Origin of the sequence: Nodularia harveyana UHCC-0300 (assembly GCF_034931085.1) — a bacterium.
GTDB lineage: Bacteria > Cyanobacteriota > Cyanobacteriia > Cyanobacteriales > Nostocaceae > Nodularia > Nodularia harveyana.
Window position 1 is genome coordinate 1 of sequence record NZ_JAYGHG010000003.1, and the last position, 57671, is coordinate 57671.

Annotated in this window: 48 protein-coding genes (1 of these 48 running past the window's edge); 27 read left to right on the plus strand and 21 right to left on the minus strand. The window is 41.4% G+C overall.

Translation table 11 applies throughout. The annotated features are described in order from the left end of the window. Positions 1 to 234: 234 nt before the first annotated feature. Positions 235 to 1380: a SpoIID/LytB domain-containing protein gene (locus tag VB620_RS02790; RefSeq protein WP_323194613.1), complete on the minus strand. Its 1146-nt coding sequence runs from the start codon at positions 1378 to 1380 to the stop codon at positions 235 to 237. 266 nt (positions 1381 to 1646) lie between these two features. Next, on the minus strand, positions 1647 to 3839 hold the full coding sequence (locus tag VB620_RS02795; protein ID WP_323194780.1) for a GumC family protein: 2193 nt from the start codon (positions 3837 to 3839) through the stop codon (positions 1647 to 1649). A 908-nt stretch (positions 3840 to 4747) separates the two neighbouring features. Between VB620_RS02795 and VB620_RS02800 the strand changes: the two genes are divergently transcribed. Both VB620_RS02800 and VB620_RS02805 read left to right on the plus strand, forming a co-directional pair. After that, entirely contained in the window at positions 4748 to 4972 is a 225-nt protein-coding gene (locus tag VB620_RS02800; RefSeq protein ID WP_323194614.1) for an AbrB/MazE/SpoVT family DNA-binding domain-containing protein, read from the plus strand. Beyond that, positions 4969 to 5361 (plus strand): type II toxin-antitoxin system death-on-curing family toxin, encoded by a 393-nt coding sequence (locus VB620_RS02805; RefSeq protein WP_323194615.1) that lies wholly within the window; start codon positions 4969 to 4971, stop codon positions 5359 to 5361. Before VB620_RS02800 ends, VB620_RS02805 begins: the two co-directional genes overlap by 4 nt. A gap of 136 nt (positions 5362 to 5497) precedes the next feature. Here VB620_RS02805 and VB620_RS02810 read toward each other — a convergent pair whose 3' ends face one another. Next, positions 5498 to 6460, minus strand: a complete 963-nt coding sequence (locus tag VB620_RS02810) for a ribonuclease Z (RefSeq protein WP_323194616.1) — start codon at positions 6458 to 6460, stop codon at positions 5498 to 5500. Between the two features lie 310 nt (positions 6461 to 6770). Here VB620_RS02810 and VB620_RS02815 point away from each other — a divergent pair, with 310 nt between their 5' ends. Beyond that, positions 6771 to 8390 (plus strand): RluA family pseudouridine synthase, encoded by a 1620-nt coding sequence (locus VB620_RS02815; protein ID WP_323194617.1) that lies wholly within the window; start codon positions 6771 to 6773, stop codon positions 8388 to 8390. Here the strand turns inward: VB620_RS02815 and VB620_RS02820 are convergent. Then, positions 8387 to 8860 carry a thiol-disulfide oxidoreductase DCC family protein gene (locus VB620_RS02820; RefSeq protein ID WP_323194618.1) on the minus strand — a complete coding sequence of 158 codons (474 nt, stop codon included), beginning with the start codon at positions 8858 to 8860 and terminating at the stop codon, positions 8387 to 8389. The two genes, VB620_RS02815 and VB620_RS02820, sit on opposite strands and share 4 nt — an antisense overlap. A gap of 152 nt (positions 8861 to 9012) precedes the next feature. Between VB620_RS02820 and VB620_RS02825 the strand changes: the two genes are divergently transcribed. Together VB620_RS02825 and speB are read left to right on the plus strand one after the other, a co-directional pair. Further along, a complete protein-coding gene (locus tag VB620_RS02825) occupies positions 9013 to 10491 on the plus strand; it encodes an FAD-dependent oxidoreductase (protein WP_323194619.1) in 1479 nt (492 codons plus the stop codon). Positions 10492 to 10777: 286 nt separating this feature from the next. Further along, positions 10778 to 11830, plus strand: a complete 1053-nt coding sequence (speB, locus tag VB620_RS02830; RefSeq protein WP_323194620.1) for an agmatinase SpeB — start codon at positions 10778 to 10780, stop codon at positions 11828 to 11830. A gap of 141 nt (positions 11831 to 11971) precedes the next feature. On the opposite strand, the gene VB620_RS02835 is transcribed toward speB, so the two are convergent. Continuing rightward, entirely contained in the window at positions 11972 to 12811 is an 840-nt protein-coding gene (locus tag VB620_RS02835; RefSeq protein ID WP_323194781.1) for a M90 family metallopeptidase, read from the minus strand. Positions 12812 to 12971: 160 nt separating this feature from the next. Here VB620_RS02835 and VB620_RS02840 point away from each other — a divergent pair, with 160 nt between their 5' ends. The 3 genes from VB620_RS02840 to VB620_RS02850 all read left to right on the plus strand — a co-directional run bounded on the left by VB620_RS02840 (position 12972) and on the right by VB620_RS02850 (position 14449). Then, positions 12972 to 13211: a type II toxin-antitoxin system RelN family antitoxin gene (locus VB620_RS02840; RefSeq protein ID WP_323194621.1), complete on the plus strand. Its 240-nt coding sequence runs from the start codon at positions 12972 to 12974 to the stop codon at positions 13209 to 13211. Next, positions 13201 to 13554 (plus strand): type II toxin-antitoxin system RelE/ParE family toxin, encoded by a 354-nt coding sequence (locus tag VB620_RS02845; protein WP_323194622.1) that lies wholly within the window; start codon positions 13201 to 13203, stop codon positions 13552 to 13554. The genes VB620_RS02840 and VB620_RS02845 overlap by 11 nt, the downstream gene beginning before the upstream one ends. 484 nt (positions 13555 to 14038) lie before the next feature. Further along, complete coding sequence (locus VB620_RS02850; RefSeq protein WP_323194782.1) at positions 14039 to 14449, plus strand: Uma2 family endonuclease; 411 nt, start codon at positions 14039 to 14041, stop codon at positions 14447 to 14449. Between the two features lie 68 nt (positions 14450 to 14517). On the opposite strand, the gene VB620_RS02855 is transcribed toward VB620_RS02850, so the two are convergent. Both VB620_RS02855 and VB620_RS02860 read right to left on the minus strand, forming a co-directional pair. After that, the gene (locus VB620_RS02855) at positions 14518 to 15705 is read right to left on the minus strand and encodes an MbnH family di-heme enzyme (protein ID WP_323194623.1); all 1188 of its coding nucleotides are present in this window, start codon (positions 15703 to 15705) and stop codon (positions 14518 to 14520) included. Beyond that, on the minus strand, positions 15702 to 16805 hold the full coding sequence (locus tag VB620_RS02860; RefSeq protein ID WP_323194624.1) for an MbnP family copper-binding protein: 1104 nt from the start codon (positions 16803 to 16805) through the stop codon (positions 15702 to 15704). The genes VB620_RS02855 and VB620_RS02860 overlap by 4 nt, the downstream gene beginning before the upstream one ends. A 94-nt stretch (positions 16806 to 16899) precedes the next feature. Between VB620_RS02860 and VB620_RS02865 the strand changes: the two genes are divergently transcribed. The 7 genes from VB620_RS02865 (at position 16900) to VB620_RS02895 (ending at position 29577) form a co-directional block, all read left to right on the plus strand. Continuing rightward, positions 16900 to 19491, plus strand: coding sequence for a TonB-dependent receptor domain-containing protein (locus VB620_RS02865; RefSeq protein ID WP_407674178.1), 2592 nt, complete (start codon positions 16900 to 16902; stop codon positions 19489 to 19491). Positions 19492 to 19708: 217 nt separating this feature from the next. Then, positions 19709 to 21022 carry a nucleoside recognition domain-containing protein gene (locus VB620_RS02870; RefSeq protein WP_323194625.1) on the plus strand — a complete coding sequence of 438 codons (1314 nt, stop codon included), beginning with the start codon at positions 19709 to 19711 and terminating at the stop codon, positions 21020 to 21022. A 21-nt stretch (positions 21023 to 21043) separates the two neighbouring features. Further along, positions 21044 to 21361: a hypothetical protein gene (locus tag VB620_RS02875; RefSeq protein ID WP_323194626.1), complete on the plus strand. Its 318-nt coding sequence runs from the start codon at positions 21044 to 21046 to the stop codon at positions 21359 to 21361. Between the two features lie 71 nt (positions 21362 to 21432). Beyond that, positions 21433 to 21744, plus strand: a complete 312-nt coding sequence (locus VB620_RS02880; protein WP_323194627.1) for a threonine dehydratase — start codon at positions 21433 to 21435, stop codon at positions 21742 to 21744. A 69-nt stretch (positions 21745 to 21813) separates the two neighbouring features. Next, positions 21814 to 23325: a threonine ammonia-lyase, biosynthetic gene (gene ilvA / locus VB620_RS02885; protein ID WP_323194628.1), complete on the plus strand. Its 1512-nt coding sequence runs from the start codon at positions 21814 to 21816 to the stop codon at positions 23323 to 23325. A 383-nt stretch (positions 23326 to 23708) separates the two neighbouring features. Continuing rightward, positions 23709 to 25397 carry a putative bifunctional diguanylate cyclase/phosphodiesterase gene (locus tag VB620_RS02890; RefSeq protein ID WP_323194629.1) on the plus strand — a complete coding sequence of 563 codons (1689 nt, stop codon included), beginning with the start codon at positions 23709 to 23711 and terminating at the stop codon, positions 25395 to 25397. 577 nt (positions 25398 to 25974) lie between these two features. Further along, positions 25975 to 29577, plus strand: a complete 3603-nt coding sequence (locus VB620_RS02895) for a CHAT domain-containing tetratricopeptide repeat protein (RefSeq protein WP_323194630.1) — start codon at positions 25975 to 25977, stop codon at positions 29575 to 29577. Between the two features lie 33 nt (positions 29578 to 29610). Here the strand turns inward: VB620_RS02895 and VB620_RS02900 are convergent, their stop codons facing one another. Further along, on the minus strand, positions 29611 to 30075 hold the full coding sequence (locus tag VB620_RS02900; protein ID WP_323194631.1) for a hypothetical protein: 465 nt from the start codon (positions 30073 to 30075) through the stop codon (positions 29611 to 29613). A gap of 436 nt (positions 30076 to 30511) precedes the next feature. On the opposite strand from VB620_RS02900, the gene VB620_RS02905 reads away from it, so the two are divergent. Further along, a complete protein-coding gene (locus VB620_RS02905; RefSeq protein WP_323194632.1) occupies positions 30512 to 31492 on the plus strand; it encodes an aldo/keto reductase in 981 nt (326 codons plus the stop codon). A 116-nt stretch (positions 31493 to 31608) separates the two neighbouring features. Here the strand turns inward: VB620_RS02905 and VB620_RS02910 are convergent, their stop codons facing one another. Beyond that, entirely contained in the window at positions 31609 to 31809 is a 201-nt protein-coding gene (locus tag VB620_RS02910; protein WP_323194633.1) for a hypothetical protein, read from the minus strand. Positions 31810 to 32067: 258 nt separating this feature from the next. Between VB620_RS02910 and mnmE the strand changes: the two genes are divergently transcribed. The 3 genes from mnmE (at position 32068) to VB620_RS02925 (ending at position 34727) form a co-directional block, all read left to right on the plus strand. Then, positions 32068 to 33459, plus strand: a complete 1392-nt coding sequence (mnmE, locus tag VB620_RS02915) for a tRNA uridine-5-carboxymethylaminomethyl(34) synthesis GTPase MnmE (protein WP_323194634.1) — start codon at positions 32068 to 32070, stop codon at positions 33457 to 33459. A gap of 135 nt (positions 33460 to 33594) precedes the next feature. Next, complete coding sequence (locus VB620_RS02920) at positions 33595 to 34365, plus strand: SDR family NAD(P)-dependent oxidoreductase (RefSeq protein WP_323194635.1); 771 nt, start codon at positions 33595 to 33597, stop codon at positions 34363 to 34365. Between the two features lie 32 nt (positions 34366 to 34397). After that, positions 34398 to 34727 (plus strand): hypothetical protein, encoded by a 330-nt coding sequence (locus tag VB620_RS02925; protein WP_323194636.1) that lies wholly within the window; start codon positions 34398 to 34400, stop codon positions 34725 to 34727. A 79-nt stretch (positions 34728 to 34806) separates the two neighbouring features. On the opposite strand, the gene VB620_RS02930 is transcribed toward VB620_RS02925, so the two are convergent. Both VB620_RS02930 and VB620_RS02935 read right to left on the minus strand, forming a co-directional pair. Next, the gene (locus tag VB620_RS02930) at positions 34807 to 35142 is read right to left on the minus strand and encodes a hypothetical protein (RefSeq protein ID WP_323194637.1); all 336 of its coding nucleotides are present in this window, start codon (positions 35140 to 35142) and stop codon (positions 34807 to 34809) included. 236 nt (positions 35143 to 35378) lie between these two features. Next, the gene (locus VB620_RS02935; protein ID WP_323194638.1) at positions 35379 to 36752 is read right to left on the minus strand and encodes a hypothetical protein; all 1374 of its coding nucleotides are present in this window, start codon (positions 36750 to 36752) and stop codon (positions 35379 to 35381) included. Positions 36753 to 37275: 523 nt separating this feature from the next. On the opposite strand from VB620_RS02935, the gene VB620_RS02940 reads away from it, so the two are divergent. Beyond that, the gene (locus tag VB620_RS02940) at positions 37276 to 40458 is read left to right on the plus strand and encodes an alpha-mannosidase (RefSeq protein WP_323194639.1); all 3183 of its coding nucleotides are present in this window, start codon (positions 37276 to 37278) and stop codon (positions 40456 to 40458) included. On the opposite strand, the gene psbN is transcribed toward VB620_RS02940, so the two are convergent. Continuing rightward, entirely contained in the window at positions 40455 to 40586 is a 132-nt protein-coding gene (gene psbN, locus VB620_RS02945; protein ID WP_323194784.1) for a photosystem II reaction center protein PsbN, read from the minus strand. The two genes, VB620_RS02940 and psbN, sit on opposite strands and share 4 nt — an antisense overlap. 210 nt (positions 40587 to 40796) lie before the next feature. On the opposite strand from psbN, the gene psbH reads away from it, so the two are divergent. The 3 genes from psbH to pth all read left to right on the plus strand — a co-directional run bounded on the left by psbH (position 40797) and on the right by pth (position 42219). After that, positions 40797 to 41000, plus strand: coding sequence for a photosystem II reaction center phosphoprotein PsbH (gene psbH, locus VB620_RS02950; protein ID WP_063871955.1), 204 nt, complete (start codon positions 40797 to 40799; stop codon positions 40998 to 41000). A gap of 144 nt (positions 41001 to 41144) precedes the next feature. Next, positions 41145 to 41417 (plus strand): TatA/E family twin arginine-targeting protein translocase, encoded by a 273-nt coding sequence (locus VB620_RS02955; protein ID WP_323194640.1) that lies wholly within the window; start codon positions 41145 to 41147, stop codon positions 41415 to 41417. Between the two features lie 175 nt (positions 41418 to 41592). Next, positions 41593 to 42219 (plus strand): aminoacyl-tRNA hydrolase, encoded by a 627-nt coding sequence (pth, locus tag VB620_RS02960; protein WP_323194641.1) that lies wholly within the window; start codon positions 41593 to 41595, stop codon positions 42217 to 42219. 74 nt (positions 42220 to 42293) lie between these two features. Here the strand turns inward: pth and rpsU are convergent, their stop codons facing one another. From rpsU to rsmI, 3 genes are all read right to left on the minus strand, one after another. Then, entirely contained in the window at positions 42294 to 42470 is a 177-nt protein-coding gene (rpsU, locus tag VB620_RS02965) for a 30S ribosomal protein S21 (RefSeq protein WP_323194642.1), read from the minus strand. Positions 42471 to 42719: 249 nt separating this feature from the next. Next, entirely contained in the window at positions 42720 to 43064 is a 345-nt protein-coding gene (locus VB620_RS02970) for a hypothetical protein (RefSeq protein WP_323194643.1), read from the minus strand. 151 nt (positions 43065 to 43215) lie between these two features. Then, positions 43216 to 44073: a 16S rRNA (cytidine(1402)-2'-O)-methyltransferase gene (gene rsmI / locus VB620_RS02975; RefSeq protein ID WP_323194644.1), complete on the minus strand. Its 858-nt coding sequence runs from the start codon at positions 44071 to 44073 to the stop codon at positions 43216 to 43218. A gap of 153 nt (positions 44074 to 44226) precedes the next feature. On the opposite strand from rsmI, the gene VB620_RS02980 reads away from it, so the two are divergent. From VB620_RS02980 to VB620_RS02990, 3 genes are read left to right on the plus strand one after another with little or no spacing between them, the layout of a single operon-like run. Then, on the plus strand, positions 44227 to 45102 hold the full coding sequence (locus tag VB620_RS02980) for a sugar kinase (protein ID WP_323194645.1): 876 nt from the start codon (positions 44227 to 44229) through the stop codon (positions 45100 to 45102). A gap of 44 nt (positions 45103 to 45146) precedes the next feature. Then, complete coding sequence (locus VB620_RS02985) at positions 45147 to 45992, plus strand: 3'(2'),5'-bisphosphate nucleotidase CysQ family protein (protein ID WP_323194785.1); 846 nt, start codon at positions 45147 to 45149, stop codon at positions 45990 to 45992. A gap of 54 nt (positions 45993 to 46046) precedes the next feature. Next, the gene (locus tag VB620_RS02990) at positions 46047 to 46805 is read left to right on the plus strand and encodes a hypothetical protein (RefSeq protein WP_323194646.1); all 759 of its coding nucleotides are present in this window, start codon (positions 46047 to 46049) and stop codon (positions 46803 to 46805) included. Here VB620_RS02990 and VB620_RS02995 read toward each other — a convergent pair. The 4 genes from VB620_RS02995 to VB620_RS03010 form a co-directional block, all read right to left on the minus strand. Beyond that, complete coding sequence (locus VB620_RS02995; RefSeq protein ID WP_323194647.1) at positions 46794 to 52277, minus strand: ATP-binding sensor histidine kinase; 5484 nt, start codon at positions 52275 to 52277, stop codon at positions 46794 to 46796. The two genes, VB620_RS02990 and VB620_RS02995, sit on opposite strands and share 12 nt — an antisense overlap. A 181-nt stretch (positions 52278 to 52458) precedes the next feature. Next, on the minus strand, positions 52459 to 53346 hold the full coding sequence (locus VB620_RS03000) for a hypothetical protein (RefSeq protein WP_323194648.1): 888 nt from the start codon (positions 53344 to 53346) through the stop codon (positions 52459 to 52461). A gap of 38 nt (positions 53347 to 53384) precedes the next feature. Next, positions 53385 to 53897, minus strand: coding sequence for a hypothetical protein (locus VB620_RS03005; protein ID WP_323194649.1), 513 nt, complete (start codon positions 53895 to 53897; stop codon positions 53385 to 53387). A 20-nt stretch (positions 53898 to 53917) separates the two neighbouring features. Beyond that, positions 53918 to 54571: a class I SAM-dependent methyltransferase gene (locus tag VB620_RS03010; protein WP_323194650.1), complete on the minus strand. Its 654-nt coding sequence runs from the start codon at positions 54569 to 54571 to the stop codon at positions 53918 to 53920. A 167-nt stretch (positions 54572 to 54738) separates the two neighbouring features. Here VB620_RS03010 and VB620_RS03015 point away from each other — a divergent pair, with 167 nt between their 5' ends. Further along, positions 54739 to 56280 (plus strand): ArnT family glycosyltransferase, encoded by a 1542-nt coding sequence (locus VB620_RS03015; protein WP_323194651.1) that lies wholly within the window; start codon positions 54739 to 54741, stop codon positions 56278 to 56280. Between the two features lie 17 nt (positions 56281 to 56297). Here the strand turns inward: VB620_RS03015 and VB620_RS03020 are convergent, their stop codons facing one another. Together VB620_RS03020 and VB620_RS03025 are read right to left on the minus strand one after the other, a co-directional pair. Further along, entirely contained in the window at positions 56298 to 56570 is a 273-nt protein-coding gene (locus tag VB620_RS03020) for a hypothetical protein (protein ID WP_323194652.1), read from the minus strand. Positions 56571 to 56725: 155 nt separating this feature from the next. Beyond that, on the minus strand, positions 56726 to 57671 hold the 3' portion of the coding sequence (locus tag VB620_RS03025; RefSeq protein WP_323194653.1) for a cob(I)yrinic acid a,c-diamide adenosyltransferase. Its footprint extends 191 nt past the window's final position; only the last 946 of its 1137 coding nucleotides appear in the window; the start codon falls outside the window, past its right edge; it ends in the stop codon at positions 56726 to 56728.

The window sequence follows — 57671 nt, forward strand, 5'->3', positions numbered from 1 at the left end:
TATGTCGAAGAACTTGCCATTTATTTTACAACGATTACAGACTATGATGCATCAAGATTCTTTGCCTAAATCACGCTCTCGAAAGCCGTCCTGAAGAGACGGGGCTTTACACCCCATTTTTTGGTAAGGGGAGAGTGTGGGGGGTGTGGGGGGTGTGGGAAGTGTGGGAAGTGTGGGGGAGAAGATGGTAACTTCCCAATGACTAATGACTAATGACTAATGACTAATGATTAATTACTTGGTTTGAATTGGTGTAAGAGCTACTCCTTGGTAGTAATGTCCTAAGATTTGCAGGTGGTTGGCTCCTTGTTTCGCTAGATTATACGCTCCCCATTGGCTCATTCCTAAGCCATGACCGAAGCCTAGCCCTTGGAGGATAAAATTACCATTTTCGGCTCTGGTGATATTAAAGCGGGTACTTCTGAGTTTGAGCGCAGTCCGGACTTGTTCGCCTTTTAGCACCCTTGTACCTTTGTCACCGACGATTCTGAGAGCTTTAACACTACGGAAAGGGGAGTAGGCTTCTGCAACCATATCTTTGACGTTACCTACACCGGAAATTTTGGAGCTAATTTCATTAGGGGAAAAGGTTCTCTCCCAGTTACAGGCGCTGATATTTTGATCGTAGTCTTGAACAGCACGGAGGTAAGCGAGGGGATTTCCCCAAACATCTTCGACGTTTTCGGTGTGTCCTCCTGAACAGGCGTGGAAAACTGAGAGGATAATTTTGTTGTCATGGGTTAATACTTTGCCGGCGGTGGAATCGACTGCGTTGTAAATGGTGGGAGCTTCGCTGACGACTCCTTTATAAATTTGCCAACGGTCGGGGCTAGCGCCTAAGTCGTAAGTGGGATTGTTGCGCTGTTCGTTGCGCTTGTAAAGTGCGTAGGTGCGAGCTGCGATCGCCTGAGCTTTGAGGGCTTCCTGTGGCCATGCAGAATCCATTTCGCCACCGATGACGCTGTAGAGATATTCTTCTAAATCAACCCAGTTAACGACATCTAAGCCTTTATCTGTAGGAACAACCAGAGTTCTACCACGATACCAGCGATCGCCAATATAAACAAAGCCATCACCTGTGGGTTCAATCCAAAATAAACCAGATTGCCATCTATCCAGAGCCACACCACCAGTAATACTTTGGGCATTAAATGAACTCATTGCTGGCAATTGTCCGAGAGTACGACCCGTACTATCCTTCACAACCGCAGTTGTGGAACTACCAACTTTCACCTGATTAACTCCCCTCTCAATTGCCACACGCAAGATTACAGATGCTTGAGCTGGAGCGACTAAAGCCATCCACAAGAAGATACCTATCCACCAATGACGTACTTTGATCTGGGAAAGTAAAGAACCTAATAACAGTTGAAATTTCATACTGATCATTTAAATCACGTTTAGTATCTGTTTGACGCTCTGGATGATAGTGTCTATCACCTAAGATAAGACACTTATCCAATCTGAGAAGTTGCCACTTCTTCCTAATTATGCAGTCAGTATAAAAAATCGGCTCATTGAATAGTCATTAGTCATTAGTCATTAGTCATTGGGAAGTTACCGTCTTCTCCCCCCTGCTCCCCTCTCCCTGCACCCCTGCCTCTTCCCCCCTGCTCCCCTCTCCCTGCACCCCTGCCTCTTTCCCTCTACTCCCCACTGACATCGTTAGCAATAATTCCCACGAGATTCAATTGGCTCAAAATTTCTAGAGATTGGATCAATTCATTGGGGGTAACTTTACCAATACGCCCTACCATGACAGTGGCTTGAGAGTATGAAGCCAAAATTCTGGCATCGACAGTACCTAAAATAGGGGGAGCATCAATTATCACTAAATCATAGGTCTGCTCAAACAACTTGATCAGTTCTGACATTCGCTGTTGACTCAGCAGCTTAATTGTATCCTCTGGTGTCGGACCAGCAGTCAAAATATCAATAGAGGGGTGAATGGGTTGGATATAATCTTGAACTTGGGTATTTTCTTCATCAATTAATAACAGAGATAGTCCCCAATCATTAGAAAGTTGCAGATTTTTATGTAGGTGAGGATTCTGCAAGTTAGCGTCAATTAATAGTACACGCTGATGCATTCGAGCCGCACTAGCTGCTAATCCCAAGGCTACAGTTGTTTTACCTTCTCTTGATAGTGCGGAAGTTAACAGTAGAGATTTGAAGGGGTAGGGATGCTTGAATATTTGAATGTTTTGGTAAATCATATTCAAGCTTTCGTGGCAAGGTAGCCAAGTGTTAGTTTCTACTAAGGAAAAACCTATATTTCGCTGTTTACGCCCAAACCATTTGGGTAAACGCTGTTTGAAACTATGGGGTGTTAATTTGGGTACAGATCCGAGTAATCTCAGTTGGGTGAGTTTCTGTAATTCTTTGACAGAATAAATGGTGTAATTAAACATTCCCCAAGCGAGGGCGACTGCGATAGCTAATATGGGACTGGCGACAAATCCTCCAAGTAAAAGTATTGATCTACGGTTACTTGTGGCTGTTCCCAAAGCTGGTTCTTCTAATAGTTGCCAATCAAACCCTCCTTGAGATATTTTTAAGCCTAAGTATTGTTGTGTTTGGAGTAATTGCTCTAGTATTTTGCGTTGAGTTTCTACTGCTGGTAGTAAGCGGTTATACTCAGCGATGAGGCCAGGATATTTGCTGAGTTGAGATGTTAGTTGTTTTTCGGACTCAGATAAACTATTTTGATGGGCAATGAGTCCTTTAACTATTGTTTGTAATTGAATAAACTCTTGCACCAGTATGGGGTCAACTTGTGCTGTTTGAGTTTGGATCAATCTTAAGTCTTTAGAATTACTGAAATCTGTAGCTTTGTTTCCTAGTAATTTCTTCAGTTCTTGCTGTAACAGATTTTTTTGAGTCTGGTGTTGTTTTTTTAGTTGTTGGACTACTGGGGACTCGTCTGTATAGCGCATTTGCTCTGTGGCGATCGCCATTTCTGTTTTTTGAACTTCCCTCAATAGCAATTGGTAACGATCTGACTGATTTATACGAGAAGCAATTTTTGCATTCTGGGATAAGTCCGCTATTTTTTGTTCTAAATTATTGTAACGAGCTTGTACATCTTTAATCTGGGCGCGGGTGCTTTGTTGCTGTGTTTGAATGTTCGCCAGAGACTCTAGGAGGATTTCACTTTGCACTGCCGGATCAAGTATATTATGCTTCCTGCGAAAGTTTTCTAGATTCTTCTCGGCTTGATTCAGGTCTTTTTTAATCTGGGGTAAGCGGGTGCTAACAAAAGTTAGTCCTTGCTTTAGTCGTTCTTGTTGTTGTTCTAGATTGTATTCCTGATAAACTTTTTGTAATGCTTGCAACACTCTTTGGGTTTTTACAGGATCAGGATGATTAAAGGAAACTTCAATTATTTGACTAGGAATCTGATTAATTCCATCTCTACTTTCTAACTGCTGCACTACCAAAGGTGAATCTTTCTGATTCTTCCCCTGAATATCTTCTACGGTAATATCGGGATAATCATGACGGAGAATATCTACAGCTTTTTGGATCAATGTAGAACTCACCATCAGTTTTATTTGAGCGCTGTGGTCAAATATTGGTAGGTTTGGTGGAGTTAACTCACTATTTACACCTGATGGAATATTATTTAATTTGACCCCTTCATATAAATTGGAATTTACCAGGATCTGCATTGAGCTTTGGTAATTCGGTTTGGTATTGGTTGCCAAAAATCCTGTAATAGACATGAATAGGCAGGAAATACCTAAGAATAAAAAGCGGCGGCGAACTAAAATTTTAGGTATTCTTCTGACATCAATTGTGTTTATTGAAGAGTGATGAACCAGTTGGTTTTGATTCATACTTGTGTTAGTCACTATCAAATTCCTCTAATATCTAAAGTCAGAAATGCTATATATGAAAGTTTATGAAGTCATTGCTGAAAACCGATTTGTTTTCACCCTATAGACCAAACATAATACTAAATGTTTCCTATCCAGATCATGAAGAGTTTATGCAACTATAAAAAAAGGTATTTTTGTTACAAAAAGCTGGTATTTTTATTAATCATAACTTCTCAGTGTAATAATAATTTTATCGGGAAATCCCAGCATTTTAAAAAACTGATTATGTAGATATAATTACCTGTATATGCAATTCAAATAATTAGATATTAACCGTTTTGGCTGTCACCATAGTAAATTGACACGCTAAATAATTATAGGGATACTGTATATTTTTTCAAATTTAGCTGCGATAAAGATATTTTTTGCGGATAGAAAGAATACATCTTCTGAATCATCCAGTAATAGCAAGTTTTGCCTAAACAGTTACTGGATGACTCATATTTGATATCAGGATTAAAGTTTGTGTGAAATTAGTCGATAATTTCCTGTTTATAAAATACAGTTTCTAGATAGGGTGAGGTGATTTTTTACTGCTAAGTAAGAGGATTTTCGCTAAATCAGTTTTCAGCGTCGATGCTGTCACCTACTCAGGACTTACGCAACAATTGCCAAAAATCTTGATTTATCGTTCGCGTAGCGTGCGCGAAGCGCATACCGCCAAGAACGCCAAGAAAACGTAGATTATGCGTATGTCCTACTACTGTTGAAGTCGTTAAATATGGATATGATGACATTACACAGGATGGGGCTTCACTCCAGGAGTTAACACGGGATTAAACGGGTTTAAAAGCAAAAATTTTTAGTCACGGACTAAAAAATGTGTTATTACAATAGTAATACTCTTATAAAAAGGCTATTAACTTATGTACACTTTAAAAATTCGCAGAGTTGGAAATTCCTTGGGTGTAACATTACCTAAAGAAGCCCTGCAAAAACTTAGAGTTCAAGAAGGAGACAGTGTATTTGTTACTGAAACTTCTTCTGGCGTTCATGTGACTGCTTGTAATCCTGAATTTGAAAAAGCAATGGAAGCCTACAGAAAAGTCAGCACAAAATACAGGAATGCACTTCATGAGTTAGGGAAATGAATGGTATTTTCTGGCTAGATGAGACAATTGTTGCAGTTATACATGAAGACCAATTAGCACAGCATGGCGGTCTTACTGGTGTGCGAGATAAAAACTTGTTTTTAGCTAGTTTAGATAGACCGAAGAATTTGCTTGCTTATGGTGAACCCACACCCACCATATTTGATTTAGCTGCGGCTTATGGTTATGGATTTGCAAAAAACCATGCTTTTATAGACGGTAATAAACGGGTAGCTTTCGCAGTGATGGCTACCTTTCTCGAATTAAATGGATATTCATTAGATGTTCCAGAACCGCAAGTTGTTTTAATAATAGAACGACTAGCAAACGGTCAAGAAAGTCAAGAAACAATATCAGAATGGCTTCAAGAAAATTCTATTAAATATTAAGTGTAAAAATAAGGCAAAGACAAGAACCGCAAAAATGCCCTCTAGAATCGCCTAAAATTGCAGATGATTTAATGGACGACTGTAATCAAAGTAAGGATGATTAAGTAGCCAAGTTCTCACATTTAAGATGTGTATTTTATTTACCGGCTAGGTTCTGTAACTCGGCTTCCCGTCGCCTGGGTACGCTATGAGCCATGAAGTCATAAGCCATATCTGTATTGGGAAAAATCGCTCTGGCTTCATGGAGTAAGTCTTTGAGTTCTATACTGTTTCCTGGAGCGTAGCGGGGACTGAAATGAGTCATGATTAACCGATGCGCCCCAGCTACTAAGGCTGTTTGGGCGGCCATTGTGCTGGTGGAATGCAATCGCTGAAAGGCTAATTCTGCATCTTGATGGGCAAAGGTTGCTTCATGAATTAATACATCGGCATCTTGTGCTAGTTCTACAGCGCCGTCGGAATAAATGGTATCTGTACAGTAGGCGATTTTACGTCCAATTTCTGTGGGACCACATAATTCTTGACCGTTAATTACTCTTCCGTCGGGTAGTTTGACTGTTTGACCATTTTTGAGTTGACCGTAAATGGGACCGGAGGGAATTTGTAAGGCTTGGGCTTTTTCTATATCAAAGCGTCCTGGTCGATCTTTTTCGGCGATGCGATAACCAAAGGCTGTAATGCGGTGATGTAGAGGGGTGCAGCTAACGGTAAATTCGTTGTCTTCATAGACGATTCCGGGCTGGACTACATGAATTTTGACTGGGTAGGAAAAGTGTGTGTGTGAGTAACGTGTGCCGGCTTGGATATATTCATTTAGTCCCGGTGGTCCATAGATGTCTACTCGTTGGACGTTACCTGCTAACCCGCAACTAGCTAGTAATCCCATTAAGCCAAAAATATGGTCGCCGTGCAAATGGGTGATGAAAATTCGGGATAGTTGACTCATTTTGAGGTCACTCCGCAATAGTTGATGCTGAGTACCTTCGCCACAGTCGAATAACCACAGTTCTGCTCTTTGGGGTAGTCTTAGCGCTATGCTGGAAACATTGCGCGATCGCGTGGGTACACCAGAACTCGTCCCTAAAAATGTGATCTGCACAGCGTTTTTTGGCCTTCCTTTTCCTGAATTTTATGCTTGTTATTTTCTATATTGGCACGGTTATTGAGTAATAAGATTTATTGAACCGCCAAGTCGCCAAGTTCGCCAAGGGAGGTGTGGGGAGTGTGGGGAGTGTGGGGAGTGTGGGGAGTGTGGGAGGTGTGGGGAGTGTGGGGGGAAAGAAAGATTGTTAAATCCCCGATATCCGATGCCCAATACCCAATACCCAATACCCAATACCCAGTCCCCAATACCCAGTCCCCAGTCCTGGCGTATAGTATTTGGGTGTTGATGGTTTGGATTATTGTCTGTGGTCGGTGATTCTAGGGTGAGTTATTGGTATGAAGGGCGTTGTCCGGAAAGTGGTGCGTTGTTGAGATTACCTCGCACTGCTTTTGTGGAGGCGATCGCCTGTGATTTAATGCAGGAATTAGCCACGGATGGGGTTTATAATCGGGAGGGGAAAATGTATGGTGTTTTGCTGGTGGAGTTACCTCGTGGGGAAACACAAGTTTTGAAAGCATTTTCTGGTCTTCTCAATGGTTGCGGTTTCATTGAGGGTTGGGTTCCACCGATTCCCGGACGTGAGGAATTAGTTTCGGAGGAAACCCAGACTTTAGCTGCGTTGGAGGCGATTAAGCAGGAATTGATGATTCTGCAAAAACTCCCAGAAAGAGACAAGTATAAAGCTATATCTGAGGAGTTTGAGCAGCAGTTACAGGTAATGAGCCAAGTCCATCGCAATGGCAAACAGGAACGTGAGGCACAACGTCAGCTATTTTACCAAACTCTCACCGGGGAAACCCTGAGTCACGCTTTAGAAAAACTCCAGGAGGAAAGCCGTCAGGAAGGAATTAAACGCCGCAAACTTAAAGCCAAACAGAATGCGGTGTTGCAACCTTTACAGGCATCAATTTTAGCCGCAGATCAACAGATACAGACACTCAAACAACGGCGGAAAGCATTATCCCGCCAATTACAGGCGCAAATGCACAAGGCTTATTCCCTGATGAATTTTTTAGGAAAATCGGTATCTTTGCAACAATTAATGCCAGCAGGGTCGATACCGACGGGAACTGGTGATTGTTGTGCGCCGAAACTACTGCACTACGCAGCCCAGCATGGATTTAAACCCCTGGCGATGGCGGAATTTTGGTGGGGAGGAAATTCGGAAAATCAGGAGAAAGTACAGGGAGAGTTTTACCCAGCCTGTGTTGAGCGTTGTCAGCCGTTGATGGGGTTTTTGCTTTCGGGATTAAAATCTCAGGTTTCAGCACCGCCCAGGGGAAGGGAAGGCAGTTCCAGGGAATTATCGGTGATCTATGAGGATGAATGGCTGATTGCTGTGAATAAACCCTCTGGGTTACTTTCGGTTCCTGGTCGTTATCTGGATACTCAAGATAGTGTTCTCAGTCGTTGGCGTTATTGCTTCCCTGATGATGGGGAAATTATGACGGTGCATCGATTAGATCAGGAAACTTCTGGTATTCTACTTTTAACACGGAATCGCCAAACCCATCGCCAACTGAGTCAACAATTTCAGCAACGACAAATTCACAAGATTTATGAAGCTATCCTTGCGGGTGAGATAACAGTGGAACAGGGTGAGATTAACTTACCTTTATGGGGAAATCCGCAAAATCGCCCCTATCAACAGGTGAATTGGGAACATGGGAAACCCAGTTTGACTAAATTTCGGGTGATAGGGAAGTTGGGGAATTACACCCGTGTTGAGTTTATCCCCCTCACAGGACGCACCCACCAATTGAGAGTTCATGCTGTGAAAGGATTAGGAGTAACTATTTTAGGCGATCGCCTGTATGGATGCAATGCTGTAGCCAGTCGGTTACATTTACACGCTAGAGAATTGCGCTTTCAACATCCCCAGCTAGGAAAAACCCTGCATTTACAGACAGAAACACCATTTTAATCCATGCGACAGCGCTCCTCAATGTTACATCTCTGCTGACGTTGGGAAATAATAGTTGCTAAATTCGGTCTTCCGGTGAGAGGGAGTCGCCAGTCAGCCCAAATGCCATAAATAAAATCTGCGATCGCCCCAATAATTGGTAACTTAGTAATAGCATAAACCCAACCCATTCCCAGGGTTTCATAAACGCGCCGAAACACCGCCACATTTTTAATCAGCGTCCCATCTGGTAACACTCCATGAATCCGCCCCATAGCCGTTTCAAAGTCAACCCCACCATGATCTTCCGGGGTATAATTATCATCGGCAATATCCACAAACATCACCAAACCTCGACCACCATCTCGTTTTTGCAAAAACTTCACTTCCCGCATACACAAAGGACATTTACCGTCATATAGCAGCTTGATTTTCCATCCATGTACAGCCACTTGATCGGAGTATTTAAATTCTTGATTAGCTAAAGACATAATTAAAAGAGTTGATTTTTTAAATGCCACATTCCGCTTCTATTCCAAAGTGGGATTTAGTGACTATCAATATTATCGCTGCTTTTAATCATCTTTGGGGATGCTATCTTAAGTAATAGCTACTATCCCTAATCCTCTCAAGCTGTATAAATATGCCAAACCCTCAATCAAACCTGCGTACTAATACAGAAAAATCAACTGGAGATGTCTATGATGTTGTGATAGTTGGTGCTGGACCAATCGGGTTAGCCACAGCCATTGGTTTACGCAAAAGTGGGATAGAAAATATTCTAGTTGTTGATCAAACTCGTGCTTTTCGTCAAGTTGGTCAAGTATTGGATCTTCTCCCCAATGGCTTAAAATCTCTCAAAAATTTAGATCCAGAAGCTTACGCAGCAGTTAAGGAAACTGGTATGGGGTTCATGAATCCCCCGCAGTCTCATGGTGAGAAAACTTCGGAAAAAAAACCTGCCAAAACTTCACCGGAATGGGTTTATAAGAATTTACAGGGGGAAACTATTCGGTCAATTTCTCTGGCGTTTGACCAGTGGTTTAAAAATTATGGTGAGGGTAGAGTATCAATTGCTTGGTATAATTTGCAAACCAGCCTCAGAAATCTCATTCCCGAAGACAGAGTTAAAGCAAATCATCGTTGTATCAATGTTGTGGATGAGCCGGAAAACGGCTGTGTGCGGATAGATTGCGTTTGTGATCTAGGAACGGAAACTAATCCCTATGCATATTGGACAGAAGGTCAAAAGATTGATGATAGACCCCAAAATTTAGATCCTACCTCTCCACAATTAGTCACAAAATCATTCCGCGCCAAGCTAATTGTAGCCGCAGATGGCATCAACTCTACAATTCGGAAAGTGCTTTATAAAGATAGTCTCTACAGTGATTTTGCCAAACCTGAATACTCTGGATTTGCAGCTATATCTTGTCGGGAAATCGCCGAAATTCCCCCAAAAATTCAGACACAAGTGGATGAAAAATTTCTTCAAAACTCACCCATTGTAACTATCAGCAATGCTGCTGAAATTACTGATTCTTTGGATGAGCTAAGGATGATGTTATTTCGCAGACCAGGTAGTTTTATGGGATACATTTTACATCTGTCGGTGTCTTTGGCATCCTTAGAGGGTAAATCTGCAAGTTCTTTGCTGGAATTAGCAATGCAGCATTTAGAGAAAGCTGGCTATCCTGATGTACTTCAGGAATTAGTGCGTTTATCTCCCCCTGCAAATATGCAGCAACGCCCATATTATATTCATCACGCTACTACATCCGAGGGCAAAACTCAACCAGCTTGGAGTCAAGGAAGAGTTGTATTAGTAGGTGATGCAGCCCACGGAATGCCTCCTTTTATGGCACAAGGGGTAAATCAAGGATTTGAAGATGCACTAGCTATCACCACATTAATTGCTAAGATAGCAGTAAATAATCACTGGGACAATAGACAAGCGATCGCCACGGCTTTCGAGAAATACGACAATCTGCGTCGCCCGATGATGCAATATATTCAACAAGCAACATTAACCCGATTTCCCCACTCTTCAGATGCAGCATGGAATAACTATCAACAACAGGTATATAACCGCAATTTTGACCAAATAGCCGGGTTGTCATAGTTACTGCACAAAAGGCAGGATGCGATCGCCACAATATTCAGATAATATTCATCTACGCCCATTTTTTAGTTATAGGACTTACGCAGAAATTACCAAAAGGCTTAATTTAATGAACCGCCAAGTCGCCAAGTACGCCAAGAATTGGTGGAGTGTGCGTAAGTCCTGAGTTAAAATACTGGAGGATAAAATACCAAAACTTCCCTTACATCTCCGCGCCTTTGCTTACTGAGCGAAGTCGAAGTATGCGCCTCTGCGTGAGACAAATCCAGATTAACACCATAAAACAATGACTATTCAACAACCAGACTACAATCCCAGTGGCGTAGGTGAAATTAATGGCAACATCTTCGGTTTACCAGGCGATTATGAGTCTGCAAACTTGATTGTCATTGCTGTACCTTGGGAAGTCACAGTATCCTATGGTGCGGGTACAGCTAACGGACCACAGCAGATTCTAGATGCTTCCATTCAACTAGATTTATTCGATTTCGATCATCCTGATGGCTGGAAACAAGGAATTTTCATGATGGAAATTCCCCAGGATATCTGCGAAAAAAACGCATATTACCGCACCTTAGCCGCCAAAATTATTGAAAGACTCGCACAAGGTCAACCACTGACAGCGACACCCGATTTAACCCCTATACTCAGAGAAATTAATCAAGCTAGTGAACAGGTAAATCAGTGGTTATTTACCCAAAGTCAAGCAGCAATCAACAAAGGGAAGCGGGTAGCAGTTATTGGTGGTGATCACAGTGTACCATTAGGTTATTTCCAAGCATTAGCCACTAAATACCCCAATTACGGCATTTTACACATTGATGCCCACGCAGATTTACGGGATGCTTATGAAGGGTTTGAATTTTCCCATGCTTCTATTATGTTTAACGGGCTGAAAATTCCGCAGATATCCAAATTAGTCCAGGTAGGTGTGCGTGATATTTGTCATGAAGAAGTAAAAATAATTGACGAATCAAATCAGCGCATCATCCCTTACTATGACCCCATGATTAAACAAAAGCTTTACGCTGGAAGCACTTGGATTGATTTATGTCGAGAAATTATCAGTCATTTACCAGAATACGTTTATATTAGCTTTGATGTGGATGGACTTGACCCCAAACTTTGCCCCAATACTGGTACTCCGGTTCCTGGGGGATTAGAATTAGAGCAAACTTTTTGTTTATTTCGGGAATTGGTCAAAAGCGGTAGAGAAATTATCGGTTTTGATGTCTGCGAGGTGGGTGATGGTGAGTGGGATGCTAATGTCGGTGGACGAATTGTTTACAAACTAGCGAACTTCATGGATTTATCCCAAATAAACGCTGATGATAATTAGTCGGCGTTCCTGATTTCAAATATGAATTTGTTTCACGCATCAGCGAAGCGAAGCACGAAGTGCGTTAGGCGCAAAGCCGCAAAGGTACGAAGAAGAAGAAAGGTCATTTTGACATTTCATACTTTGATTCAGCAACGCCAATTAGTCAGAGGTTAAATCATTCCAGTGAATGGGGTCTAATTGATAATATCGTTGTAATTGCTGATAAAGTTCTGGATGGTGTTGTTGTAACTGGCGGGGTTTTTCGTAAAATGTTTCCGTAGCTACGGCGAAAAATTCGGCGGGATTAGTTGTACCATAGCCATCCATGACAGTTTTGATTTTTCTAGGAATATCATGACAAAGTTTTTCATATTCTGTTGTCATCACCTGCGCCCATACCGGATAATCTGCATGAAGCGGCAAAATCGGCACACCGTTAGCTGTTCCATCTTCTTGATCTAACTGATGAGCAAATTCGTGTACTACAACATTATGTCCATCCTGCCAGTTATTGGTATCTTTTTTAATCTGTTCCCAGGATAATATCAATTGGTCTTGAGTCCATGATTCCCCCAATCTCGCGTCGCGTCTTTCTTCAACTACATAATTTCCCTTAGCAACGGTTTGACTCACAAAGTATGTCGTGGGGTAAATTAAAATAGAACGCAGTTTCGGGAAGTATTTTCCCCGTTCGTTGAGTAAAAGTAAACAAGCCATAGCAGCAATAGTTACTTTCATTTCTAGGGTAACTTGCAAACCTGCACAGCCAATGAATTGCTTTTCTGCTAAAAATACTTGAATATGTCCCAGCAGTCTCCGACGTTCATCAGGTGAAAGTTGCAGATAAATAGGTAGATGATTTTCAATGATAGCAGTCCAGATTGGGGGGAAAGGACGGCTTTTAATAGCATTGCGGCGCTGTTTCACGAGAATGGGACTGGCTAAAATACCAATCACAATCACCCCAATAATTATCAAAACAGCAATGATTTCCACTATTGATGAGTAATTGAAACGGTTTTAATATATTTATATTATACTGTGCTTTTCAGTATTTCTGCTTGGTTGGAAAAAATAATCATGCGATCGCCCCAACTCCACAATCATCATAAAGACGATAAAATAGTCATAGAGAGACAATCACACCTAACCCCAGGCGATGAAAGCAATTGAAGTCATGGCTACTGTAGATGAGCAGGGTCAACTATCCTTAGATTCACCCTTAAGTGTAGACAAGCACAGCCGTGTTAGAGTAATTATACTTATTTCTGAAGAATATCAAGAGGATGAGGAAATATCAGAATCTGCTATTGAAAGTTTTCGCCAAGGTTGGCATGATGCTATGACAGGAAACACATTACCTGTTTCTCAACTTTGGGAAGGGATTGATGCAGAATGACTCACCTTTAATTCAGGTTGAGGTAACTGCCAAATTCCAACGCAACTTACGGAGTTTGGCGAAAAAATACCGCAGTATTCGTAATGATATCCAGCCAATTATTCAGCAGCTTGAAGCTGGAGAATTACCAGGTGATCAGGTATCTGGAGTAGGCTATACAATTTTTAAACTACGAGTTAAAAATAGTGATATTCAAAAGGGTAAAAGTGGTGGATATCGATTGATATATTATGTCAAAATCAGTACAAAAATTATTTTAGTTACTATCTACTCAAAATCCGATCAAGAAGATATTTCAGCAGCAGAAATTCAGCAGATATTGGCTGAGTTTGAACATGAATAAAAAGCATAACAAGGCTCAGAGGGGCGATTGCCTATAATTTTTGTTGTTTATACTCCTCGTTTACAGTTATTAAGATTTACTTGCTTGAAAAATTTCTTCTAACTTAGCTTTACGAAGAATTAAGTTTACAAACGAAGAAATCTTGATAGCTTGAGTTCCAAAGATTAAGAAATCGTCCTTTCTGGCAGAATAGAGACCTTCATATTCATCTCCTTATATATTTCACATTCACGAATATTAGAATTATTTAAAATTGATTCGGCAGTTTTTGGGGTCAAATAAGGTGAAAGGATAACTAGCTTATCAGTATTAGTTAACTTTTTTACTTCTATTTGCCAACGGCGGCTAATATTTCTTAAATAGAATTCAGTTTTTTTTCATAAAACTACATAACTTAAACTATGTGTTTGTCTATTATTATACTTTATATCAAAATTTTGGCTTTAACAAGATTCTTCAAGCCTTGATAAACATTTTTTAACGGATTCTTTCTGAGTCACGCCATCAAAAGAATGCGATCGCCTTTCCCGAATTACGCTGCACATTTGGGGAACGTTCCATTGTGCCGGATGCTACTGTATTCAGTTGGGAAAGAGTACCTTTTGAGGCTGATGGCGAAGTACCGAATACCTTTGATATTTATCCTGACTGGACTGTAGAAATTCTCTCACCTAATCAGAGAGCTACTAAAGTTATTAGCAATATTTTACACTGTCTCAAACATGGTACTCAGCTAGGGTGGTTAATTGATCCAGAGGAGAGATTAATTCTAGCATTTATTCCTGGTCAAGAACCGATAGAGTTAACTGGTTGCGATCGCCTACCAACACCAAAATTTTTAACCCTAGATTTGACAGTTGATCAGGTTTTTGGGTGGCTAAAAGCAGGGCGATAAATTATACAACTTGGTAATTAGCCATTAAAAACTGAAATTATAAATGGTGGTAAACTCAGTATTTTTCATTATGATTTACTCCCTTTGACTTCGTTCAGGGAGAGTTGGTTGGGATCACTAAAAGCAGAGTCATGAATAAATGTTTCATCAGTCAGACTTTTCAGGAAAGCTATCAGGTCATTTTTTTCAGATTCAGTTAATTCAAAACCGCTAATAAATTCACTCTTGAGAGGATTTTTGCTTCCTACTCCCGCAAACTTTCCTTCATGAATCGTTCTCCCGCCTACTTTGTAGTGGTCAATGACTGCTTCTAGAGTAGCGATACTACCATCGTGCATATAGGGAGCAGTTAGATCAATATTTCGCAGAGTTGGAGCTTTGAAACGTCCCATATCTGATGGTTTAGTAGTAATTTCATAAACACCAGTATTATCTGATGGATAAGCTCCTTTGCCATCAATATTATAAAGCCCAGTGTTATGAAAAGCGATTTCCAGAAAAGCCAGGCGATCGTGCATCACCGAATCGCTGAAATTAATCCCACCATGACAATGAAAACATTCTAAACGTTCGCTGTTGAATAACTTTTCTCCCCGTTTAGCAGCTTTGGAAATAGCATCAGATTCGCCACCGAAGCGATAACGATCATAAGGAGAGTTCACAGAAATCAAAGTACGTTCAAAAGCCGCTATAGCTTTAGTCAGATTACTCAAGTTAATTGCATCCTGACCTTCTCCAAAAGCTGCTGCAAACATCTGTCGATATTTGGAGTCATCCCCCAGCATTGTTAATATTTGTTGTTCCCTTCCTACCATACCCATTTCTACCGGATGTTCCCCAAACATTGGCACTAAAGCTTGAGTTTCCAACTTAGTCATCAAAGGGTTAGCCCAAGTTAATACGGGGTTGTAACCAATATTGGCTAGACTCATGGAGTTACGGGGATGTTTTTCGCCAGTTGCTCCCACAGCTACAGTTTTACCATCAGTAAAAGCTGAGGACTGAATATGGCAAGATGCACAAGAGAATTCACTGGTGATTGATAAACGCTTTTCATAAAAAAGATGCCGTCCCAACGCCACTTTTTGCGAACTCATGGGGTTATCTGCTGGTACAATTGGCTTCGGCATCCAAGTTGGGAGATTCCAGTCATATTCCGAAGTCGGTGATTCGCCAAGTGTTTTACTCAGTCCCATTGACAGACAAAGCGACAATAGACAAATCACAACTAGGGTAAAAAAACGAGTTAATTTCATTCAACTCTAAAGAATTTCTGTTCAGAAGCAGGTTGATTACCAAAGGGTAAACCAAAATTAGTCATAATGCCGACACAATCACTGTCATCGGGAGATGACATACAACCTGGAGGGGTATTTGGTTGGTTGATAGTTAAATTTGTGTTTGCTAACAACGCGGCTAAGTCTGCAACCACTATATTTTTGTTGGGATCAAATTTAGTCAAGACAACCTTCGCGGTATTAGGATTTTTACAAGATGAGGGTTTTTGACTATCTGTGGTAGCTTGACAACCGGTGCTACCCAAATGGATGGGGAAACCCTGCGCCTGATGATTTGATTCACTATGTTTCGCGCCTGGGCTAGTGTGATTATGGTTGTTTAAATCAATCCGAGCAAATTTGTAACCAAACAGCCAGTTCCACCAGAGGGATGTTAAATTTAGGGGTGATGGGGCGGTGACGGAATCCTCATGATTGAGATCGAAAGGGACACCCAAGGTAAATTGCAATCCTTGATAATTACCTTTGGGTACTTGACCAATCACTTGATTGCGTGTTTCTACTGTGCCATTAACACAAGCACCAGATTTATTTTCAAAGTCTAGCAAGGCAATATTTTGGTATTGCCATTTACTATCCTGGGTTAAGGTTAAGGGTACAGCTTTACCATTGATATCAATTAAAGCTACATCAGACACATAGAAACGAAAATCAGAGAGTGTAAATTTTTTGGCGGGTTTACCTAAAGTGTAGGTTTTGCCACATTCAAAAGGCTGTTGAGCAACTTTACTATTAAATCTAATTGTTACTTCTTGAGTTTCGGTAGTAGAAGCTAAACTGATGGCGTAATTCCCCAGAATTGCGGTGCAGGGAATTGTTATTAATGTGAATACCGCTAATTTCGCAGACAACTGCATCACTTCACCTATGCTTTGATCAAGGTATCTTCCAATTCTCGGTAATGGATGAGCTGCTGTCAAATGACAATGTGTCAAACTTAGGTAAGAGTATAAAATCAGCAAAGACAGATTAAAAGTTTCCATATTAAATAACATTTTTAACTTTTCAACATCTGTTAAGTAATCTCTAGTTAAGTTTGACACTCTGTCTTTTGACATCAACAATAGTTTGACTTACTGTCACAAATAATAATTTAAACATCTGGAAAACCAGCAAATTACTTAATTTTTGGCGTGAGTGAGAGGAACTAGGGTGAAAAAAGATAGTTTATCAGTTTATTTGTGGTTAACTTCTGTTATATCGATTTTTACTGCTTTCCCTGCATATTCTGATGAAACAACTACCAAAGATATTCCTCGATTGAGCGAAATACAGCTGGCTCACACCAGTATTAAAGAATTATTGGTACAACAACCACAACCAAATCCAGTTATTCAAATATTAGGGGTGCGTTTACAACAATCTACTAATGAGTTGGAAATTTTCTTAGAAACTCCTACATCTGATCAGTTGGAAGTTTCTAACAAAAGTGAGGGAAATAAATTCATCGCAGATATTCCTAATGCTCAACTGCGTTTACCTAGTGATAATTCATTTCGTCAAGAACAACCATTTACAGGTATTGCAGAAGTAGTAGTCATAAATCAGGATGCAAATACTATCCGGGTGATCGTTACAGGTGATGTAGATATTCCCAAAGTTGAGTTAAATGACAGCAATGAAGGTTTAATTTTTGTCATCACGCCAGCAATATCTTCAACACCACAAACACCGGATACGTCTCAACCTAGTAGTGAAACACCAATCACACAACCATCATCTGAGGCGAATGAACCGATTGAATTGGTAGTCACCGCGCAAAAACGCCCAGAAGCTGCACAGGATGTACCTCTGAGTCTGAGGGTAATTCCTCAGCAGGAACTCATAGATGGACAAATCAATTCTTTGCAGGCGATCGCCAATAATACACCCAATTTTACTTTTCTCCCCACCACAGCAGGAAGTGCTGATTTTAGTTACTACAGCTTGCGGGGGCTAAATAACTTTAACTTTTTAGCCAGTCAAGACACTGTTGGCTTTTATATTGATGATGTTCCCTTTGATTACGGCGCTTTTCTAGACGTTGCGTTAATTGATTTAGAACGGGTGGAGGTGTTACGTGGCCCTCAAAGTACCCTCTATGGTAGAAGCAGTCCGGCTGGGGTTGTGAATATTATTTCTCGTCCCCCTAGCAATCAGCCAGAAATCGGCATTACCGCAGGTTACGGAAGTTATAACAGTCGGGAATTTCAACTATCGCTCAGTGATGCCATTATCCCCGATCAACTTTCGTTTCGACTGGCGGGAGCGTACAATGCACGAGATGGTGTATTTGACAATATCTTTCTTGATAAAGCAGCAGGAGAGCGATCGCAAGTCACTGGACGCGCTCAAATTCTCTGGACACCTACCCCAGAATGGAATGTATCATTTAACGCCTATGGCAGTGATAACGATAATGGCAATCCTACCTTTTCACGCCAGAATGCAGAAAACCCTTTTCAAGTTTCCCAAGAAGTCGATGGTTTTAATCGCCTCAGCACTAACACCCAGGCTTTGAAAGTGAGCTATAACGGTAATGGCTTTCGGGCTACATCCATCACCACACGGCGATTTAGCAATCAAAGTACCTTAGTCGGTGATAACTTTCCCGGTGATTTATTGCAGCAAATTATTGGTATCAATTCTACCTTGTGGTCGCAGGAGTTTCGCCTCCAATCTCCGGAAACTGCGGAAGCGTTTCGTTGGCTGTTGGGTGGATATTACGAGTCACGAGATTTTCAAGTTATTGATGATACTTTTAAATATACAGAAGCTGGTGCAGTTGCCTTTGGCGTACCAACGCCGGGAAGCGATCGCGTGTCCGCAGAACAATATCGCAATACTTACGCCATCTTCGGACAAGTTGATTACAAGCCAGTTACATCTGTGACTTTGTTTGCTGGTTTGCGTTACGAAACGGCTGATGCTGACCTTGACCGCAGCCGTGTGTTTGAAAATACAGACGGTAGTGTAAATCCCCCTACTGGTGAAGTACGCGGTGCGACCCTGAATAATGATGAATTAATTCCCAGGTTTGGCTTACAGTATAGCTTCGACCAGAATGTCATGGCATACGCCACCATAGCCAAAGGCTATAGACCCAGTGGATTTAACTACCGTGCAGATACAGAAGATACACGGCGATTTCAAGAAGAAACCTCCTGGACTTACGAAGCCGGCTTAAAATCATCTTGGTTAGATGACCGTCTCACGGCTAATCTGTCGGTTTTCCAAACAGACGTGGATAATTATCAAGTGCTGCTTACCGATGATTTTGGCTTTTTTAGAAACGTCACTAATGCTAATGTAAAAGTCACAGGCTTAGAATTTGAACTCACAGCTAAACCAGCACAAGGATTGAATTTAATCGCTGGGATTGGCTATGTAGACAGCAGATTTAAAAATTACAGAAATCCCTTTACAGACGGAGACTTTAGCGACAACCGCGTTCCTTTTGCACCAGAACTTACCTATAATCTAGCGGCGCAGTATCGCAGTAGAGGTGGATTTTTTGCCCGTGCAGAACTACGTGGTTATGGTGTAACTTATTTCGATGATGCCAATCAAGTCAAGCAAGACCCCTATGCCTTGGTCAATACCCGCATTGGTTACGAAGGCGAACAATACGGTATTTACTTATATGCCAATAACTTGTTTGATACTCGTTATATTACCTCTGGGTTTCTGTTCCCAGCACCCAACGTCACAGCCGGATTTGGTGATCCCGTAACTTATGGTATTCAGGTGCGGGCAAAACTGTGATGATTATCTGTAGCCAACTGAAAACAGAACGGAATTGAGAAGTTGCGATCGCCCATCACCCCACTATCGGTATATACTGAATAATAATCCCTATTCACGTCATATAATAATAGTTAACTTGTAGATATTACGTAAGTAACATCCCTACTACTCTTCACAATTAGCCATCCCATAGCTTAGGATGCAGAAAATTATTGAATCAGATTTAAAAGCTGAGATGAAAAAATCATCATCGCCACTCAACGCCATTTGGCTATTCCTGATTGTTTCCGCCACTGTAGTAGCAGCTTATAACGGCAACATGGCCGCCTTAACAGAAGCCTCCTTTACAGCAGCAGAAAGCGCCGTCACCCTAGCCATTGGACTAATTGGAGCGATGGCGCTGTGGTTGGGAATTATGAAAGTTGCCGAAACCGCAGGGATGATGCGATTAATCGCCAGATTGATTCGCCCACTCATGAGCCGACTTTTCCCCGAAGTTCCGGTAAATCACCCAGCCATGTCCGCAATGGTAATGAATATGGCAGCCAACGCCTTGGGACTCGGAAACGCCGCCACCCCAATGGGTTTAAAAGCAATGGCAGAACTGAATAAACTCAACCCAAATCCGGGAACCGCAACACCTGCTATGTGTTTGTTTTTAGCCATTAACACCTCCTCAGTAACAATCTTACCCCTCGGTGTAATTACTGTCCGTGCCAGTGCAGGGGCGACTAATCCCGCCGCCATCCTCCTACCCTCAATTATTGCAACTATCGTTTCCACATCTGTAGCAATTATTGGAAGTAAACTTTTAGCCAAGGGTGCATCCCCAAAGCTGACTTCTGAAGAATCGGCATTAGAAATTAGCGAAGTCCACAGCGACACTGTAGTCGAAGAAACCCCAGAACCCGAATTAATTCCCCCCGGAATGATCGGAAATATCGTTTTTGGCGGTTTAATTGTGGCATTTTTGGCGGCTCTATTTTACCGTCTCTCACTGCGAGGACTACCATATATTTTTAGTATGGTATTTCTCAGTAACCTTTCTAACTGGCTGATACCGCTTTTAATTTGTTTATTCCTGTTATTTGGTTATTTCCGAGGGGTGAAAGTTTACGAAGTTCTCACGGAAGGGGCAAAGGAAGGCTTTGACATTGCTATTCGGATTATTCCGTTTTTAGTGGCAATTTTTGTGGCCATTGGGATGTTTCGTGCTAGTGGCGCTTTGGATATTCTCACAACCGTGGTTTCTCCCATTACCTCGCTGATTACTCTCCCCGCAGAAGCCTTACCAATGGCATTAATTCGCCCCCTTTCCGGGAGTGGTTCCTATGGGTTAATGTCAGAAATTGTCAAAAATGACCCGGACAGTTTTCTGTCGTTTCTGGTTTCCACCATGCAAGGTTCAACGGAAACTACTTTTTATGTGATGGCAGTATATTTTGGTAGCATTGGCATTGTTCGCACTAGATACACACTACCGGCGGCGCTGTGTGCTGATGCGGCGGGAATACTGGCATCTCTAGCAATTTGCCGCATTATGTTTTAAATTTTGATACCCTGAATCTGCATGAATATCCTGAAAATATTTGCTAATTTGATTAAAGTAATCTCCACAATTTTTATTTCCGGTGCGATCGCCTGGGAATTATGGCATATTTATGCAATCATGAATGACATTAGCATTCCCAGCAATCTAAATTTTATTTTTTGGATTGACCGTTTTGCGATTACAGCGCATTTAATTGAAGCGGTAATTGCGGCTATTTATGCACCAGGAAAAGAGAAATCACCTCTCAAATATGCTATTTATACCTTTTTTGTGGGTACGGTTGCTCTGACAGAATTGTTTGCTCCCCAGGAAAACAGTGTAAAAAAGCCAGTATAAAATAATCAAAGATAGCTGAAGCTATTTATTTGCGTCACAATAGTAGTATGCAGTCATGAGTATGTGCTGATATGTCTCGTTTAACTCAAATTTTTCAAAACTTGTTTATTCGGTTTGAAGGCTTTTTCGGGGTTATTTTCTCAAGTTTATGGGGTTTTATCAAAAATGTATTTGCTCCAGTTACCAAGATTTTGGGATTTAGTCAGTCTGACTATTTCTTAGAAACTGATGCAGCGCAAGGTATAAAGCAAGCCGCAAATCAACAAATAATTGCAAAGACTCAGGATAAAACTCCGGAAACTCCCGTTGCTAGAAGCCGTCGTCAGAATGCCAAAATGGATGACTATTTTCTCAATATGGCTCGTGATGTGAACAAGAACTAATGGTGAGTTGGGTACACAACTAAGGGTAAAATTAACCATCTATCTCAAATTGACCAACCTGTTAACCCGATGTATTGCGATTACCTGGTACAAATTCTAACCGCCCGTGTATATGATGTTGCTCAGGAAACACCACTGGAGTATGCGCCAAACCTCTCCAAACGTCTGAATAACCAACTCTTGCTGAAGCGGGAGGATATGCAGTCAGTGTTTTCCTTTAAGCTGCGGGGTGCTTATAATAAGATGGTAAATTTAACACCGGAGTTGCTGGCGCAAGGTGTGATTGCAGCATCTGCGGGAAATCATGCTCAGGGTGTGGCTTTAGCTGCTAGTCGCTTAGGAACACGAGCAATTATTGTCATGCCGGTGACTACTCCCCAGGTAAAAATTGATGCAGTTAAAGCCAGGGGGGGAGAGGTGGTACTGCATGGTAATACCTATGATGATGCCTATGGTTATGCTCGTGAATTAGAGGCAGAAAAAGGACTGACTTTTATTCATCCCTTTGATGATCCTGATGTGATTGCAGGACAGGGGACAATTGGGATGGAGATTTTACGGCAATATCAGCAACCTATCCATGCTATTTTTGTGGCTATTGGTGGCGGTGGTTTGATTTCGGGAATTGCAGCTTATGTAAAACGCTTGCGTCCGGAAATCAAAATTATTGGTGTTGAACCTGTGGATGCTGATGCAATGTCGCAATCACTCAAGGCGGGACATCGGGTGAAGTTGTCTCAGGTGGGTTTATTTGCTGATGGGGTGGCGGTGCGAGAAGTGGGGGAAGAAACTTTCCGTCTCTGTCAGAATTATGTGGATGAAATTATTTTAGTAGATACGGATGATACCTGCGCGGCGATTAAAGATGTGTTTGAGGATACCCGTTCTATTTTAGAACCTGCTGGGGCATTGGCGATCGCAGCTGCTAAAGCCTACGCCGAACGGGAACAAATTACAGGAAAAACCTTAGTTGCTGTGGCTTGCGGTGCTAACATGAACTTTGACCGTCTCCGCTTTGTAGCAGAACGAGCCGAATTTGGGGAACGTCGGGAAGCTATCTTTGCAGTGGCGATTCCTGAACAACAGGGTAGTCTGCGTCAGTTTTGCGAATGTATTGGTCAACGCAATCTGACTGAGTTTAATTATCGCATTGCCGATCAAACAGAAGCTCATATTTTTGTCGGTGTGCAAATCCAAAACCGTGCTGATGCGGCGCAAATGGTAGAATCCTTTGAAAGCTGCGGTTTTAAAACCATTGATTTAACAGATGATGAACTGACAAAGTTACATCTGCGTCACATGGTGGGTGGTCATTCTCCCCTCGCACATAATGAATTACTTTACCGTTTTGAATTTCCAGAACGTCCTGGCGCATTAATGCAGTTTGTGGGTTCCATGAGTCCCAATTGGAATATTAGTATGTTCCATTACCGCAACAATGGTGCAGATTATGGGCGAATTGTGGTGGGAATGCAAGTACCGCCCCAGGAAATGGCGGAGTGGCAAGGATTTTTGGATAGCCTCGGTTACCGCTATTGGGATGAAAGTGAGAATCTGGCGTATAAATTGTTTTTGGGTTAGAGCTATTGCTAATATTTATTAACTCCGGTTAATTACTAGGACTTACACAAAAACTCTCACTTCGACAAGTGTTACAGTGAGCCTACAATGCTCTGAGCCTATCGAAGGGTCGAACTGATCAGTGACCACTCAAACCATGATTTGTGTTCTCTGCATCTGGTGTGGTTAATTATTCTGTAATTTGTATGTAATTCTTAATTACTTAAGTTGACTAAATTTGAGTAGAATATTCCATTAGCCTAGTTTATATCAAATTTACGCATATTTAAGGTATCGAATCAGTCAGAGTTTAGGGAATAATAAAAAACAATTGGTTAGTTGCTATAGTAGTTCACTTTACTTTCTAGGCTAATTAGAAACCAATTTATCAACTCTCAACATCTATGAAGCGCAAGCACCAACTTGACTTATATTCTGCCCTAGCTAGAATTCGATTTCTTAAAAACAGTTATACCGCCAAAATACTGGTGGTAGCATTTATAGGTACTCACATACCACTTCTGACTTTATTTTTCAGTTTTGTAATTTCCAACTCCTATACCTCGGATATGGCTATGGGAATTTTATTGATTGCGCTATTAGCAACGTTGGCGGGGACGTTGGTAACTCTTTGTGCTATCAATAATTTAATGGTTCCCGTAATTGTGACATCTGCGGCGTTGCAAAACTATTTAAAAAGTAAAAGATTACCGGAGTTACCTACAGATTTTAGTGATGAAGTAGGTACATTGATGGCGGATACTTCACAAACTATTCACCAACTAGATGGGTTAATTCACTACATCAGTAACTATGATGATCTGACTGGATTACCTAATCGGGATTTGTTTTGCGATCGCCTTCATCATACTTTATCCCAGCCTCAAAATTTGCACAGGCTGATAGCCATCTTTTTGATCCGGATTAATGACTTTCACACCATTACTAATACCTTAGATCATCCGGCATCAAACTTACTGATCAGAGCGATCGCCCAGCGTTTGAATAACAGCATTGCGCCCACAGATTTACTAGCGCGTTGTAGTAAAGATGAATTTGCGATCGCCCGCATGGAATTTTTTTCCATTGAGACTTTAATTAATCTGTGCCAATTATTACTGGATAATCTAGCCAAACCCTTCTTTGTCGAGGGTAAGCGGATTCAGATCACAGCCAGTATTGGGATGACAATTAATCACCTAGAAGCTGATCAAAGTATAGATCAACTCTTGCAAGAGGCACACATAGCGCTGTATCAAATGGAGCAGCCAGGGTCTAGTCAATACCAGTTTTATTCACCAGAAATGAATGCTCAATTACAAGAGAGGCTAACCTTAGAAGAACAATTATATGGCGCTTTAGAGCGCGGTGAAATGGTAGTTTATTACCAACCATTAATTGACTTACATAGCGGACAAATCAAGGCAATGGAAGCCCTAGTTCGTTGGAACCATCCTATCAACGGTTTAGTTTCCCCAGCTAAATTTATTCCCATTGCAGAAGCCAACGGTTTCATTATCCCCATTGGTGAATGGGTCTTACGAACTGCTTGTATTCAAAACTGTGGTTGGCAGAAGGCGGGATTTCCCCCCATTCGCATCTCCGTAAATCTATCAGCACGACAGTTTGAACAACCGAACTTAGTGGAAATCGTCAGCCAAATTCTCCATGACACCGGAATGGACGCTGCTTACTTAGAGCTAGAAGTCACCGAAAGCTTTTTGATGACTGACATAAATACTTCCATTCAAATTTTACAAGAATTAAGAGAACTCGGTATATCTCTAGCATTAGATGACTTTGGTACAGGCTATTCCTCCCTGAGTTACTTAAAGCGCTTTCCGGTAAATATGCTCAAAATTGACCGCTCCTTTGTACAAGATGTCACATCCAATCCTGATAGCGCGGCTGTGACTGATGCCATCATTGGTTTAGCAAAAAACCTCAGATTAAATATCACTGCGGAAGGAATAGAAACCCAAGAACAGCTCGATTATTTACAAAAGCGCGGCTGTGAAGAAGGTCAAGGTTTTTACATCAGTCGCCCTGAACCTGCTGAAGTAATCACTGAGATATTGAAAAATAGAGAGTAGGGAGTAGGGAGTAGGGAGTAGGGAGTGGGGAGTAGGGAGTGGGGAGTAGGGAGTAGGGAGTAGGGAGTAGGGAGTAGGGAGTGGGGAGTAGGGAGTGGGGAGTAGGGAGTAGGGAATAGAAAGAATTAGGACTTACGCATAATCTACGTTTTCTTGGCGTTCTTGGCGGCTTGGCGGTTCGATAAATCAAGACTTTTGGCAATTGTTGCGTAAGTCCTGAGAATATAGAGATTGATCACAAAAAGTCAAATCCTAACCACCTTGACGGTTGCTATACTTACACCGTAGAGCTTCAATGTTTTGGGTAAAATCGCTGTTTTTTGTGGTGATCTGCAAAACGCTAAATAATAGTATGTAATATATAGGACTACTATTTGATTATTGAACAAATATGTAGGGTGTGTAGGGTGTGTATAGCCCAAGGGGCATGGCTGACGCTAAAGCGGTAGCGTAACGCACCAAACCGTTAATAATCGTCCGTTACTAACGCACCCTACAATACTACAATACTGCACAACGCCAAAGAATAGTATGTAAGATGTAGGTATGTAATCATACCTGCGGACAAGCTTAACCCATGACAGTCATCACAATTCGGGAAGAAGGGCGAATAGATACCGGATTTGCAGCAAATCTCAAATTTGATGGCGGAGAATACCCAGTGACGATTACTGACCCCTTTACCGCCAAGGAAGAAAAAGAACTAGAGTGGTATTTTGAAGAATGGGTAACGTTTCCTTTTAGTGATACTGTCATTGCAGAAAGGGCAGCAGCCAGCGTTAAAATATACGGTGAAAGCCTATTTAAGCAGGTTTTTCAGACAGATTTCAATGCTTATAGCTTATATCGACAACTGCGGGGTAATCTGAGTCAAGTACAGATTGAAATCGTGGCGAAAACCCCAGAATTTCACGCTATACACTGGGAAGCTCTACAAGACCCAGATTTAAGCCGACCACTGGCGGTAGACTGTGTAATGTTGCGGAAGAATGTCAAACCTGCACCACCTGTATCAGCTAATGTGCAGACATCGGCTGTGATTAATCTGCTGGTAGTGGTGGCGCGTCCAGATGAGGAAAGGGATGTGGGCTATCGGACAATTTCTCGCCCGTTGCTGGAGTTGATTGACAATAGCAATTTGCGGGTAAACGTTGAGTTGCTGCGTCCAGGAACTTATGAAAGTTTGTCTAAGCATTTGCAAGAAAAAGGTGCGGGATTTTACCACATCGTTCATTTGGATATGCACGGGGCGGTGCTAAATTATGAACAGGTTCAGTCTCCCAGCAAACCTGAACGCTATTTCTATAAAGGGCGCTATGGACGTGGTGATTTGCAGCCCTTTGATGGAGTGAAAGCTTTTGTCTGCTTTGAGGGCGAGTCTCAGGGAAAGGTGGATTTGGTAGAAGCTTCAGAATTAGCTGCATTGTTGACAGGAAAGGGGATTCCTGTGTGTATTCTCAATGCTTGTCAGTCGGGGAAACAGGTGAAGAACTCCGCCAGCGAGGAGGGGTTAAGTGAAGATACTCGTGAAACCAGTCTGGGAAGCAGGTTAATGACCGCAGGGATGCAGATGGTGGTGGCTATGGGGTATTCTGTCACTGTGTCGGCGGCAAAGTTGATGATGTCACAGCTTTATCAACATTTGTTTGATCATAAACCCATGACTGAAGCTATCAGGCTGGGGAGGCTGGAACTGTTCAATGATAAAGAACGGAAAGCCTATTTCAATAAATATATTAATTTAGAAGATTGGTTATTACCTGTGGTTTATTCTCATCAGGTAGTGAATTTTAATTTACGGCAGTTTACACCAGAAGAAGAGGAGAAATATTACGAATCTGTTGGTAGTCAATATCGTTTCTCCTTGCCGGAATATGGATTTATTGGTCGGGATTTGGAGATTCTCAAAATAGAGAAGGCTTTGCTCAGGCATAATGTTTTGCTGTTGCAAGGTATGGGGGGAACAGGTAAAACAACTTTGTTAAATTATTTAACGGAATGGTGGCAGAGGACACATTTTGTTGAGGATGTATTTTATTTTGGCTATGACCAAAAAGCCTGGACGCTGACACAAATTCTGTTTGATATTGGTCAGAAAGTGTATAAGGAGAAATTTGAACAGGCGCGATTTCAAGTGATGAGTCAGCCTGCACAGGTAGGGAAATTAGTGGCAAAGTTGCGGGGTGCAGCTTACGCTGTAATTTTGGATAATTTGGAATCGGTGACAGGGCAGCAATTGGCGATTCAAAATACTTTACCAGAGGCAGAACGTGAGCAAATCCGGGATTTTATCGGGAAGTTGGTAGGTGGTAAAACGCGGGTGGTTTTGGGTTCACGGAGTCGGGAAGAATGGCTACAAAGTCAGACTTTTAAACAGAATATTTATGAGTTACAAGGATTAGATCAAGAAGCCAGGACGGAATTAGCAGAGAAAATTTTAGAACGGAATGTAGCTGCACAACTGGTTGATGGGATTCGTCAAGATGCCGATTTTGAAAAGTTGATGAAATTGTTAGCAGGGTATCCCCTGGCGATGGAAGTTGTGTTAACGAATTTGCAAAGGCAATCACCCCAGGAGATTTTGCAGGGGTTGCAAAGTGCTGATGTCAATTTGGATGTGGTGAGTGAGGATAAGACCAAGAGTATTTTGAAATGTGTGGAATATTCTCACAGTAATTTGTCACCAGATGCACAGAAATTGTTGCTGTGTTTGGCTCATTTTAGTGGGTTTATTTTACGAACAGCTATTCCGCAATATATCAAAGAACTACAAAAGCTAGAAACATTAAATGATTATTGTTTTGATAAATTCGATGATGCCATTCAAGAGGCAATTAACTGGGGCTTACTCTCATTGATTGAGAATAATCAAAACTTCCTAAAAATTCAACCTATTTTCCCCTACTTTTTAAAGACTAAGTTAGCATCTGTTGATAAAACAATACAGGCAGCTTTACAAGAGGGATTTAAAAACTACTATATAGGTTTGGCAGAAAATTATAAGTATTTGATGGATTCTAAAGATGCTCACAAGCGTGAATTGGGTATATCTTTCTGTGGCTGGGAATATGAAAACCTTTATCATGCCCTGCAAATTTATTTGCAGAAACAAGAAAGTATTAGTATCTACTTTTGTTTATTTGAATACTTTGATTTAATTAGTGATAACCAAAGTAACCTCAAGTTGGCAGAAATGGTTTGTCAAAATTTAGAAAATTATCCCCCAGCATTTATCCAGGGTGAATTAGGTTATCTGATAGCACTGGCAATTGGTAACTTGGGTAATTGTCAACTAATGATAAAGCAGTACCAGCAAGCCAAAGATTCTTACGAAAAAACTTTAGAAATTTATCCTACCTTAGTGGGTATAGACGAAAGACAAAAACAACTTTGGCAAGCCGGCACATACCAAAATTTGGGAAGAGTTGCCCAAGAATTGCGAGAATATGAAGAGGCACAGCGAAATTATCAACAGGCTTTGAATATCTTTATCGAATATAAAGATCGCTTTTCCCAAGCCAGCACATACCAGCAATTGGGAAGAGTTGCCCAAGAATTGCGAGAATATGAAGAAGCACGGCGCAATTATCAACAAGCTTTGAAAATCTACATCGAAGATCGTGATCGCTTTTCCCAAGCCGGCATCTACAACCAGTTGGGAATAGTTGCTCAAGAATTACGAGACTTTGAAACAGCAAAGGAAAATTTTGAAAAGGCTTTGAATATCAAGATCGAATATGGCGATCGCTATTCCCAAGCTATCACAGACTACAATTTGGGAATAGTTGCCCAACAATTACATCAATATGAAAAAGCAAAGCACGATTTTCAACAGGCTTTGAAGATCACAATCGAATATGGCGCTAGCGAAGCTCTTCCTTCGGAAGCTCGCTATTCCCAAGCCCGCATCTACGACCAGTTGGGAGCAGTTGCCCAAGAATTGTACGAATATGAAGAAGCAAAGCGCAATTATCAACAGGCTTTGAATATCTACATTGAATATAGCGCTCGCTATTCCCAAGGCAAAATCTACCACCAGTTGGGACTGCTTGCAGTAGCAGAGGGAAACTTCTCAGAGGCAAAGGCTAACTTCCAGAAAGCGTTAGAGATATTTGTTGAATATGAGGATGAATATAACGCAGCAATGACACGGAGCATTTTAGACATTTTACCAGATTGACCAGTTATCAAACTCCAAAATTTTGTTCACTGTTTACTGTTCTGAGTCTCCCGGTGGGAGAGTTCCAACGTTTTCCGCAGGTGGTTCTGTGTAGTCACAAAAGATATTTAATCCGATTTTGAGTATATACAAAACAATCACAGTGGCGATGGCAGGATCAATTGGTAATCCATTTGTGGTTGCAAGACCGACTAGAGAGACAATCAAACCTGATAGCAACGGTGAACTGCCTGGATTTTTCGTGTATTCTTTGAGTTGACCACGAAAGCCATCATCACCGCAGAGTTCTTTACGCAGTACATTCAGGGTGACTTTCCAGATTGATTTGCCTTCTGACATTAATGTTTTGCCATTTTTCTCAATCCATAAATCCTCAAATGAGCGTTCAACTTTACCATTGTGTCTGGCTAAGTTATCTAGGGCATACTGTGCAGGTTTGTAATCTTGCAATATTTCCCGCATAGCCATGATTTCATTACTACTGATTTGCGCTTCCATACTTTAGTTAGTTTTTTGGTTTAAGTTGTTAAATTGACCCCAATTTTCAGACTTTAGCATTTATCGCGTTTTTTGTTGTGTCGGTTGAACTTTGAGAATATGGATTTGTTTCACGCATCAGCGAAGCGAAGCACGAAGTGCGTTAGGCGCAAAGGCGCAAAGGTAGGAAGGAAGAAGGAAGGAAGAAATTTAGCGCAACTTTATAAAGAAATGGTATGAGTCTCTTACCTGATAACTTAGTGGTTAGGGGATGTTTGAAAAGTCGTGAAGTAGACGAAAGACCCCTCTCCAAACCTCTCCCCCACAGGGAGAGAGGCTTTGAAACCACCATTCTTTTGTAGGGAAGGGGGGCTAGGGGGGTTAGGTTTCCGAAGCTTAGATGTTAGCAATAATACTTTTCAAACATCTTTTTAGGGAAAATCTACATTGAGTAAATATGCAGTTTAGCCAAGAACTATCTCTACCCAGTATGGGCTGTGGCACTTGGGCATGGGGTAATCAGTTACTCTGGGGATATGATGAAAGTATGGATGAACAGTTACAAGCTGTTTTTAATCTCTGTGTCAGCAATGGTGTAAGTTTGTTTGATACTGGCGATTCTTACGGGACTGGGCGATTAAATGGACGCAGTGAGTTACTTTTGGGGCGATTTACTCAGGAATATCAAGGGGTAAATCAAGATAATATTTGCATTGCTACTAAGCTGGCGGCTTACCCTTGGAGATGGACTCGTCAAGCTATGGTTAAGGCTTGTCGGGCTTCGGCGCAACGTTTGGGCAAAAATGTCGATTTGGTGCAAATGCACTGGTCTACGGCTAATTATGCACCTTGGCAAGAATCGGGTTTGTTAGATGGTTTGGCTGATTTATATGAACAGGGTTTAGTGAAGGGGGTGGGTTTATCTAATTACGGCCCTAAACGTCTGCAATGGGTACATGAAAAGTTTGCGGCGCGGGGTGTTCCTATTAAAACTCTGCAAGTTCAGTATTCTTTACTGTCTACTTATCCGGTGACGGAGTTAGGGTTGAAGGATGTTTGTGATGAGTTGGGGATTAAGTTAATCGCCTATAGTCCTCTGGCTTTGGGGATTTTAACGGGGAAATATGGTGAGAAAGGTAGTTTACCGAAGGGTATCCGGGGTTTATTATTTCGGCAACTTTTGCCTGGTGTGCGATCGCTTTTAGAATGTTTACGAGAGGTGGCAGAATCTAGAAATAAAACTATGTCTCAGGTGGCAATTAATTGGTGTATCTGTAAGGGTACTATTCCTATCCCTGGGGCGAAAAGTCTGGAACAGGCACAGCAAAATATTGGTGCTTTGGGTTGGCTGTTAGACTCTGGCGAAATTGCGGCGTTAGATCAAGCTGCTGGAGGTACGGATAAGAAAATGGTGCAGAATATTTTTCAAACTCAGTAGAAAATATCAGTGGTGATTTAGATCAAGTTCGGTTAATTATTGACGATTACCACAATATGGAACCCCACCCCCAGCCCCTCCCCGCAAGCGAGGAGGGGAGAAAGAATGTAGAATTTTTATAAGTCGTCGGGTAAAACCCATTTGGGTGGTTCGGTCATTTTTTTCCGCAGGCGTTCATCTGCCATCGCCAGCATTTGGTCTAAGGAAGTCTCTTCGATAAATTTGGCAGTTGCTTCTCTAAACTCGATATGGGGACATTTATCCCCTAATACACAGCCGTTCACGCAGGCTTGAGCGCAATCAATTTGGTGTTCCACAATGAATATCCTCTCTTTAAATTATGAGTTAAGAGTTGTGATTGATACTGTGAATCTCTACTCTTAAGATCAAGTCCCCTTAATTGACTATGATAAAACGGCGTTGCTGAAGTTGAATATCAAATCACCTCTTAAACTCTTCCTCTCTGCGGCTCTGCGCCTCTGCGTGAGTTAAATTCCTTAATTCAGCAACGCCATGATAAAACTGCTGCTACGCTAATAGCATATATATCAAATGTTTTGCTAACAAGGGCGCTCATGTCGGAACTCTTAGCTATTACTGGAACCATCGCGGCGATCGCCACGGCTGTGATTCCGCAACAAGGTAGCGTTAGTATTGTACGGGTGTCTGGTTCCCACGCAATGGCGATCGCCCAAGCTCTATTTTCCGCCCCTGGGCAGCAAGTTTGGGAAAGTCACCGCATTCTTTACGGTTATATCCGCCATCCCCAGACAGAAGCTTTGGTGGATGAAGCGCTGTTATTAATTATGCAAGCTCCCCGTTCTTACACCCGTGAGGATGTGGTAGAATTTCATTGTCACGGCGGAATTATGGCAGTGCAGCAGGTCTTACAATTGTGTCTAGAACAGGGCGCTAGGCTTGCTCAACCGGGTGAATTTACTCTCAGAGCCTTTTTGAATGGAAGACTTGATTTAACCCAAGCGGAGAGTATTGCTGATTTAGTGGGTGCGCGATCGCCCCAAGCTGCTCAAACTGCTTTAGCTGGATTACAAGGTAAATTAGCCTCTCCGATTCGCCAGTTACGCAACCATTGTTTAGATATTTTGGCGGAGATTGAAGCCCGGATTGACTTTGAAGAAGACTTACCACCGTTGGATTATAAAGCGATCATATCAGATATTGATCACGTTGCCGCAGAAATTACGAAATTATTAGCCACCAAAGACAAAGGCGAACTGCTGCGAACGGGGTTAAAAGTAGCGATTGTGGGGCGACCAAATGTCGGGAAATCTAGTTTATTGAATGCCTGGAGTCAGAGCGATCGCGCCATAGTCACTGATTTACCAGGGACAACCCGCGATGTGGTGGAGTCTCAGCTCGTTGTCGGGGGAATCCCTGTGCAGGTGTTAGATACAGCCGGGATTCGGGAAACAGTAGACCAAGTAGAAAAAATTGGCGTAGAGCGATCGCGCCGGGCTGCAAATGCTGCCGATTTAGTATTACTGACAATTGACGCATCAGCAGGATGGACGGAAGCCGACCAAGAAATTTATCAACAAGTCCAACACCGCCCCTTAATCCTGATCATTAATAAAATTGATCTCATAGAAACAGCATCTACTGTTACTTTAAAATATCCCGAAAATATTAACCAAATTGTTAACACAGCCGCCGCTCAAAATCAAGGAATTGACGCATTAGAAACCGCAATTTTAAACATAGTTCAAACCGGAAAAGTTGAAGCTGCTGATATGGATTTAGCCATTAACCAAAGACAAGCAGCCGCCTTAACCCAAGCTAAAATATCTCTAGAACAAGTACAAGTTACAATTACTGATCAACTCCCCCTTGACTTTTGGACAATTGATTTACGTGGTGCAATTCAAGCATTAGGAGAAATAACCGGAGAACAAGTTACAGAATCAGTTCTTGACAGAATTTTTAGTAGGTTTTGTATTGGTAAATAAAACTCATCAATAGCGATATGCACTTAAATAAAGTAGATAATATAGGAATCCGGTTTGATTTATAAAAAAATTAAGTATTGTAGGGTGTGTTAGGATGAAATCCGTAACGCACCATCATTAAAGCTACTGAAATACATGGTTTTTGGAAATACTCTTAATTCTGCTAACGCTTTAATAGTAGGTGCTAGTCAAGGTATCGGTTTCGGCTTTGTCAAAAAATTGCTGACAGATTCTCGAATTAACCAAATTTATGCAACCTATCGTCAACTTGAATCAGCAGAAGAATTAATCACTTTAGAAAAACAATATCCTCATAAATTAACTTGTTTATCCTTAGATATTATTGAAGAGTCGCAAATTACCCAAGTCCTCCAACGCATCAAAGTCGAAGTCAAAAAATTACACTTAGTAATTAACTCTGTGGGAATATTGCATGATGACACTTTCCAACCAGAAAAAAGTTTAAAGCAGATTAATTCGGAAAACTTGCTGCGCTACTTTCAAATTAATAGTATTGGTTCTATTCTCCTGGCTAAACACCTTTTACCCTTACTTCGTCATAGTGAATATAGCGTTTTTGCCAGTATTTCTGCTAAATTAGCTAGTATTGGTGACAATAAAATCGGTGGCTGGTATGGCTACCGTGCTTCCAAAACTGCACTGAATATGTTTATGCGAACAGCCGCAATTGAGTATAGTAGAAACTGTCCTCAAACATTGATAGTTACCTTACATCCTGGGACAACAGATACACGTCTATCTCGTCCATTCCAAAGAAACGTACCACCAGAAAAGCTATTTTCAGTAGAACGCAGCGTCGAACAACTCTTAACTGTGATTGAACAACTTGAACAAGGTGATAGTGGAAAATTTTTCTCCTGGGATGGAAGTGAGTTACCTTGGTAGCTGAGACTAACTAAATACTAAAAAATCTAGCCATGAAATTTTTTATTCCAGCCGCCAACGACCACACCAGAGCCGAAGATGTTTATCATAAGATTGCTATATTCGCCCAAGCACCAATTACGGAAAAGCGCATTTGGAAATTATCCTGGTTTGAGAATAATATGAATATGGAAAGTGAGGTTGGTAAACCTTTACCATCCCCATATCAAACTGGTAAAGAGCTAGTTTTAGCAATATTTGAATGTGAAAACCTCTATAAGATTTGCACTCTTACACATGGAGGAGTCAAGGGAGAACCTATTTTAGTTGTGAAAAATCCCCAAACATCAGTAACTTATTTTGTTAATGATCCTCAAGAATAATTGATAAGTTGTAATTCAGCCAGTCAGAGGTTTATTTATGCACTGAATTAGGGTAATTATCAACATCTTCTAGGTGGGTTTACTCAATTAACTTAAAACCCCAAGGTTTCATCGCTGCTAGGGCTATTTCCCTATCGACACCTTCATAAGCCTCCCATTCCGAATGTTTATCTTTAGGATGTCCCTCACCGACATGACCTGCAACTTTAATTACCGGAACACCAACCAATTCGTTGCGTTCCATTCCTCTAGGAATCACTAGTTGGAGTTGATGACCGACGAACTTGGAAGCACTGGATTCAGCTACAGATTTACGAACTAAACAAATATCACCAGCAGTTCCCCAAGTTGTGGTGTAAATGTGGAGAAATGATATATAGGCTTGTGGTTTTATCGCTCTTTTGAGAACTTGCACTTTCTTTTATCCTTAATTAAAATACTACTGCAATTAAAAGTCAATCTCTTAATTATAGTTCCAATTCCAACTTTAACTCTATCTCCTGTAAAGGTTCTCACTAGGGGTTAATTATCTATTTTGCCATAAACAATTATGATCTATATCATGAATTTAAAGAGTGTTTATCAAAAGTTATACTCACGAATATTTTCTGGAAGACTGACCTGAGTGGTTCAGAGAATTAGTAAGTCAATTTACTTACCACGGAATAAACCTTGAAAAAATGCAAAAATGTTGATAAGTATCTGTTCTATCCATAGTAGAAGACGATCTAACCACTGTAGAAGTTGCTCCAAAGGATGTTTATCATAGCCGACAACAGTTGCTTCTACATCTATCCAGTCGGGCTGAAAATCAAGTTGGCTATGGTCGCTATTCTGAGTTATGGCTTGGGACTTGCGGACATTTTTTCCTGTTCTGGTGAGATGATGGCTAGATTTGGCTTTTGGTTTTTCTTCAACCCTGTTTTCAGATGTAACTAGCTTGTTAGTAATTGTCTGGAAACTACCGAACAAATCGCTGAAATTTAACCAGGAATCTCTAGCTAAGTCATCATTCTGTAACTGGCTAGGGTGAGACGAAGCCGGGAAGATGTTATTTGATTTTCTTTGACTATGTTGCGGGTGTAGTTTTTTATCTTTACTATCACCAAAAAAGTAACTAATTGCAGCCTCTATTAAATCGTAAATATGCGGTGTATGGTTGTCTAATTCATCATTAATAGCAGCTACGTGGGCTTTACCATAAACAAATATGTTTAGCTGAGTTTGCACCACTCGCAAAATTTCTTGGCTGCGCTGTTGCATAGGTAATAATGCGCTGTTTTCCCACCTCGCCATTGAGACATCTAAGAAGGTGATGAATTGATGAGGATGAGGTGAATTTTCGGCTACACCTGGTGGTAGGGTGGGGATATTAACAGCAATTTTGCCTGTAATTTGTGCTAAGTTACGGTTAATTTTGAGTAGTAATTTTGGCTGTGGTTGATGGTTAATTAACTGCCAAGAATGCCAATAATTACCAACTTCTGTAATAATTCGGGCTGCTAATTTTGCCTGTTGTTGGGGTGTTAAAATATCTAAAATTTCATTGTCGCCGGTGACAATTACTAAGTTGCGTCCGACTAAGTTTGTGGCAATTCCGCGTATAACTGGCAAATAGGGCTGGATATTCTCGGAGGAATTTTCAGTAATGGTTACTGGGGTTGGGGAATGACGGAAAAGTTTTGACCGCACAAAACCCCAAAACTTTAAAGGTGGAGGTTCTGGCTGAGGGGATAAATTTTTGACTGCTGCTAATACTTGTTTAATTGGTTTGTCAGCAGTTGGGGAAGTTTGGGGTGATAATTTCCACTTTGGTTGTGTGGTTTTACCCTCTAAAGTTTGAGAAGCTGAGACTGTGGGATTTAATAATTGATATAAGGGGTAAAGTAAGAGTTCCACACCCCACTTAGTTTTAACTTGTAAATGTCGGAAGCTATGATTCCACTTTTCTGTCAACCGCCGAGTTTGCAGGTGGACAAAGTTAAGTATTTTGCTTTGATAGCGGCCAGAGTAACCAGGAGACATGATGGTGATGTGTGAGTTTGAGTCTTGTTGAGTTTTGAGACTCCCGCCAAATAATAATGATTTTACCGAAGAAATGGGTTTGAGGTTCCCCGTTGTTCTACGACGGCTTTTAATTTATTAGTATACCAAGATGCTGTTATACTAATCGTAGTGGAAAGGTAATCAACCACTTAAAAAACCTAGCTGTCGAAAGACAAAGCACTGAACCTTGATAATTGAATCTATGCAGTTCTACTGTATTATTCTAGTTTCCTCCTAACAGTAGGTAAAAGATTTATAGGGGCTAGACTTGTGTTGAGCGAAGTCGAAACACGAATCAGCATTATTTTGAAACAAATTGTTTCAAACAAAACAGGACTTGCACTCATGCAAATAGGGTAGGGCATACCCGAATTAACGCTTGGGGAGAATCCCACCTCTGGTCTAGATGACGCAAGGACTCTAGGCTAAGTGGTTTCGTTGAACCAAGAATCCCCGTCGATTTATCGCGGGGAGTCTCAAGTGACCTTATTTTAGCGAAAATATGACCCTGCCCCCATTAAAATCACATAATGAATTGATTTTGGCAACTATTGCCCAACTGCGATCTTTTTCTCAAGTTAATGTTCAGTCTGGTTGGCGATATCAGAAATGCGATCGCAATATTACTGATATTACGACATCTCCTTTGTCTGATTGGGAACTTGTCCAACTCAATGGGAAGGAACATATTGCTTGGAGTGGGGGAAAACAGGTGCTGTGGTTACAACAAAGATTTGTGGTTCCGGAAAATTTAGGGGGTTATCCGGTAACTGGTTTGTCTTTGCGGTTGGTGTTGCTGTGGTGGGCTGATTTGGCTGAGATTTATGTGAATGGGAAGTTGGTGCTGGAGGGAGATTTATTTGATTGTGCGCCACGGGTGCTGCTAAGTGACGGGGTGAGGACTGGTGAGGAGTTTGTTGTGGCTTTGCGGTTGCTGAGTCCTGGTCATGATGATGGTGCTTTGGTGCGATCGCTCCTGGTTTTTGAGTCTTATAATGATCATAATCCTGATCCGGGTTTTCTGGCTGATGAGTTGGCGGTGATACAGGTTTTTTTCAATAAGTTTGCACCGGAAGGTTTGGCTGCTTTGGCTGCGGGTTTGGGGGAGGTCAGGAACTACAGAGACGCAGAGGACGCAGAGAGGGAATTAAGGGAGTTACGCGCAGTTTATCAATATTTATCCGGGTTTATCGCTGGTTTAAATCCTAAAATCTATTTGTTAGGTCATGCACATTTAGATTTAGCATGGCTGTGGCCTGTGAGTGATACTTGGAAGGCTGCACAACGTACTTTTGAGTCGGTACTAAAGTTACAGGCTGATTTTCCAGAGTTGATTTTTTCTCATTCTACACCGGCGCTTTATGCTTGGGTGGAGGAAAATCGCCCAGATTTGTTTGGGGAAATTCAGCAACAGGTAAAGGCTGGACGTTGGGAGGTTGTGGGCGGTTTTTGGGTGGAACCGGAATTAAATTTGATTTCTGGTGAGTCGATTGTGCGTCAGTTATTATATGGTCAGCGTTATACCCAAGCCAAGTTCGGGAAAATTTCTTCTGTGGCTTGGTTACCGGATACTTTTGGTTTTTGTGCGACTTTACCGCAGTTTTTGGTGAATGCGGGAATTGAATTTTTTGTGACTCAAAAGTTGCGCTGGAATGATACTACCCAGTTTGATTATGAGGCTTTTTGGTGGCGATCGCCTGATGGGAGTGAAATCTTTAGCGTCATGTCTGCACTCATCGGTCAAGGTATCGACCCGGTGAAAATGGCAGAATATCATTGTGAATGGCAAAGCAAAACCGGCTTAGAAACATCTCTCTGGCTTCCCGGTGTCGGCGACCACGGCGGCGGCCCCACCCGTGATATGTTAGAAACAGCCCAACGCTGGCAAAATTCGACCGTTTTCCCAGACTTAGAATTTATCACGTCAGAAAAGTATTTACAGCAAATTAAAGCAAACCTAACCCCCCTTAACAACCAGAGAATGGGGGAAAATAAAAATATCTCCCGTCGCCTTGTAGGAGAGGGGTTGGGGGAGAGGTTAATTCCCACTTGGGAAGATGAATTATACTTAGAATTTCATCGCGGTTGCTATACTACCCACGCCGAGCAAAAACGCTGGAATCGACGTTGCGAAGATTTACTATATCAAGCAGAATTATTTGCGACTTTAGCCACCCTTAGCTGTGGGACGACATATCCCCAAGAGGAAATCGAAACAGCTTGGAAGCAAGTTTTATTTAACCAGTTTCACGATATTTTACCCGGTTCTTCCATTACCCAAGTTTATCAGGATGCACTCCCAGAATGGCAGCAAGTGGAACAAGTGGGAATGGAAATATTACAAGAGTCTTTACTTGCGATCGCATCCATAACCATTCTACCCCCACCCCCGCACCCAGAAGCACAACCAATATTTATTTTCAATCCTCTCAATTGGCAGCGTTCGGAAGTAGTATCCGTCACCTTACCTGCAACTCACCCCCAATGGCAAGTCCATGATTTTCAGGGACAGCCAATTATTTCACAACCATCACAACCATCAAAACTGCTGTTTCTCGCCGCCGAAATTCCCCCCGTAGGTTATCGCATCTTTTGGATTTCCCCTACTTCCACAGTTCCCCAACACCCCATTTTCCCAGACTCGATTTTAGAAAATGAATTTCTTAGGGTAATAATTAATCGGAAAACCGGAGACTTATCCAGCGTCTTTGACAAAACCCAGCAACGGGAAATTTTAGACGGTGCGGGAAATCAACTACAATCCTTTACAGATAGCGGACAATATTGGGACGCTTGGAATATTGATCCGAATTATGCCCAACATCCCTTACCACCCACACAGTTAAAATCCATCCAATGGTTAGACCAAGGTTTAGTGCAGAATCGTGTCCGCGTGGTGCGTCAATTAGGTAAATCGGAATTTTGCCAGGATTACATTCTACAAGCAGGTTCACCACTCTTAAAAATTGCCTCTACTGTGAATTGGCAAGAAAATCAGGTAATGGTAAAAACCGCCTTTCCTTTAAATCTGCAAACAGATTTTGCAACATATGAAATCCCTTGCGGGACAATTCGTCGCCCCACTCAACCCCAAACCCCCGCAGAACAAGCTAAATGGGAAGTTCCCGCCTTGCGTTGGGCTGATTTAACAGCAGCAACAGACGCAGATACTTATGGTGTGAGTTTGCTCAACGATTGTAAATACGGTTACGATAGTCAGGATAATCAACTACGCCTCACACTCTTACGCAGTCCTAACTGGCCTGACCCCGAAACAGATAGAGGCTGTCATGAATTTACCTACGCCTTATATCCCCACAAGGGTAGCTGGGAATCAGCCCACACCATCCACCGTGGTTATGAGTTAAATATTCCCTTACAAGTCATAATCAATCCCCCCACCACTCAGAAAGATGTATCACCCAGTAACGACGGTGTAAGTTTTCTGAATTTATCGGCGGAAAATTTAATTTTAATGGCCTTCAAGCCCTCTGAGGATAACCCCCAGCAATTTATTCTCCGGTGTTACGAATGTCACGGAGAAATAGCCGAGTTAGCCCTAGAGAATAACTTAGGTCTGTATCTCGGAAATGCAGTAGATTTGTTAGAGTCTAACTCATCTTTGCCACAAAACTTAACAATACAGCCTAAAAAAATTGCCACCTTTCAAGTCAACAGATATTAATCTTCGTGGTCTTCAAAGGGGTCTGATAACTGCTTGCTAGGAGGACCGAAGGAAATATAAATTGCATAAGCCGTGACAGCAACTAAGGCTGCACCCACTGAGATACTAATAATTGCGGCGGGTTCCATATTCATAAATTGTTCCATAAGTAGGCGATTAATTATGAGTGTTATTATTTCGGGGTTCTGCCCCAATAGGCTTAACTATTCTAACATTTGTTTCGCTGTCACCCACGTAATTAATTTTGCTGGGCGCAATTTATCAGGCAGGGGCTTCATGATAGTAGAATATTACGAGAAGATCAAAAAAAGCTTTGGTAACTAAATCTTAGGTGAACTATGGCACAACGCACTAGGTTAGGAGATATCCTCAAACCTTTAAATTCTGAGTACGGTAAAGTGGCTCCGGGTTGGGGTACTACCCCTGTAATGGGTGTTTTTATGCTCCTATTTTTCGTGTTTTTGCTGATTATTCTGCAAGTTTACAACAAGTCTCTGCTAATTCAGGACGTAATGGTTGATTGGCGCAGTTTAGGCGGCTAACTTAATATACCGAACCTTTACCCGGCTTGACCGGGTTTTTTTATAGCTGGGACTGGAAAACGTTAGGCTTGAGATAAGGAGAGTTTTGATTTCGACTCTCCACAGCCTAGCTGGACTGTATTCTATATTTATAGGAGAAAGCGCGTGAATGTATTTGGTATCGGTCTTCCCGAAATGGGTCTGATTATGGTAGTCGCTTTGTTAATCTTTGGCCCCAAGAAGTTACCAGAAATTGGTCGTAGTCTCGGTAAAACAGTTCGCGGTTTTCAAGAAGCTTCTAGTGAGTTTCAAAACGAGTTTAAACGGGAATCTGAACAAATAGAACAGGCTATGAAAACTTCGGCTCAAATCGAACCCAAGGAACTGGAAGCCACTAAATCTGAACAAGAGGCTGCTGGTTCTTCCTCTGTGAGTTAGGCTACGACACACAAGTAGAAAAACTTGACTCCCCGTAGGGTGTGTTATGGAAGTTAGTCATAACGCACCTATAATCGATGATGGTGCGTTGCGCTAGGCAACAATACACTCTATCAAAAATTTGACTTATTTGTGTGTACACCGTAGATAGCTTAGGGGAGGCGCAGCTAAGGAAATGACAGAAGCTATTACAAAACCATCTTTGGTGATTCCTCAACTAATTGTCGGGTTAGGAAATCCAGAGCCGAAGTATGACCAAACACGCCATAATATTGGCTTTGCTGCTATAGATGCACTTTCTCGTGCTTGGCAAATTCCTGTGGCGGAAAATCGTAAGTTTCAGGGTGAGTATGGTGAGGGAATTGCAGTAGGTAGCCGTAAAGTCCGCTTACTGAAACCGTTGACTTATATGAATCGCTCTGGACAGTCTATCCAAGCGGTGACTAGTTGGTATAAATTACCGCCAGAATCTGTGCTGGTGATTTATGATGATATGGATTTACCTTTGGGTAAGACTCGTTTACGCTTGTCTGGTTCGGCTGGCGGACATAATGGTATGAAGAGTACAATCTCTCATCTTAATACCCAAAATTTTCCCCGTTTACGTATTGGTATCGGGAAACCAAATCACGGCGATGCGGAATCTATCTCTCATGTTTTAGGAAAGTTTTCTGCTGCTGAAACTAAACTCACATCTTTGTTACTTGAGTTTATGGTTGAGTGTGTAGAATTTAGTCTGAAACAAGGAGTGGAACACGCGATGAATCGTTGTAATAGTCGCACTATTGAGGTTTCTTCATAGCAATATACCCTCACCTCGGCATGGGGGTGGGGTATATCCATAAATTTTATTTCAGGTGAAGCCAAATAGGTTGATTAAAAACGTCGGTTTCGCCTAGCAGATACTCCCTTACGTTTACGCTTTTCTTGGGGTGTTTCAAAGTGCCGATGAAACTTGACATCTGCTAATATACCAGCTTTAGAGACTTGGCGTTTAAACCGCCGCAAAGCTGAATCAATACCTTCGTTTTCTCCTAGAACGACTTGGGTCATTCTTGCTGCATCCTCATAATCAATATTATCTTTGTAATTTTAGCCTCAAATTTAGCCAAATATTCCAATCTGTAATTATGTCAGGGAATAGGGAATAGGCTTGAAACTCTCTCATTATGTTTCTGTCCTAACTTCCTTGGCAGTTGCTATATTATCAGAGGCGAGTTATGCAAAGTTTTGTAGTGGTGACTTTAATCCCACAGTTGACCTGCAAATATTTATCGTGGCTGGGAAATCCAAAAGCACAGTTTAAAAGCGGACTTTACCCGTATTTAATAATTGATATCCAAAGACTAACGAGCCTAAAGCTACTAATAAGTTCCACAAGCTAGTGGGTCTAAAAAATACACCGCCGCTAAAGAAAACTAGTATGAAGCCAGCAGCTAGTAAGAACCATCCTAAATTTCCGGTTTCTCTACGGAAGAAGAATAGTGAAAAGATTCCGGAAATGATGGCTAAACCTGAGAGAGTCGCCGGAAATCGACGGTAAAAAATTGTGTAGTAACTGCTGACAAAGATAATATTTTTAGCAAAGAAGTAGATACCTACAATTAGTAGACTTATACCGATAACTTTGATTAATAGTCTGCCCATATTATTTCTTGAGTAGAGGATGCAAATGACACATTTAATTATATGAGAATAGTTAGTGAAATACGGAACTTTATAAAAAGTTTATTTTACTTAAAATCATCAAAATCAAGTAAATATACTGTTGTATTTTTCTGAGAAGATTGTATGTGAGTTACTCAGTGTCAATCTCTAAGGAAAGGGCTAGTTGGTAGAGTTGACGACGGGGAACAGTGGTGATTTTTGCTAATTGTCGGCTGGCTTGGGAGCGAGATATTCCCTGAGTGATCATCTGTAGTAATTCGGCTTTAAGTTGTGCTTCTGTGAGTTGCAGTTGGCTGGGAGGATTGCCGGCTAGCACTATGGTATATTCGCCTTGGGGTTGACGTTGGTTGTAATGGGCGATCGCCTCGGCAATGGTTCCCCGCCAAAATTCTTCGTATAATTTAGTTAACTCCCTGGCTAGGACAATTTGGCGATCGCCTCCTAAAACAGTGGCAAAATCTTGTAAACTTTCTGGTAATCTATAGGGTGATTCATAGAAAATTAAAGTCCGGGATTCTGTCTGCAATGACTCTAAATATTCTCGCCGTTTTGCAGCTTTGGGTGGGAGAAAGCCTTCAAACACAAACCTATCTGTAGGTAACCCAGATGCAATTAAAGCGGTAATGGTTGCACTCGCGCCAGGAATCGGTACAACTGTGATTCCCGCCTGAATACAAGCTATGACTAATTCATAACCAGGATCGGACACCGCCGGCATTCCCGCATCACTCACTAGTGCGATCGCCTGGCCATTTGCCATATACTCTAATAATTCCGGTATCCGACTATGGCGGTTATGTTCGTGATAACTTATCTGCGGTGTTTTAACTTGAAAATGTTGCAGTAATTTCCCGGTGTGGCGTGTATCTTCGGCTGCTATTAAATTCACATTTTGCAAAATTCTCACCGCCCGAAAGGTCATGTCTTCCAGATTGCCAATGGGTGTACCGACGATGTAAAGTGTTCCTGGTTTGGGATCGGTCTGCATGAATGAAAAAGTAAGGATAAATGGTGTTGCTTTCAATATGGATTGGTATCACGCAGAGGCGCAGAGGCGCAGAGAATGAGAGTTTGAGAGTCTAATTCAGCATTGCTGAATAAATTAATTATCGATCTGGTGAGGCTGAAATATAACGGACAAATGCATAATTTCACATCCCATCGGGGGTTATTTGTGGGTTTAGTGACTTTGGATTTAATCTACCTCGCTGATTCTCCCCCTAGAAATAATCAGAAAATTGTCGCTACTGACTATACTTTAGCAGCCGGTGGCCCTGCTACTAATGGGGCTGTGACTTTTAGTTATTTAGGTAATCAAACTCAAGTTTTGGGTGTGCTGGGTTGTCATCCCATGACCCAACTAATTCGCGGAGATTTGGCAAATTATCAGGTGGCGATCGCCGATCTGCAACCTAGTATAATTACACCACCACCTGTATCCTCGATTATTATTACTCAAAGTACCGGTGAACGGGCTATAGTCTCAATCAACGCCGCTAAAACTCAAGCTAGTATTGCATCTATCCCGGCAAATATTTTACAAGATATTGATATTGTCTTAATTGATGGGCATCAAATGGCGGTGAGTCTCACCATAGCGGAAATGGCTAAAGCTGCAAATATCCCCGTAGTTATGGATGGTGGGAGTTGGAAACCAGGATTTGAGCAAGTTTTACCTTTTGTGGATTATGCGGTGTGTTCCGCTAATTTCTATCCTCCCAACTGCAACACAGAGACTGAAGTATTTAGTTACCTGAGTACATTTGAGATTCCCCACATCGCCATTACCCACGGAGAGAAACCCATTACATATTCTTCCGCTAATAAAATCGGTGCTGTAGATGTTCCCCAAATTCAGTCTGTGGATACTCTGGGGGCTGGAGATATTTTTCACGGCGCGTTCTGTCACTATATTTTACAAGCCAGTTTTACTGATGCCTTGGCACAAGCTGCTACAATTGCGGCTGATTCCTGTGGATTTTTTGGGACTCGTCGCTGGATGGAAGTGGCGGAGTAGTAGACTTGGATGATCAACCGCAAAGCACACAAAGAAAGAAATTGATGCAGAATTTACCAGAAATATTAGCGATCGCGCGTCAAATCAGTTGGGGCGCATCTGATATACTCAAGAGCTATTACCACGGCACTGCTAAAAACCCCGACCTCGATGTGCAGTATAAACAAAATGAACCTGTAACCCTTGCCGATTTAGCTGTCAGTCGATACATTCTGGAAAAGTTACAAGCAGCTTTGGGTAACGAAGATTTCGACTACATCAGTGAAGAAACCTATTCGCCAGGTAAGAAATCTGATAAATTAGTCTGGATAATTGATCCCTTGGACGGTACGCGAGATTTCATTCAAAAAACTGGCGAGTATGCCATTCATATCGCCTTAGTCCAAGACACCCGCCCCATTTTGGCTGTAGTTGCTGTCCCAGAAGCTGAAAAGTTATACTTTGCCATCAAAGGCGGGGGTACATTTATCGAAACCCGTGATGGATATTTCCCCATCCAAGTTGCTTCCGGTAAACCCGTAGAAGAATTAACTGTAGTCGTGAGTCGCTCTCACCGCAACGAATCTTTAGATTATTTATTAAAAAACTTCCCTTCTCAAAATCATAAATCAGTTGGTAGTGTCGGTTGCAAAATTACCACAATTCTGGAACAACAAGCTGAGATTTACATTTCTCTCTCCGGAAAGTCCGCCCCTAAAGATTGGGATATGGCAGCCCCAGAACTAATTTTAACCGAAGCAGGGGGTAAGTTTACCCACTTCGATGGCAGCCCATTACAATACAATACTGGTGATATTAACCAATGGGGTGGTTTGTTAGCAAGTAATGGTGAACATCATCATTTGTTATGTGAAAAAGCCGCAAATTTATTAGCCGAGTTCGCTGGTTAATGGTTTGGTGGATAGAATTATGATCCAAGTTCTGGCTGAGGATTGTTAACAAAAATGTTGCGCGTTTATCATCTGTTTCTCGGTGTAATTTTATTGGCTTTAGCACCAGTGGGAATTAAAATTATGCTCCCCAAAGTTACTCCTACGGTAGAAGAAAGATTAATTCCTATATCCACCACAACTCAAACCAGTTCCCCCCTCACCACTCCGGAAACTACTCACCATTCCACAGCCGAAAATCCTTGGATTAAAATCTTGGGTAAAACACATACACCCAAGGGTTGGGAAGTTTTACCTTGTGAGGGAAACTCACCCCTATTGTGTGTATCTTCCCAAGGAAAATTGTTAGGTACTGTGGAATTGGAAGTTTACCCAGTCGGAAGTTATCCTAATTTTCAGCAAAATCTCAGAGATGCTGGGATTCTACCGGATTCTCAAAAAAAAGACAATCCTGAGTACCAAAGCCAGTTATTAATAGCCCTCAAGTCTTGGGTTGCAGATGTGAATGGTACTTTTTTACAAGACCGTGAAAATACCTCGAAAAACCAAACTGTCTTTTCCGCCTACCCACCACAACCAGCAGCAATGGGGAAACTTCAGGGAATACGCTATGGTTTTGTGGGAATCAAGCCAGAGGGTGGAGTGGAAGAGTTACATATCAGTCATGTTGCTTTTGATGGTGAGGTTTTATATGTGCTGACTACGGCTTTTGACCCCCCATCGGTGGCTGGGAAATTTGAAGAACTGGAAAAGTTGGCAATTTTTCAACCTTATTTGACCGCGATCGCAGCTGATTTAAATTTAACCAGATAATGGAATATCAATCAAAAATTCTGTGCCATTTCCCGGAGCCGAATTACAAGTTAACCGCCCTTTGTGTTGCTCAACAACCACCTGATAACTAATAGACAATCCCAACCCTATACCACTTCCTACCTCCTTAGTAGTAAAAAATGGATCAAATATTTTTTGCTGCACCGTTGCTGTCATCCCATCAGCATTATCAGCAATAATAATTCGCAGCATATTTTCATCTATAAGTTGAGTGGAAATCTGAATTATGGGATTTTCGGTGATTTTTCTCTGAGTTAAGGCATCTTCTAAAGCATCAATGGCATTATTTAAAATATTCATAAATACCTGATTCAGTTGACTAGCAAAACAACTAACTTTTGGCAGTTGACAATAATTTTTGCTAACTTGAATTTGGGGAAAATCACTAATTTTCTGGAGTCGATGGTCTAAAATCATTAAAGTATTATCAATACCTTCATGAACATCTACAGCTTTCATTTTAGCTTCACCAAGGCGGGAAAAGTTACGCAAGCCTAACACAATATCCTGGATGCGTGAACTCCCAATATTCATAGAGTTGAGAATTTTTGGTAAATCTGCGGCAAGGAAATCCAAGTCAATTGCTGCGGCTTTCTGTTGTATTAGCTGAGAATCTCCTTGTTGATAGATAGTGATAAAATCTAGTAACTCTTGGACATACTGATTGATATAGGCAATATTCCCATGAATAAAATTGATGGGGTTATTGATTTCATGGGCAATTCCCGCTATCATTTGCCCCAAGGAAGACATTTTTTCACTTTGAATTAGTTGGGCTTGGGTACTTTGTAATTCTGAAAGTGTTTGTTGCAAAGTTTGATTTTTTTCATGAACTTGTTGGGTTCTTTCTTTTACTTTGACTTCTAGTTGATGATTGGCTTGTGCTAAACTGCGATAAAGTATGGCATTCTCTAGAGAAATTGCTGCTTGGGTAGTCAGGAGTTTGAGAACTTCGATGCGATCGCCTGTAAATGCGCCTGTAGTCAGATTGTTTTCTAAATAAATAATCCCCAATAATTTACCTTGATTGATAATAGGAATACATAACAGACTCTGAGGTTGCTGACTGAGAATGTAGCGATCGCCAGCTAAAGATGTGACATTTGTAGCATCATCGATGACGGAAACTTCCAGAGTCCGTTTGACGTAATTAATCAAAGTAATAGGAACATCTGCGCTCACCTCCAACCTCATACCTGGGAAGTTAGTGACAATATCCGCAGTCTGGGAACTACAAGCAACAGCAGTAACAATTAACTCTAATCCTTCACCTTCGCTCAAAATCAGTGCAGATTTAGAAGCTCCAGCATTCTCCATCACAACCTGCATAATCCTAGCAAGCAGTTTATCTAGATCAATTTCCTCAGAAAGTGCTTGCGATGCTTTAATCACCGCCGCCAAATCTAAAGAATCGGAAATACTGATTTGAGAGCTAGAAGTTACGCTAGATTCATGACTGAAATCAGCAGTATTTTCACTTTCAGAAAGATTAACCTTTGCTGGCTGGTGTATAGGCGCTAGGAATTGGGAATAACGTTGGACTAAATCATGAACTTTAGCCGTTGCTCCCCAACGAATATAACTATGGTAAGCATCAGTTACATAAATTTCAGCAATTTTCGATTTTCCCCATTCCAGATAAAATTTAGCGGCTAATTCCTGCGCCAGAGCTTCTTCATTGATAAACCCATGTTCATGAGCCAGAGAAATAGCTTGATCATATAATTCCATTGCTCGCAGATACTCACCGCTCACCCGATGTCTTTCTGCTTCTACTAAATAAAACTTATGGAGATAATTCATAGGAGCATGATCTGCATAGTGCTGCAACTCTGCTTGATTATCTACTACTTCCTGAAGTAAATTCTTTGGCTCATTGGTCATCGTTGAATATATAGCTAAGGCTGTAAGAGAATCATAAAAATAAAAGATAGGTACAGTGATAAATCCTGTACCTCCAGATAAATATTTTTTGCCTTGAATCCTATTTTCTTGAGCTGCAACAAAATTACCAAATAAATAACATAGTATAAGTTTGTGTAAATAGTAGTAGTGGAGTCCATTCAGATCATTTGCTTCAATTAGCAGTAATAATGATGTTTCCTCATTATATGCATCGCCGATGAGATTACAGGCATTATCAGAATTACCTAATAAATTGATAATACTTTGCAAACATATTTGACAATAGCGCGATGTAGTTGTTTGCTTACGGTATTGCAAAACATAACTGTAGTCTCTAATTTCTGCTTCCAGACTTGTCAATTCTTGACCCATCAAATATGAATGCTGACAAATATCTACACAGTAGCCGACATATTCAAAATCTCCCGTTTCTAGTGCCGTGTGATATCCCTCAATTAGAATGGGTAAATTGTCTCTAATATGAGATTTTCCATGAAAAATAAATGCTCCCAATACATATAATGTTCTGGCTTTAATTTCTGGATAATTATCTTGACAAACCAATTTAAGGGCTAAATTACCAATCTGAATTGCGGCTTCCACATCTTTCTCAATCCCATTTAACAGGATGCCATAGCAAGCATAAACAAAAGCAGATAAAGGAGCATTTCCGTATTGAATTGATAACTTAACTTGTAATAATATAATCAGTGGAAATAATAATGGATTTGCAGCATAGGCCGGAGGAATCACAGTTGATATGATCCGAATTATGGCTAATTGCTTTGCACAGGTCATCAACGGTAAGTTGAACAAATCTTCAACGGTTTTATCTGCAAGCAAGACTCTCGTTTCTGCAAGACCTTGCTCGATATCATTGGTGGTGGGGGAATCGGGGAAAACTAGCCCAAAATCTTGTAATACTTGGCGGGCGATGGCGATCGCGTCCAATAATCTATTTTGGGATGTATAAGCTTGAATTTTGATTACATAAACTTTAACTTTTTCCAGCAGAGTTTTGGCTTGTTGTAGTACTAACTCTGCTAGTTCTTCCATCTCCTCAAAATTGCCATCTAAAAATGCTACCTCTGTAGCTGTTTCCAATAAAGCCAAAGTTAACTGATATTGTGTCTCCCAACTATCATTTGCTAGTAGTTGGATTCCAGTATTTAAATAATTCAGTGCTGAGGGATAAGCCATTGATGCTAAAGCTTTACGCCCAGCGACTAAATTCATTTCAGCTAATTGTTGGCGTTCTGCTGTCAGTTGAATTAAAGGTATGGCGATATTAAATTGATTCACTAGGTCAAAAATTAGGGCTTCCCTTTCCGGAATTGGGGTATTTTTTAATAAAAGTTGCCCAATTTTGAGGTGAATTACCGGTTTTTTGGCTTCGGGAATTAAAGCGTAGGCGGCTTGTTGTACCCGGTCATGAATAAATTTATATTTAGGTAATTGTTGATCAATCCCTTTAACAACGGTATGGGAAATTTCACCTTGCACTAAAACTAATCCTTGCAATAAGGCAGTCCATAAATCAGTAGCGACATCTACTATTAATTTCTCAGATACAATAGCCAGATTTTTTAAGTCAAATTCGTTACCTATACAAGCGGCTAACTTCATAGCTTCCTGAGTGGCTGTTGGTAGCTTTTTCAGTTGAATTGACATAAATTCCAGCACATCATCCGTGAGTGCTAATGCCTTAATCTTTGAGATGTCATAATACCAACTTCCTAATTTAACATCAAATTCCAGTAATCCCTCTTTATGTAAAGCCTTGAGAAATTCATGAATAAAGAAAGGATTTCCTTTAGTTTTAGCAAATACTATTTGTGTCAGTGCGATCGCCTGATTTTCTTCACATCGCAAAGTATCACTAATTAACTGATTTAAATCAGCCAGGGTTAAATTATTTAAAATTATCTGGTTAATTGTAGCGCCGTCTTTTTTTATTTCATTGAGAGCTAAATTTAATGGGTGTGCTTGATTAACTTCATTATGCCGATAAGCGCCAATAATTAATAGGCTTTTTTTATTTTCCCAGGGAGAACTAATATTATCTCTGACATTGCTGGCACTGATTAATAATTTAATTAATTTCAATGATGTCACATCTGCCCATTGCAAGTCATCTAAAAATATCACTAAAGGATGTTCTCTAGTCATGAAGACTTGGATAAATCTTTCCAATAATAAATTAAATCGATTTTCCGCAGTAGCGCCAGATACTTGTGCTACCTCTGGTTGCTTACCAATAATGAGTTCTAGTTCGGGAATTAAATTAACAATTACTTGACCTTGCATACCCAATGCCGATAGGATTTTATCTTTCCATTGGGTAATTTCGGCATCTGTTTCTAAAAGAATTTGTCTGATTAAGTCTTTTAAGGCTTGGAGCAATCCTGATAAGGGAATATCCCGTTTCAAGTGGTCATACTTTCCTTGAATAAAATAACCCCGTTGGCGCAAAATCGGTTTGTGAATCTCGTTCACCACTACTGTTTTGCCAATACCAGAGAATCCTTTCACTAGAATTATTTCTGTTGTACCACTACTCACACGTTCAAAAGCTGTAAGTAGTTTTTTAACTTCTGCATCCCGACCATAGAGTTTTTCGGGAATCAGGAAACTGTCAGATATATCTTTTTCTCCTAACTCAAAGTTAGTGATATTTCCTGTTTCTTCCCACTGCTGGCGGCATTTTTCTAAATCATGTCTGAGTCCGTAGGCGCTTTGATAACGGTCTTCGGCATTTTTAGACATCAGTTTGCTGATGATTGAAGACAATATGGGTGGAATATGGGGATTAACTTGGCTAGCGGTGGGTGGCTGTTTAGCTATATGACAATAGACTAACTCCGTCGCATCTGTGGTGATGAAGGGTAACTGATTGGTGAGGAGTTGAAAAAATGTCACACCCAAAGAATAAAAATCACTGCGGTAATCAATACCCCGATTCATCCTTCCTGTTTGTTCGGGGGAAATATAACCTAAAGTACCTTCTAAAACATTGGGATTAATCAGGAATTGAATTTGTCGCGGTAGTATGCTTGCAATACTAAAATCTATGAGTTTAACTTCCAGAGTCTGGGGGTGAATAATAATATTGGCAGGTTTAATATCTTTATGGATGATGCGATCGCCATGTAGTTGCTCTAGAGTAGATACTATTTGCATAGCAATATGAAAAAACTCTCTTAGCGCTAAACCATTTCCTGGCTGGTGATTTTTCTTAACTACCCAATCTTGGAGGGATATACCGCCAATATCTTCCATGACTAAAACATCACCTTGAGCGAAATTTTCTAAGGCTAAAGATTTGACTATGCCGGGAATATCAAGGTTATTACCGATGGTATACTGATTACGCAATTGTGCGATTTCGCTGAATGTAGGATGTTCATTCCATATCAGCTTGAGGATTACGCTTTTTTGGTCTTGTTCTCTGATACCGCGATAAACTAGAGTTTTTTGACTTGAATAGATTTCCTCGGTAATTTGATATCCGCTAATAGTAAACTTGGTATGGGATGATACTGACATTACAGCGAGGCTCACGGCTATGTTTGACTTTAGCTGAGTATTTCTTCGATATATAATATAGGACAAATTTCCGATTCTATATCGGAAAACCTTATATTCTCAATAATTCCGTCCACTTCATGAGGGGATTTAATTAAAACCCTTAACCCCTCCCCTGTGTCAGGAGAGGGGAGACTTGCAGTTAAATTTCCGCTACAGCGCGTTCAATCAAACGACGTGCTAAAGTTTGCGTACCTGTGTGTTCGTAGTAATTCGTGGCTACATCCAAAAAGGCGGCGAGATAATCTAATTTATCGTCACTGAGTTGGACAAAACTTTGTAAATTGCCCACTACTTTTTGTGGCGTTAAATTATTTTGGGTAACTAACCCACCCATCCAACCTTTCACAGAGTCAAAACTTTCACCGATAAAGTTCAATTTATCGCCAACACTGTTACCGGGAATTACATCTTGAATATCTTGGAAAGTTGAGTTTTGTTGTAACTCCTGGGGACTGGTTTGATTTAAGCCGGATAAAGCATGATTAATGAAGTCTGGCCCTAGTGGAATTAAACCATCAACACAAACCAAAGCTACCATGCGAATCAAAGATTCACCGCTATACTCACCTAAAGAAGCGACAAAATCACCGATACTGTCTCCGGGAATCCCATTAATTTGACAGAAGGCGACTAATTCCACGACTAATTTCAAGCACAAATCAATAGTTTGGGCTTTGTCGGCTTTGGGGGTCATTTTGTTTAAAAAACCCAAAAGGGGAATTTTTTCCCCGACTTTGTTAGCTAAGGCTGCTGCGGCTAGAGCTTTATCTGTTTTATCTACAGTTTGATAAAGCCACATGGCGCGTTGATAACCTTGGGATTTGTCATTGTAAAGATAAATTGCTCTTTCACCAATTTGCTGAATTAAACTTTCATCAGTTTCACGGGTGACAGTCTTAATTGTATTAACAAAGCCGACAGTATTTTTCCACTCTCCAGGAGCAACAAAATCCAAGGATCTGAGCATGGAAATTGTTAAGCCACTGGTGGGAAGTTCATCAACTAATTCAAAAATTGGTTTGTTCACAAGTATCTCCTTGGGGTTTTAATTGGGTGTAGTTAAAGTTATTGCAATGTCGCTAAACCATCAAGATTAAATTTTTCAATCCAAGCGGCGCGATCGCTGGGAGTGAATGCTGGGTCCCTGGATAATACCTTGACTTGGTAACGATTATTTACCAGTATTGCGGTTTGTGTATTGCCAATTTCCCGCGCCGGATAACCTGCAATTTTGGTGGTGCTATTAGAGTAACTTTCGGCTGTAGCTGGTGTGCTGCTGGTATCGGAAATGGCTAACATAGCTATTTCTTTGCCGTCTTTCTTTAATTTAGCTTCAGCAAAACCTTGTTTTTCTTGGGTAAATACTCTGTCGTAACCATCACCAGCAGCCGGAAAGAATTTATTAAATTCTCCCCCTTGGGTAGCGTCTTTAACAACTGCTTGACCTCTTTTTTGTTGGGTGCTTTCCTGTTGTACTTGGTCAAAACGACCGGGTTCTTGGGGAGTACAGGCTGTGGTTAGTAATAAAACTGAGAGTAATAAGCTGGCAAAAATTCTAGATAGGCGAGGGAAATTCATGTTTGAGTATTCCTGATATTTCAATTTTGAGCAATGCGGTGTGCTATTACAGCATAAAATGGGTCTCCACCTCCAGCACCGAACCACTGTAAAAAATTCGGGACTGTGGATTGATTAACAATTACTTCTGGTACTGAAAATCCGGGAACTGAGTTGAAGTAGTGTTTGACTAATTCCACCCTACTCGTTTCGGAAGCGTCGCGCCAAATTTGAATGGCTTTTTGGAAAAACATTCGATTGGAAAAGCTGATGATGGCGATACCGTCTGGTTTGAGGATGCGATGAATTTCGGCAAATATGGCTTCTGGATATTGGATGTACTGGACAGAGACGCAATTTAAAACAGCGTCAAAACTTTGGTCTGGTAGGGGTAGTTGGGGTTGGTGATTCAGGTTTTGGACAAAATAATGATTGAAGCGGCGATTCCTTGCTAATTCTTCGGCGTTGAGTCCATGTCCTTCTACGTGAGCAAATTCCATGTCTGCTGGGAGATGGGATACCCAACTGCTCATCATATCTAGGATACGGGTATTAGGTTGGAGGCGATCGCTATATAAATCCGTTAACTGTTGAATAAATCCGTCATCGACATGGGTGACAAACCGGGGATAGTCGTAAAATAGCTGATCATCTGTATCATCTAATTTCTGGCGTTGATCGGGTTTTAGGATCATATATTCTGTATTTTATGGAATCTGGAGAATAAAACAGAGGAAAGCCTCAACATTAATTCCATGTTATATAAATTGCGTTTATTCCCTTCAGGACTTACGCAACAATTGCCGAAAATCTTGATTTATCGAACCGCCAAGCCGCCAAGAACGCCAAGAAAATGTAGATTATGCGTAAGTCTTACCCTTATCTGAGTTTACTGTTGTGGATACTGCCGTTATTACTCTTCAATTCTGGGGAAAATAGCCTGATGGCTCATGATGAAGGGCTTTACGCTAGGCGATCGCGTGTGATGTTTGAATCTGGCGATTGGATAGCCCCTTGGGGTACTGTGCATCATAAAACCCCTGGCCCCTATTGGCTAATTGCTATTTCCTATCAGCTATTTGGCATTAGTGAATTTAGTATTAGGCTACCGAGTATGATTACTGGGATTCTCTGCCTTTTACTTATATATGAAATCGGCAAAATTACTCTCAATCAAAACATAGCTTGGCTAGCAGGTTTAATTTTAACTGTGCAATTTCTCTGGCTGCAATATTGCCGGTTGGGTACGCCAGATGTGCCGATGATATTTTTAGTATTGTTAGCTATTTTTGCGTTCCTACAAGGGGAATTACATCCTAAATATAGATATTTATGGAGTTTTATCGCTGGTTTAAGTTTAGGTTTAGGCTTCTTAGTCAGAAGCTTTATGATTTTTTTGCCGATTGTCGCTTTATTACCTTATTTAATTGGGGAACATCGCCGCCATCATCATCTTACCCAACCCAGTTTATATTTCGGTTTTGTGGTTGGTTTAATTCCCACGTCGGTTTGGCTATGGCTGAACTGGATGCGCTATGGGAATGATAGTTATCAAGCATTGTTCAGATTTGTGTTGGAGTTGGGATCTGATGAGCGTGGTGGTAATGGCATCATATTCTATTTGTGGAATGTCCCGCTCAAGTCCTTTCCTTGGTTTTTGTTTAGTGTTTTCGGCTTAGTTTTGCTGTTGCGTCGTCCTATTCCCCGCTACCAATTAATCTTAGTTGGCTTCCCTCTGACACTGTTTGTTGAACTGAGCATTTTTTCAACTCGTCTGTCTCACTATAGCCTGTGTCTTTACCCTTTTATCGCTTTGTTGGCGGCTGTGGGTTTAAGTGAGTTGGGGAAATGGGGAGATAGGAAAATTAAAAAAGTTGCGGGTTATCTCAGTTATGGCTGTGGGGGATTGGGTGTTTTATTAGTCTTGGCAGGGATAATTATTTTAATTGGGGTGGTAGATGATGTGGAGATTCGCCAGTACGCCACCCTGGGTTTAATTATGGGGTGTGGTTGGTTAATGTTGCCCCTGGTGTGGATTGGTCGTTATCAGTTTCAGTATTGGTTGGCGGGTTGGTTGATTCCTTGTTGGCTAACTTTGGCTGTGGCTGGTGGTTTCGGCTTATTCAGCGACTATAACCCAGAGGTGAGAGTTTTTCTGCAACAACCAGCGATCGCCTCAATTCTGCAAAGTCACCCAATTTATTTTGTTCAGGTAGAGGGGAAAACCGGGGTATTGTTAAATTTTTATACTCCAGTTCATGGTAAACAAGTCAACTCAATTACCGAATTACCACCTTCTACCTATGCTTGGATTTCTGCAACCCAGGAAGCGGAATCAACCACACCTCACCAAGTGATTGGAACTGTCCAAAATCACCAATTGATTAGAACGAGTGGGGAGTAGAGAGTAGGGATTAGGTATTAGGTACTGGGGATTGGGTACTGGGTATTAAAAATCTTTCCCCCCACACCTCCCACACTTCCCACACTTCCCACACTCCCCACACCTCCCACACTCCCCACACTCCCCACACCCCCCACACCTCCTACACCTCCCACACTTCCCACACTTCCCACACTCCCCACACTTCCCACACTCCCCACACCTCCCACACCTCCCACACTCCCCACACCCCCCACACCTCCCACACCTCCCACACCTCCCACACCTCCCACACTCCCCACACCCCCCACACTCCCCTATTTCTTCCCCTTAGTAGTGAAGACAGTGGTAAACATCATTAACATCCCGCCTAGAAGAATAGCGATCGCAAGTCCCCCTGTGATTAAGTCCAGTAAATTGCTGTTCTCCATAGTTCAGTTATCAGTTATCAGTTAACAGTTATCAGTTAAAAATCTACTCCGCGTTTGAGTTCTACACCATGATTGGCATAATGTTTGTGACAGTATACCTCAGAGTGAACGCTGGCTAAATCAAAGTATGCTGGTTGTTGTTGACACCGACCAGTGATAATTACTTCAGTGTCGCGGGGTTTGCTGAGTAAGGCTTCCACGATGGGTTCCACTGGGAGTAGTTCCAGGTCAACTGTGGGGTTGAGTTCATCGAGAATAATGGTTTTGTAGAGTCCAGAGGCGATCGCAGCTTTGGCAATTTCCCATCCCCTTTGGGCTTCTGCATAGTCTGCTTCTTGGCGAGAATTGCGCCAAACGATCGCGTCTCGTCCACAACGTTGATGATCTACTACTTCGGGATATGATTGCTGTAAAGCGGCGATCGCAGCATCTTCTGTATAGCCACTACCACCCTTGAGCCATTGCATAATTAACACACGAGTAGAACCGGGATAATTGATTCCTCGACCAATGGCTTTTAAGGCTTTACCTAATGCACTGGTAGACTTACCTTTCCCCGCCCCAGTATAAATTTCAATCCCTTCCAAAAACAATTCTTTTGCCCTGGGGTGATCTTGGGGTTTCATTTCTGAGTGCAAATCAGCAATATCCAGCAGATTTTGGGGTGCGGCGCGTCCGGTGGCGATGATTTCTAATTCGTGAGGTTTGGCTTGTAATGTCCGTACCACCTCATCAACTGGTAGCAAACCTAAGTCTAAAACTGGGTTAATTTCATCTAAGACCACGACTGAATATAAACCAGAGGCGATCGCACCTTTGGCGACATCCCAACCCCTTGCTGCTTCTTCTCTGTCAAAGGGGGTAATTTGATCATGTCCAAAAAATTCGGCTCTCCCAGTGCGAACCTGATCGATTAAATGAGGGAACCCACGCTGCAAAGCGGCGATCGCCCCATCCTCGTCATAATCACGTTCTGGCCCC

What these genes read in the sequence shown, in the direction of transcription:
- VB620_RS02790 (WP_323194613.1), bottom strand. Translation starts at nt 1,380, where the DNA reads ATGAAATTTCAACTGTTATTAGGTTCTTTACTTTCCCAGATCAAAGTA.
- VB620_RS02795 (WP_323194780.1), bottom strand. Translation starts at nt 3,839, where the DNA reads ATGAATCAAAACCAACTGGTTCATCACTCTTCAATAAACACAATTGAT.
- VB620_RS02800 (WP_323194614.1), top strand. Translation starts at nt 4,748, where the DNA reads ATGTACACTTTAAAAATTCGCAGAGTTGGAAATTCCTTGGGTGTAACA.
- VB620_RS02805 (WP_323194615.1), top strand. Translation starts at nt 4,969, where the DNA reads ATGAATGGTATTTTCTGGCTAGATGAGACAATTGTTGCAGTTATACAT.
- VB620_RS02820 (WP_323194618.1), bottom strand. Translation starts at nt 8,860, where the DNA reads ATGTCTTTAGCTAATCAAGAATTTAAATACTCCGATCAAGTGGCTGTA.
- VB620_RS02825 (WP_323194619.1), top strand. Translation starts at nt 9,013, where the DNA reads ATGCCAAACCCTCAATCAAACCTGCGTACTAATACAGAAAAATCAACT.
- speB (WP_323194620.1), top strand. Translation starts at nt 10,778, where the DNA reads ATGACTATTCAACAACCAGACTACAATCCCAGTGGCGTAGGTGAAATT.
- VB620_RS02840 (WP_323194621.1), top strand. Translation starts at nt 12,972, where the DNA reads ATGAAAGCAATTGAAGTCATGGCTACTGTAGATGAGCAGGGTCAACTA.
- VB620_RS02845 (WP_323194622.1), top strand. Translation starts at nt 13,201, where the DNA reads ATGCAGAATGACTCACCTTTAATTCAGGTTGAGGTAACTGCCAAATTC.
- VB620_RS02855 (WP_323194623.1), bottom strand. Translation starts at nt 15,705, where the DNA reads ATGAAATTAACTCGTTTTTTTACCCTAGTTGTGATTTGTCTATTGTCG.
- VB620_RS02860 (WP_323194624.1), bottom strand. Translation starts at nt 16,805, where the DNA reads ATGTCAAAAGACAGAGTGTCAAACTTAACTAGAGATTACTTAACAGAT.
- VB620_RS02870 (WP_323194625.1), top strand. Translation starts at nt 19,709, where the DNA reads ATGAAAAAATCATCATCGCCACTCAACGCCATTTGGCTATTCCTGATT.
- VB620_RS02875 (WP_323194626.1), top strand. Translation starts at nt 21,044, where the DNA reads ATGAATATCCTGAAAATATTTGCTAATTTGATTAAAGTAATCTCCACA.
- VB620_RS02880 (WP_323194627.1), top strand. Translation starts at nt 21,433, where the DNA reads ATGTCTCGTTTAACTCAAATTTTTCAAAACTTGTTTATTCGGTTTGAA.
- ilvA (WP_323194628.1), top strand. Translation starts at nt 21,814, where the DNA reads ATGTATTGCGATTACCTGGTACAAATTCTAACCGCCCGTGTATATGAT.
- VB620_RS02890 (WP_323194629.1), top strand. Translation starts at nt 23,709, where the DNA reads ATGAAGCGCAAGCACCAACTTGACTTATATTCTGCCCTAGCTAGAATT.
- VB620_RS02895 (WP_323194630.1), top strand. Translation starts at nt 25,975, where the DNA reads ATGACAGTCATCACAATTCGGGAAGAAGGGCGAATAGATACCGGATTT.
- VB620_RS02900 (WP_323194631.1), bottom strand. Translation starts at nt 30,075, where the DNA reads ATGGAAGCGCAAATCAGTAGTAATGAAATCATGGCTATGCGGGAAATA.
- VB620_RS02905 (WP_323194632.1), top strand. Translation starts at nt 30,512, where the DNA reads ATGCAGTTTAGCCAAGAACTATCTCTACCCAGTATGGGCTGTGGCACT.
- mnmE (WP_323194634.1), top strand. Translation starts at nt 32,068, where the DNA reads ATGTCGGAACTCTTAGCTATTACTGGAACCATCGCGGCGATCGCCACG.
- VB620_RS02920 (WP_323194635.1), top strand. Translation starts at nt 33,595, where the DNA reads ATGGTTTTTGGAAATACTCTTAATTCTGCTAACGCTTTAATAGTAGGT.
- VB620_RS02925 (WP_323194636.1), top strand. Translation starts at nt 34,398, where the DNA reads ATGAAATTTTTTATTCCAGCCGCCAACGACCACACCAGAGCCGAAGAT.
- VB620_RS02935 (WP_323194638.1), bottom strand. Translation starts at nt 36,752, where the DNA reads ATGTCTCCTGGTTACTCTGGCCGCTATCAAAGCAAAATACTTAACTTT.
- VB620_RS02940 (WP_323194639.1), top strand. Translation starts at nt 37,276, where the DNA reads ATGACCCTGCCCCCATTAAAATCACATAATGAATTGATTTTGGCAACT.
- psbN (WP_323194784.1), bottom strand. Translation starts at nt 40,586, where the DNA reads ATGGAACCCGCCGCAATTATTAGTATCTCAGTGGGTGCAGCCTTAGTT.
- psbH (WP_063871955.1), top strand. Translation starts at nt 40,797, where the DNA reads ATGGCACAACGCACTAGGTTAGGAGATATCCTCAAACCTTTAAATTCT.
- pth (WP_323194641.1), top strand. Translation starts at nt 41,593, where the DNA reads ATGACAGAAGCTATTACAAAACCATCTTTGGTGATTCCTCAACTAATT.
- rpsU (WP_323194642.1), bottom strand. Translation starts at nt 42,470, where the DNA reads ATGACCCAAGTCGTTCTAGGAGAAAACGAAGGTATTGATTCAGCTTTG.
- VB620_RS02970 (WP_323194643.1), bottom strand. Translation starts at nt 43,064, where the DNA reads ATGGGCAGACTATTAATCAAAGTTATCGGTATAAGTCTACTAATTGTA.
- rsmI (WP_323194644.1), bottom strand. Translation starts at nt 44,073, where the DNA reads ATGCAGACCGATCCCAAACCAGGAACACTTTACATCGTCGGTACACCC.
- VB620_RS02980 (WP_323194645.1), top strand. Translation starts at nt 44,227, where the DNA reads ATGCATAATTTCACATCCCATCGGGGGTTATTTGTGGGTTTAGTGACT.
- VB620_RS02985 (WP_323194785.1), top strand. Translation starts at nt 45,147, where the DNA reads ATGCAGAATTTACCAGAAATATTAGCGATCGCGCGTCAAATCAGTTGG.
- VB620_RS02990 (WP_323194646.1), top strand. Translation starts at nt 46,047, where the DNA reads ATGTTGCGCGTTTATCATCTGTTTCTCGGTGTAATTTTATTGGCTTTA.
- VB620_RS02995 (WP_323194647.1), bottom strand. Translation starts at nt 52,277, where the DNA reads ATGTCAGTATCATCCCATACCAAGTTTACTATTAGCGGATATCAAATT.
- VB620_RS03005 (WP_323194649.1), bottom strand. Translation starts at nt 53,897, where the DNA reads ATGAATTTCCCTCGCCTATCTAGAATTTTTGCCAGCTTATTACTCTCA.
- VB620_RS03010 (WP_323194650.1), bottom strand. Translation starts at nt 54,571, where the DNA reads ATGATCCTAAAACCCGATCAACGCCAGAAATTAGATGATACAGATGAT.
- VB620_RS03015 (WP_323194651.1), top strand. Translation starts at nt 54,739, where the DNA reads ATGCGTAAGTCTTACCCTTATCTGAGTTTACTGTTGTGGATACTGCCG.